Source organism: Brevibacterium sp. Marseille-P9724 (genome assembly GCF_902500275.1).
Taxonomy (GTDB): Bacteria; Actinomycetota; Actinomycetes; order Actinomycetales; family Brevibacteriaceae; genus Brevibacterium.
The window spans coordinates 57,672-115,342 of the sequence record NZ_LR722994.1 but is presented as its reverse complement, the minus strand read 5'-3'; the positions used below and the strand labels follow the sequence as shown (position 1 = coordinate 115,342).

Genomic DNA, 57,671 nt, shown 5'->3' with positions numbered 1-57,671 from the left:
ACAAGCGCGTCGTCGTCGACAACGAAGCCGGCACCACACGTGACCCCGTCGACGAACTGGTCGAGCTCGGCGGACGGCAGTGGCGCTTCATCGACACCGCGGGCATCCGCAAACGCTCAAAGAACGCGAGCGGATCAGAGTTCTACGCTTCGCTGCGCACGCAGACAGCGCTTGAGCGCTCAGAAGTCGCAGTGGTCCTGTTGGAGGCCAGCGAAGTGATCTCAGACCAGGACATGAAGATCATCCGCAATGTCATCGATGCCGGGCGTGGCCTCGTCGTAGCGTTCAATAAGTGGGACCTGCTGGATGACGAGCGCAGGTGGAATCTGGAACGCGAAATCGAACGAGAATTCGGCCATATCACCTGGGCCCCGCGGGTCAACATCTCCGCCGAATCGGGCCGTCACGTCGAACGCCTTGTCCCGGCCATGGAAACAGCACTCGAAAGCTGGGAGAACCGGATCCCAACAGGCAAGCTCAATGCGTTTCTGGCTGAGCTGGTCGCGGCCAACCCGCACCCGCTGCGGGGCGGGAAGCAGCCGCGCATCCTATTCGGCACGCAGGCCGGCAGCAGGCCGCCGAAGTTCGTGCTGTTCACCACCGGCTTCCTCGATCCGGGCTATCGCCGGTTCATTGAGCGGCGACTGCGGGAGGTCTTCGACTTCGAGGGCACCCCGATTGAAATCTCCATGCGCATCCGCGAAAAGCGCAAAAAGCGCTGAGGCGCATCCTGGACACCTCTTGCGGAAAGTTCTGACTGGGCGATAGAAAAGGAAGCGCACCAGGTTTTCAGCAAAGACGCAGAACCCCCAGGAGGTTATTCCATGGCACGCACGGCAATCGTCACAGGCGCAGCTCGCGGAATCGGCGCGGCAACAGCACAGCGACTCGCTGCTGACGGTCTCAAAGTCGCAGTGTTCGATCTGAAAGAAGACGACACACGTGACACGGTCGAGGCAATCACAGCAGCAGGGGGCGAAGCCATCGGCATCGGCGCTGATGTGTCGGATGAAGCACAGGTGCAGGCGGCCGTGAAGAAAACCGCTGATGAACTGGGCCCGCCGACGGTGCTCGTGAACAACGCCGGCATCATTCTGGACAATCTGCTGTTCAAAATGCCGCTGAGCGACTTCCAGAAAGTGCTCGCCGTGCACCTTGAAGGCAACTTCCTCATGACGAAGGCGTGCCAGGAATACATGGTGGCGGAAAAGTTCGGCCGCATCATATCGCTGAGCTCAACGTCGGCCCTGGGCAACCGCGGCCAGTCGAACTACGCTGCGGCGAAGGCTGGGGTGCAGGGGCTGACGAAAACCTACGCAATCGAACTGGGCAAGTTCGGGGTGACCGCCAACGCCATAGCTCCCGGATTCATCCAGACTGACATGACGAAAGCCACCGCCGAGCGCGTGGGCATGGACTTCGATTCCTTTGTCGAACAGGCTGTCAGCGCCATCCCGGTGGGACGCGGCGGTGTGCCCGAAGACATCGCAAACGCCGCGGCGTTCTTCGCTTCGGAAGCCAGCAGCTTCGTGTCCGGTCAGGTTCTGTACGTAGCAGGCGGACCCCGCGGCTGAGCTATAGGCCGAACGACACCCCACACAGGAGGACACATGACAGACGCAGTTATCGTCTCGACGGCACGCACACCCATTGGCAAGGCCTACCGGGGAGCGTTCAACAACACGATGCCGCAGGAGCTTGCAGGCCACGCAATTAAGCACGCGGTCCAGCGGGCCGGGCTGGAAGGCCCCGAAGTCGACGATGTGATTCTCGGCGCAGCCGTCCAGCACGGCGCTCAGAGCACCAACCTTGGCCGACAGGCCGCCATTCGGGCGGGCCTTCCCACCGCGGTATCGGGCATGACGATCGACCGGCAGTGTGCATCGGGCCTCATGGCGATTGCCACAGCGGCCAAGCAGATCATCGTCGACGGCTTCAACATCGCCGTGGGCGGGGGAGTCGAGTCGATTTCGCTGGTGCAGAACGAACACTTCGCCGACCAGTACCGATCCCGCGACCCCTGGTTTGCAGAGAACCAGCCGGACCTCTACATGCCGATGCTGAAAACCGCTGAGGTCGTCGCAGCCCGCTACGGGGTGTCACGCGAAGAGCAGGACGAATACTCGCTCCAATCGCAGATGCGCACTGCTGCGGCTCAGGACGCCGGGCGCTTTGACGACGAAATCGTTCCGCTGCCCTCCGTCAAGCTCGTCCAGGACAGAGAGACCAAGGAAATCTCCGAGGTTGAGACCGTGCTGGAACACGATGAGGGCAACAGGCCTTCCACCACCCTGGAGGGCCTGGCTGGTCTGAACCCGGTCCTGCCGCCGGGCGACTACTCCGAGAACCCGACGATCACCGCCGGCAACGCTTCACAGCTGTCCGACGGAGCATCGGCCTCCGTCCTCATGTCCAGTGAAGAAGCATCCCGCAGGGGCCTTGAGCCGCTCGGGGTCTACCGCGGCATCGCAGTCGCCGGACTCAACCCGGACGAAATGGGCATCGGACCTATCTACGCAGTGCCCAAGCTGCTGAAGCAACACGGCCTCACAGTGGACGACATCGGTCTGTGGGAGCTCAACGAAGCCTTCGCGGTGCAGGCGCTGTACTGCCGTGATCGTTTGGGCATCGACCCTGAGAAGTTCAACGTCAACGGCGGGGCGATCTCCGTTGGCCACCCCTACGGAATGTCCGGTGCTCGCCTCACAGGCCATGCACTGTTGGAAGGCAAGCGCCGCGGGGTCAACTACGTTGTCGTCACCATGTGTGTGGGCGGCGGTATGGGAGCCGCTGGACTTTTCGAAGTTGCCTGAACCGAATTGAACTGACTGCAGCGTGTGGGAGCCCGGCCGGGCTCCCACACGCATTTGGGGCACAAGCTGGCGGTGCATCTGCTTTCAGACCACTGCCAGAACGAGGGGCAGAGGCACCACGGTCTCAGGTTGGGTCTGGAAGTTCAGGCAGAGCCCTTACAAAGTCGCCCCGCATATCATATTGTTTTGGGGCGAAGGCTCTTTGCACACACCGTGATTCACAACGACGTGAAAGGACAACCATGAGCTGGTTCGACGACCGTCCCTGGCTGAAAACAGGGGCACAGCACGAAGGCTATGGCCGAACGATCCCCGACACCACGATGCTTCATCTGCTTGACGAAGCGGTGCGCACCAACCCTGATGGTCCCGCTATCCGCTATTGGGGCACGACCATCACCTACCGCGAGTTCGACGCATACGCGCGTGCTTTCGCCCAGGTGCTCGCTGATGGAGGTTTCGGTGCCGGAGACAGGCTGGCACTGTACCTGCAGAACGTGCCCGCCTTCCCGATTGCTGTGTTCGCCGCGTGGAAGTTCGGCGGACAGGTCGTCCCGCTGAACCCCATGTACAGGGGAGAACTCGAACACATCTTCAGCGATTCGCAGCCCAGCGCAATCGTCGCCTCCGCCCACGCTTGGAATGACAGGGTCAGCAGCTGGGCCCAGCACATCCCGCAGATCTTCACCGTCAGCGAAGACGACTTCATTCCCGGCGAAGTTCCCGCTGTCATCGCACCGCTTCTGGAGAACACGGAGACCGCGCAAACTGATTTCCTCAGTGCCATAAACTCTGCCCTCCAAAGCGGAAACACAGACAGTGTCCCAGCACAGCCTCCGGTCGGTCCGCGCGATCCCGCCATGATCGGCTACACATCAGGGACCTCCGGACGCTCCAAAGGGGCTGAGATCCTGCACGTGGGCATCGCCCACAATGCGCAGATGGCCCGGGTCCAGAACGACTACGGGCCGGAACACTCATACTTCACCCTGGCACCGGTGTTTCACATCACGGGCTTTGTCACCCAGATGCTCGCCGCGGTGGCCTGCGCCAGCAAACTGGTGATGAACTACCGGTTCGAACCGACTTCGGTGCTGCACATGCTGCGCGAAGAAAAACCGCACGCCATGGCCGGCCCGGCAACAGCTTTCCTCGCTCTTCTGGCTCACCCTCAGTTCACGGGAACCGAGTTCGACAGCTTCACGGCGATCAACTCCGGAGGCGCGCCCGTGCCCGAAGCGCTCGTCGACAGGTTTGAGGAGCGCACGGGGCACTACATCGGCCAGGGCTACGGATTGACGGAAACCTCGGGACAGTCGGCTGTTGTGCCGCAGGGCATGCGAGCACCCGTCGACGAGAAAACCGGAACCGTGTCGGCGGGACTGCCGCTGGCTTCTACGTTCTATCGGATCATCGACCTTGACGGTCAGGAAGTCGGCCCCGGTGAGGTGGGAGAAATCTGTGTGAGCGGGCCTATCATCGCCCGATCCTACCTCAACAACCCCGAAGCGACAGCTGCAAACATTCCCGGTGGTGAACTGCGCACCGGGGACGTCGGCTATATGGATGAGGACGGTTGGCTGTTCATCATCGACCGAGTGAAAGACATGATCAACAGCTCCGGCTACAAGGTCTGGCCGCGCGAAGTCGAAGACGTGCTGTACCGGCACCCGGCGGTGATGGAAGCCGCGGTGGTCGGAGCGCCTGATGACTACCGCGGTGAAACCGTAGCTGCTTTCGTCAGCCTCAAAGCCGGTGAGCAGGCGACTGAGGAAGAGCTCATCGAGTTCTGCCGAGAGCGCCTGGCAGCCTACAAAGCTCCCCACACGGTGACTTTCATCGACGAAGTGCCGAAGAACGCCAGCGGCAAGATTCTGCGCCGCGAAGTTCGCCGCAGCGCAGCCGAGGCCGCTGAGGCCTCCGACAGCGCACAGTGACGCAAGCTCGCACACGCTGGTCTTCCGGGAGGTCATAAGCCTCTCGGAAGACCAGCACAGCTTTGCACGGGGGTAGACTTTCGGCGATGTCACAACCGTCTGCCACTCTCAATCGCGAGATTCTCCGGCTGGCCCTTCCCGCGCTCGGTGCGCTTGCCGCGGAACCTGTCTTTCTGCTCGCCGATACCGCCATGGTGGGTCACCTGGGTGAGGTTGCCCTGGGCGGTCTTGCAGTTGCAAGCACTGTTCTCCAGACCGTGCTGGGTCTGATGATCTTCCTTGCCTACGCCACGACCCCGCGGGTGGCGCGCAGGCTGGGTCGCGGTGACACGCGAGGTGCCGTCTCGGCCGGGTTCGACGGTATGTGGTTGGCGCTTGTCACTTCGGTGATCCTTCTGGCAGTGGGCCTGCCCTTTCTCGAGACAATCGTTGTGGCCTTCGGTCTGCCTGCCGTGGCGGTGCCCGGCGCTGTCTCCTATCTGACGATTTCGTGGTGGGGGCTTCCCTGCATGCTCGTAGTCATTGCGGCCACGGGCCTTCTGCGCGGCCTGCAGGATACGCGCACGCCGCTGATAGTGGCTGCCTGCGGCTTCGGAATCAATATCGCGCTCAATGCTCTTTTCATCTACGGGCTCGGCATGGGGATTGAGGGTTCAGCCCTGGGCACTGTGACAGCCCACGGGCTCATGTGCATCGTGTACGTCATCATCGCGGTTCGTGCTGCAGTTCGCTACAAGGCCAGTCTGAAGCCTGACTGGGTGGGAGTGCTGCTGGCCGCTCGCACCTCCGGATGGCTGCTGCTGCGCAATGCCGCACTGCGGTTGGCGCTCATCACCCTGGTCAGCCTGGCAGCCTACGGAGGCACAGCCGAACTCGCCGCCCTGCAGATTACCCTGACGCTTTTCACTTGCCTCGCCCTCGTGCTCGATTCGCTGGCGATTGCTGGACAGGCACTCGTCGGTCTGCAGATAGGCCGCGGCGACCGAGCGATGGTGCGCGCCGTCAACCGCCGCCTGGCGATGTGGGGAGTGGGCTTCGGCTGTATCGTCGGCCTGCTCCTGGCGGCGATGTCGCCGTGGATTGGCCGTTTCTTCACATCAGACCCGGAAGTCATCGGCATCACCTTAAAGCTCGTTCTCGTCCTGGCCGTCAGCTTGCCGCTGGCAGGCTATGTCTTCACGATTGACGGCATTCTCATGGGTGCTGAGGACGCCCGCTATCTCGCACTGGCCCAGGTCGGCGCCTGTTACGGGTTCGCGATTCTCACCGCCGCAGTCGAGTCCGTGTGGCCGAGCATTGTGGCGCTGTGGGCGTGCTTTGCCATCGGCTTCATGGCCCTGCGCGCAATTGGCCTGGGTGCGCGAATGGGCTCAGACAAGTGGATCATCCGCGCGGAGAAGCTACAGTGAGTGGTATGGACATCACACCTCTCGAACCCGGCAGCCAGCAGCAGCTGCGTCCGTTTGCGGACCTGGTTCCCGGCGCGCCCGCTGACTGTGATCAGGGACTCATTGCCAGTGTTTCCGGCCAGGCTGTCGGCGCGGCGTGGCTGAAAGACGACGGTCCGGCAGCGCTGGGCTTTGTCGGTGAGGGCATTCCGCAGGTCTACGTTGCCGTTGCCGAGGAGCACCAGGGCAAAGGCCTGGGCACGCAGCTGCTGGGAGGAGCGCTGTCCCTTGCCCGCATGTCCGGAGCGAAGGCCGTCAGCGCTGCGGTAGCCGAAGCGAACGAAGCACAGGAGCTCTTCGGCCGGCTGGGCTTCACCGATGTGGGCTTCGGTGAGGGCACGTACGTTCTGATGGCTGATTTGAGCGAGCGGAAATGACGCACCCGCTGGACGAAGCGATCCGTTTCACCGTCATCCGCTCTGACGACTCCGGTGGTGTGCTGCGGGCGGCAACCCACCCCGCGTACAACAACATGGTCGGCCCCTTCGGCGGGATCACCGCCGCGCAGCTGCTGGCCGCAGTCCAGCAGCACCCCGCCGCTCAGGGCGGCGCCGCAGCCCAAACCCTCAACTACACGTTGCCGGTGGAATACGGCGAGTTCGACATTCACCTGGAACTGGTGCGGACGAACAAGTCGAACCAGCACTGGAACGTGCGGATCACGCAGGGGGAGAGCACACCGGTCACCGGCAGCGTTGTCTTCACATCTGAACGCGACACCTTTGCGCATCAGGAAGCGCGTTTGCCGCAGGTGCCGGGCCCGGAAGAGTGCGAGGCGGCTCCACCCGTGAACGATCTGCGCTGGCTGGACAACTACGAGTTCCGCTTTGCCCGCGGTGCCTATGAGCTCGGCCGCGAGCACGGGGATTCAGAGTCCGTCTACTGGCTGCGCCACGCCCCCAGCCGTCACTGGGATGCTGTCGCTCTGGCCAGTGCTGCGGATTCCTTCTTCCCGCGCATTTTTCTGCGCACCGGAAAACCACACCCAGCCGCTACGATCTCGCTGACCACGTACTTCCTGGGCACACCGGAAGATTACGCATCCGCGGGCGAATACCTGCTGTGCCAGGGCCGCGCACAGCGCTTTGGCGGGGGAACAGCAGACCAGAGCGCCCGCCTCTTCAGCTCCGCGGGGAATCTGCTGGTCTCAACTCACCAGCTGACGTACTTCCGCGGCTGAGCGTTTCGGAAGCTCCCATAAAAAGCACGAGGTGCCGCTTAGGTGAGCGGCACCTCGTGCTTCTTCCGTCTGGGGTCGGGGGAGCAGACCCGCCTGGGATTCAGGCTTTCTTCGCCGGGAAGCGGCGCAGGCCCTCCACGAGAGCGTCGCGGTCGCCGGCAAAGCAGACGCGCACCCAGCCTTCGCCGAAGCTGCCGAACGCGGTGCCCGGAGCGACCGCCACACGGTGCTCCCGCAGGAAGTTCTGCGCCCACGCGCCGACATCGCCGGCGGAGTCGTGGCTGACGTTGACGAACAGGTAGAAGCCGCCGGCGGGGTTGACGTATTCGAGGCCGAGCTCATCAAGCACTTCGAGAGCGGCACGCCGGTTCTCGGTGTAGTGGTCGCGCGCGGCTTCGAGATCGTCCTGCGGGCCTGCCACCGCGGCAATCGCAGCGTACTGCGACGGCGTGTTGACACAGCTGGCATTGGCTTCCTGGACCGCGGCAAAGCGCACGTCGAGGCCCTTGGGCAGCACCAGGTAGCCCAGGCGGGCACCCGTGAGCGCGTAGCTCTTCGACAGCGAGTACACCGACATCACGCGGCCGTCGGTGTCGAACACTGCCGGCGAGGTGAAGGGCACCTGCGCGTCTTCGAACAGAATGTGTTCGTAGACCTCATCGCTGATGACCCACAGATCGTAGCGCTTGGCGAAGTCCATGATCTGCTCAATGAGTGCAGGCGGGATGACAGTGCCCAGAGGGTTGGACGGGCTGTTGATGAGAATCGCCTTCGTCTTCTCGGTCACGAGGCCCTCGAGCACGTCAATGCGCGGCAGGAACCCGTCTTCGGGCTCCAGTTGGTAGGCCACCGGTGTGGCACTCATGAGCATCGGAGTCATGAAGAACGTGGCGTAGCCGGGGTCTGGAACGAGGATTTCGTCACCCGGGTCGAGCGCCATGCTCATCGCCACGTTGAGAGCCTGCGAACCGCCGGCCGCGACGTTGATCTGATCGGGGTCTACTGTGTAGCCGTTGTAGGTGCGCAGCTTCTGGGCAAGAGTTTCGCGCAGTTCGTCAATGCCCTGGTTGGCGGTGTAGCTCAGGTCGTCGCGCAGCCAGGCATCAGCACCGGCCTTCTTCACGTGCTCAGACACCGGCAGGCTGGGTTCGCCGACAGACAAGTCGATGACGTTGTCCATCTTTGCGGCGAGTTCGAAGACCGCGCGAATACCAGAATCGGGGACATTGGCAGCGCGCTGGCTCAGCTTCGGCATGGGGGACTCCTCGAGGGGCACTATGAATTAACTGTCAGGGATGTGCACTCAGTCAATCACGCGGTTTCAGTCTTGAAAAGAGCAGCGCATAGCAATGCGCATATATGTCGATGGTTTTCTATGACACGGCGGCGCCTGCCGGTCTAGCCTGTGCGGAGCTTAAGCCCGTCGACAGTCTCATTGACAGTGAGGAAACACCGTGGTTCGTCCGCACCCCATGACCGCCGCGCTCGCGGCCGCTGCAATCAGCGCTTCTGCTTTTATGCCGACCATCCCAGTCAATGCCGCCGAAGGTGCTGCCGCAAGTGCGGTGTGCCCTCCGGCCGCGCAGAACAAAGCCGACCATGAACGGCTGACACTTGAAAAAGAGCACACGGACGCGGTTGCCATGTGCATTGACGGGCAGAAGAACATGCGCCTGTTCACGAAGGCCGACCTCGCTTCCGGGAACGGTCAGCGCCTCGTGCCTGAAGACGTGGCGTTCCACGTGACCGACGCGCTCAAAACCCAGGTGCCCGCCAAAGGCTTTGAATTCACCGGCGCTGCCGGTAAAGACGCCTGGATGATTCCCGAAGTCCAGAACCACAACGGCCTCTGGGCCGGCTGGAACACAGAGGACATCCGTGAGGGCATGGTCGATGGCGACCATGTCACGATGCGGCTCAACCAGAAGAAATCCGTCCTGCCAGAAGGTGCGCAGGTCGAGCTCTTCCAGGCGGGTCTGTTCGGCACCAAGCGCATCCTGTCCTCATCAGATCCGAAGCACTCCAGCTACGCCCAGTCGCTGGGCGCACACGTTCACGCCAACTGGACCTTCACCAAGCCCGGTGTCTACCGCCTCGTGTTCTCCGCCGAGGCCACCGTTGGGGGAAAGAAAACCGCTGACGAAAAGGAATACGTCTTCGCTGTTGGCCAAGCCGGCATCGACGAACTGAAGAAGCCCGCCGACGATTCGGGCGAGCAGCCGAACCCAGACAACCCCGGCGGCACACAGCCGCCCAGCGGTCCCGGGGGCGGCACCTCGGGCCCCGGAGAGGGCCATGCGCCCAACCAGCCGAATTCTCCGACCGACTCCGGCAACGCCGAACTCGCACCGGACACCGTGAAAGTCACGAAGGACAAAGACTCCTACAAGCTGGGGGACCAGCCGAAGCTGACGGCGAAGGTCAAGGCAAAGACCGATGTTCAGGTCCAGTGGCAGACCAAGCAGCGCGGTGACAGCTGGCGCAGCTACCAGGGTGCTGCTGGGCGCAAGCTCGTCCTGCCGAAGCTGACAGACGACTACCGCGACATGCAGGTCCGCGCACTGGCTGTGGCAAAAACCGGTGCGCAGACTGTCTCAGAGCCGGTGACAATTGACATCGAAGGCGAAGGGCAGAACCAGAAGGCCCCGCAGAAAGACACGGAGTCAAACGGTTCTCCGTCCGCCGGCGGCGCAGCGGCCGCCCCAGCTGCCCCCGGCGCACAGTCTGCAGCGCAGCCGGCCGGATCGGCACCTCAGCCGTGCGTGCCGGACAGCTCAGCCGGTGGTGGCGCTGGTGGCGACGCCGCCGGAAGTGCCGGTGCGTCCGGCGGATCCGCCGCGGGAGGCGCAAGCGGCACTGGTGCCCAGGGCAGCACAGCTCCAAAGGGCCAGCGCGTGCGCGCAGAAGCCGGTCACTTCGACTTCGGAGCGCGACTGAACGGTGGACAGGCCTCCGCACAGATCAAAGACGACCGCACCGCACCGCCGGTGTGGCGCAACCCCGACGACGTTGAATTCATCATCGGCCAGGCCGCAAAGAAGCCCGTTCCGGCCGGCTACGAGTTCCTCGGTTCCGCCGGATCACAGGTCTACATGATTTCGCAGCAGCAGGAAGACCGCGTCCCGTGGCTGGGCTGGAACACCCAGGACCCAGAGATCATGAACCGCGCATCGAAAGTCACGATGACTCTGACCAATGTCAGCGGTCCCGGCCAGATGCACGTCTTCCTCGGCGGCAGCGGACTCGGCGGCGGCAGCGCCACCCGTGTGTTCAGCAAGGCCGGCGACTCCTACCAGGTGCCGGTGGGAACACACCAGCACGGCTTCTGGGCGTTCACAAAGCCCGGCACCTACACCGCCAACATCCGGTTCACCGTGGCGCTGAAGTCCGGCGGCACCACGACCGCCGACGGCACCCTGCACTTCAACGTCGGAGGCGGCGCACAGGCCGGCGGCAGCATCAAAGCCGACCAGCAGCCGGCTGAGGGCCAGCAGCAGGCTGGGGAGCAGCCGACAGGCGGCGCCACGCCGCAGACGGGGGAGCAGACTGCTGACGATTCCGCCTCGCCAGCACAGCAGCCAGCGGGTGATCCGTGCGCGCTGCCCCGAACCGGCGTGAACGGCCTCGGTGTGACCGGCTCTGTCGGTCTTGGCCTGCTGACCGTCGGTGCGGCAGCCGTCTGGATCCAGCGTCGTCGCACCTCCAAGTGAAGGTCCGCCGACTGCTGAGGGTCGCGGCAGCAAGTGCCGCGGCCCTCGCCCTGACCGGCTGTGCAACGGGTCTGCCCAGCAGCACAGAACAGCTGCGCGTGGTCGCCACAACCGGCATCATCGCCGACCTGGCCTCGCATGTTGCAGGTGATGCCGCCCAGGTCCAGCCGCTTGTGCCCAAAGGAGCCGACCCGCACAGCTACGAGCCGACCCTGCGGGACGTGCGCAGCATCGTCTACGCCGACGTCGCCCTGACGAACTACCAGATGCTCGAAGAGCACCGGCTCATCACGACGGTCGATGCAAACCTGCCGAAAACGTCTATCAACGCGGCCGTGGCCGAAAGCGCAGTGAAACACGGGGCCAATGTCATCCCGCTGGTTGAAGACGTCCACCTGGACACCGTGTGGTTGGGGCTGCGAGTGCACGGCACCGCGGATTCTCGAGGTGCCGACCGCAGTTCTGAGGTGCGTTTGAGGATGACGGGGGCTTCCGTGCCGGAAGGAGCTTCAGCGCACACGTTCCTCACGCGCTCACTGGGCCAGACGGACGTGCTGTTCGACACGACTGACGGCTTCGGCCCGGAAGATCTGGTGAGTCTGCCTCCGGCAGCCCACACCCACGTGTCCTGGGCCTTCAGCAAACCGGGGGTCTACCGGCTGCGGTTCTCCGCCGGTTTGGCCACGCGCGCCGAAGACAGCCGCGAACAGCAGCTGGCCAGCGGCGATTTTGCAGTCGTCGTCGGCAAGGACCCCGCGACGATCCCGGAAATGAAAGGCCGCAGGGTTGTCGATGCGGGCCACGCCGACATCACGGTCGATGCCGATGCCGGCAGATTCGCCCTGGCCGTGGACAAAAAGGGCGGGGGACTGGAGTACCTGGACCCGGCCGAAACCGCCGTATCCGTGACCAACAGCGCATGGAGGGACATCCCGCGCGGAGCGTCGTTCCTCGGACCTGCAGGCACACCCACCTACCTGCTGCCACAGGCTGTGCTCGGCAAACACGTCCACGGGGAAATCGACCCGCACATGTGGCTGTCAGCAGACAACGCGATCGCCTACGTCAAGGTCATCCGCGATGTCTTCAGCCGCGCCGATCCCGCAAACGCCGAAACCTACAGGGCGAACGCTGCGAAGTACATCGACCAGCTCGACCAGTTGGACGCCGAAGTGCGCCGTGAGATCGACGCAATACCCAAACACAGGCGGCACATCGTCACAGCGCACGACGCGTACCGGTACTTCGCGGATGCCTACGGGCTTTCAATCGCCGGCTTCGCAAGCCCTTACCCGGGAGCAGAGCCGTCTGCCGCAGACCGGCGCAGACTCGGCGACACCATCCGGAACCTCGACATACCGGCCGTGTTCCTGGAGCCGATGGGCCGCTCACCCGCGCTGACAGATGCGGCCGCCGCGGAAGGCGCCGAAGTCTGCACGCTCTATTCCGACACTTTTGACAATCACGTATCCAGCTACATCGAACTCATGCGCACTAACGCCCGCACTCTGAAAGGCTGCCTCGCACCATGAAAATCGCAAAGAGACTCTCAGGCATCCTCGCCGCCGCCATGACCGCAGCCATCGTCGCCAGCGGAACACCAGCAGCAGCGGCACCAGCCGACGGCGGTCAAGACGGACTGCAGCAGAAAGTCACCAGTGACGAGGCCTTCGGCAGCGAGCAGGTCGTGCGCTCAGAAGGCCACATCGACCTGGGACCGAAGATCACCCAGGACGGACTGGTGTTCGCCGCGCGCGATGACACCGAAAGCACACCCGTGTGGCGGCACCTGGACGACCTCGTCCTCCAAGTCGGTGACACCGCCAAGACACAGATCCCAGAAGGAGACCAGTACGACTTCACCGGCGCCTCGACCGGGGACGACGTGTGGATCATTCCCCAGGTCGAACAGCCCGGCGTGCCGTGGCTGGGCTGGAACACACAGGACCCCGCATTCCTCGACGGCGCGGTTGACAAGGTCACCCTGCGCTTCACCGGCGCACAGGGACCGGGGAAGGTGAGCCTGTTCCTGCAGAACGGTGATTTCGGCGAACCCGATGTTCTGTGGACGGGAGACAAAGCGGCCGACGTCAATGTCGACCTCAACACCCACACGCACGCCAACTGGGTCTTCACGAAGCCCGGCGTCTACCTGGTGACCGTCAGCCTGAGCTCCAAGCGCAGCGACGGCACCACGAGCGAAGACACACAGACCATCCGGCTTGCTGTCGGCGATGACGCCGACCCCAAGGAAGCAGCCCAGGCAGAAGCCACGCAGCCGGCATCAGGCGAACAGGACAGGGCACAGCCGGCGGACAGTGGCGCTCAGGGCACCGACCCGGCGGTTCTCATCGCCATCGGCATCGGCGCTGTTGCAGTTCTCGCCGCTGTTTTCTTCACCGTCATCGCCGTCATCAACCGACGCCGCAGGGCCGCGGGTGGCAGCCGTGAGTGAGCCGCTGCTGACACTGGACCGGGTCACGGCCTCACTGGGCGGGCGGACAATCGTCCGCGGCGCCGACCTTGAGATCCGGGCCGGGGAGTTCACCGCGCTGCTGGGACCCAACGGCGCCGGCAAAACAACCCTGCTGCGCTCCATCCTCGGCACCATCCCGTCTACTGGAACCATCACGGTCAACGGCAAGCCGATCTCCAGGAAGAACCGTCCCGGCTACGTGCCGCAGCACCAGTCCTTCGCGTGGGACTTTCCCGTCACGGTGTCCACCGCCGTCATGACGGGGCTGCCCAGGCGCCTGCTGCGGCCGGTCGAGCACTATCGAGCGGTCGACAGGGCGCTGGCTCACGTCCACCTCGCCGACTTCGCCAACCGGCCCGTCGGTGCGCTCTCGGGTGGGCAGAAACAGCGTGTTCTCGTAGCGCGCGCCCTCGTGGGAGGAGCCGACGTTCTCCTGCTTGACGAACCTTTCACCGGAGTCGACATGCCGACACAGGAGTTCCTCACCGACGTCTTCACTGACCTTGCCCGCAGCGGCACAGCCATCTTCATGTCCACCCACGACCTCCCGGCAGCCCTGCGCACCTGCTCCCACTGGGTGCTGTTCGACGGAACCGTGCGCGCGCACGACGCAACAGAGGACATCCGCAGTCGCGAACTGTGGGCCGACGTCTTCGGCATCGACGCGACTTCCTCCCTTCTGGAGGCAGTGTGACGCCCCTGGACTTCTTTACCGACCTGTTCAACCCGCAGCTTGCATTCCTGCCCCGCGCGCTCGCCATGGCCGTCCTGGCCGCCGCGCTGTGCGGAATCGTCGGCACCTATGTTGTGCTGCGCGGGATGAGCTTCATCGGCGACGCCGTTTCGCACGCCGTCTTCCCAGGGCTCGCCACAGCCTTCGTCATCGGAGCCGACCTCGCGCTCGGCGGAATCATTGCGGGACTGGCCACCTCGCTGGCCGTCGCAGTGGTGTCACAGCTGCGCAGACTGCGGGAAGACTCCGTCATCGGTGTGTTCCTCGTGGCGGCTTTCGGTCTGGGCATCGTCATCATCTCCCGGGCGCCCGGCTACGCGGGATCACTCACCGACTTTCTGTTCGGCTCCCTGACGGGAGTCCCGGTGCACGACCTCGTGGTCGTCGCGGCCGTTGGAGCTTTCATTGCGGTTCTGTTGGCGGTTTTCCACCAGCAGCTCGTCGCCGTCAGCCTCGACCGAGAGTTTGCGGCCGTGCAGGGCATCCGCGTGTTCTGGATCGACATGCTGCTCTACGTGTGCGTGACGCTGGCCGTCGTCTTCTCCATTCAAACGGTCGGCAACATCCTGGTGCTCGGCCTGCTCATCACGCCCGCCGCTGTCGCCCGGATGCTGACAGAGCGCCTGTCCGTCATGTTCGTCCTCGCACCGACCATCGGTGCGGTGTCAGCGTTCATCGGCCTGTGGCTGTCCTGGACTCTTGACACCCCGGTCGGCGGCACCATCGTTCTTGTGCTCACCGCAGTCTTCTGTGCGGCATGGCTGGCAGCTCCGCGCCACGGACTCATCTTCCGGTTGAGGTCCGCATGACGATGTGCCGTCTGGTCGCCGCTGCTGCGTGCGCTCTCGCTGTGCTCGCCCCGGGGACGGCAGCCGCTGCCGAACCGAAAGGCGAAGCGCAGATCCGCGTTGAGGGGAAGACGGGAGGAACCGTCGACTTTCCCGCCGCCGGAAGAGCCGTCATCTCCGATGGCGAACTGAGCTTCGCCGACGCCGATGCGCTGAGAATTCTCGAAAGGCCCGTGCCGCTGACCGCACACTGGAAACACGGAGGGGCCCTCGAGGTGTCCGTCACGGGGCCCGCGGGCGTGTACTGCATTGCTGTTCGCGACGGTGACCGCACCAGCCCCCGTGTAGAAAAAGTCCTTCTGGGTCAGCGATTCGCGCTGGGACCAGAAGGTGATATTGACTGCCCGGATTCCGTCGATCTGCTTCCCTCGGTCGACCAGCCGGGCCAGCCCCCGCACGAGTACCACCCGGACGAGACAGAAGACCAGACGAGCTCCGCCTCGCCAGACGATCAGAGTCAAGGAGAGAACCCCGGTGAGCAACAGCCGACCCCGCAGTTTCGTGCGACGCCCTCTTGGGAAACCGGAACAGCCGACGAAGAACCGGCCCTCCCCGAAGCCCTGCCGGCCTACGCGATGATGTGCGACGGCGATGCCCGCACCATTCGAAGCGGAATTGCCGAAGCAGAAAGCGCCACGGCAATGGGAATTGCCGCAGACGCCAAGCAGCAGGGGGAGTGGCGCACCGGTCTGCCCGGCAGTCCGCAGCTGCAGTTCACGGCCGGCAACGCGGATAAGCAGATTGAGCTGGCCGAAGTCAACGGCCCCGGCAGCGTCTCGCTGCTGACAATCGACCCGGTCGGCGCAGAAGAACTCCTTGCCCAAGAGGGCGAAAGCTTCTCAGTGCCCGCGCAGAGCACGATGATGCCGACGCTGAGCTTCACACAGCCGGGCCAATACACGCTCGGCCTGCGGATCGACGGAAAAGACGCGAAGCTCAACGTGAGTGTGGGCGAACTGCGCTCCGACAAAGGCAGTGCGGTCGACACGGCGCTCGAACGCTGCGAAGGCGCGTACAGCCTGGTGTCAGCCGCCGCTCCTCCGCAGGCAGTCCAGCCACAGCAGCGACAGGCACAGCGCTCGCCTCTGCTGTGGCTGGTGGCAGGCGGTGCCTTCGGCCTCGGAGGGGTTCTGCTTGCCGTGCCCATCGGCATCCTGACGCGGAGGCGCCGATGAAGCACGCGACAGCGGCTGTGTGCGCCCTGCTGGGAATCGCAAGTCTTGTGCTCGGCGGACTTCTGGTGGTTCAGCTGCAGAACGATGACTCCGCGACCCACGCGACTCCACCACCAGTGCCGGAGCGCCCCGAATCACCTGATCTCCCCGCTGATGAACAGCAGAGCGCTCAGCCTCCGCAGCTCGAATCGCCATGGCTCACAGCAACAGCCGAAAAGACCGGGATACCGGCGCGTGCTCTGCAGTCCTATGTCACCGCCGAAGCGTGGGCGGGCAGGGAACACCCCGAATGCGGCTTGGGATGGACGACCTTGGCGGGCATCGGGTTCGTCGAAACAGCCCACGGCACCATCGGCGGGTCCGCCGTCGATGACACCGGGGTGGTAGGTCCGGAGATCTTCGGGCCGAAGCTCGACGGCTCTGTGCGCGGCACGGCTGTCATCACCGACACCGACGGGGGACGGCTCGACGGGGACAATGAGCACGATCGCGCGGTCGGACCCATGCAGTTCCTGCCCAGCGTGTGGGACAAGATGGCAGTTGACGCCAACGGCGACGGCAAAAAAGATCCGCACAGCTATGACGATGCGGCCGTGACAGCCGCGGCCTACCTGTGCGCCGAGCGCAGCATCACGACACCGGAGGAGTGGACGAAGGCGGTTTTCTCCTACAACCCCGATGAGGCCTATGTGAATGCGGTGTGGCAGGCGGCGAACAAAGCCGGCACTGACGCCGCTGCGTAGGCGAAGTGCGCGTGGGTCGGCAGGTGACTCCTACCTTCTGACCCGACGTGGCGCCGACCAGGGGCCACGCCTTTCAGGCGCGCTATGTCCCGAAAGTCAATCTAGCCCCTGTCTGGCCGTCGCTCCCACGAGCCGTGAGTGAAGTCCGGCGTGGGGATAGCCTCGGTCCTTCGCTCGCTGTGGCTCGTGAATGCGAGCAGGTGCGGAACGCTCCCGAGGTGGCTCGATGGGACCAAGCCACCTCGGCCGCCTAGCCGTCGGTGACGAAGACCCCCTCGTGATGACCATCGGTGGCGAGGTCGACGACCCCGTCGTGGGGGTGTAGTGCATCTGCGTGATGCGCGCGTCGGTGCGCCACAGGCGTTCGGCGGCGAGATAGACGCCCTGTCACAGCCAAACGTGTGACACGTCTCAGCTGCCAGCACAACCTTCCGAAGCGGTTTTACCTCGTTTGAGGTATGCAACAGACCAAAGTCGCAATCTAAAGTGCAGACAGGGTGAAGGACAGTTTGATGTCGACACATCCGGCGCTCTATTGGCGTCTACTCGCACACCGGAGAAAAGAATATGAAAACTAGACCCGCTTCATTGATACGCCCGCTCGTCGGCATGACCGCTGTAGGTTTCTTGTGCCTGGGTGGGATCGCGACTCCTGCTCTCGCTGAAGAAGCTGCGATGACTTCCGCGGAGGCGCTCGTCGAGTTCGAGCAGGAGTTGGGCGTAAAGGCCAACGAAGGCGACGAAGAGGCCAAACTGGGCCTGGAGCTTCTCGAGGATCTGGATCCGAGTCTGCGTGTTGAGCTGGGCGAGGTCCTCACTGGTGAGAGCGAGGTATCTCCTTTTGACCCAAGTGAAGAATCCGTCGAAGAATCCACTGAAGATGCCACGGTGTTGACCGACGGGGACGCACAATGGGGATTCGAGTACCACGAGACGGACGAATACGGTCAAGGCTACGAAGCGGAAGACGAGGCAGTGGAGGAGGCAGCAACTGTAGTCAATGCGGCCTTTGTTTCTCTGAACGAACCCCAGATCTACACTGCTGCTGCAGTCGGCCGGTCAGTTTGGGGCACGCAATGGTTCAAGTTCGCTGGCATCAAGTTGACTGAAACGAAGGTCTGGGGGAAATACTCGTCCAACAAGGGTAAAATCACCAAGATCACCGATTATGGGTGCCAGGTCGTCAAGAACATCGTGCCTGGCAAGAATGTGACCGTAAGCAAGCAGAGCAAGGCCTTCACGTCCTCGACGGCAACCTTCAAATGCAAGGTCCGCGTTGAGCGTGGGGTCATCAAGGGGATGAATTGGTCGACCCGCGAGGGCTATCAGACTCTTAAGGCCAACGCCGGCGGCAAAGTAACCTTCAATGGGTGGACCTGAAAGGACTCGTGATCTAGATGAATCCTCTAGTACCAGACGGATACGACATACTCGGGGTTGTCCTGGTGATAGCTATCATCTTGGTCATCACCGGAACCGTAATTTGGATGGTTAGGCGAGCTCGACGTAAGGAACACACATCGGTGTGTGAATCAGAGCCACGAGACGAAGCAGTCGGTCAGAACTAGCGGTTTTCAGGTAGCTCCGCTCCTTGAGTCGGCGTGCAAGGGCCGGACGATAGACGTCACGTTTACCGTCCGGCCCTTGCACGCCGTTGCTCCACGTCTCTGGAATGTGATCATCAGACTTGATTCAGCCTTTATCCGGGCGAGGCGACTTCGGTATTGGAAATTGACTGGGCGATCTCGGCGACTGGCGACGCAGCAGACACAGTCTGCGCACATGTGTTCTCACCCTCAGACGCCCCGAAGACGACTGGCGGCACGACCCTAGTGGGCCAGACTTGGTGGACACGGACACTTAGCCATCGGGCAACGGTCGACCCTGACCATAAAGCTCGGGAATGAACAGTCCATCAGACTGCCCTGTTGCGGCCAGGCCGCGGTGCCTCGAGACAGCGCAACCAGGACACTCCTCCACGTCTCCTTCGGACCCCACATGCTGCAGGTCCGGGCCCACCGTTGCCCCCTGCGCAGACTGCCGTTGGGTATGGCTGTGGGACACCGTCGAGCCCCGGCACCGGAAGCAGGCTCACGGCGGCGATCATTGGTCGTATCGAGCACCCCCCGCGGCACCGTGCTCGAATTACGCAACCTCACGCACAACGTCCTCCCCTCCGGCCCCTGGTAGAGACCGGGCAGTACACACCTACTGCAGCCTCGAACGCGATGAGCCCAATAGCCGTTGCATCCGTCGTCGGGAACAGCGTCGTGGGTTGAGTCGCAGGTGTATCGAACTGTGACCTCCATGACGCTGGTCCGAGCCTCGTTCACCGCTACCGTAAAGACACTGATGATTCTCCTGGAGGCGAAAAAGGACGATATTCGGTGGTGACGAGACAATTCGTCGTGAGACCCTCCCGCGCGGCGACGCCGAAATGGATCAGTTTCATGAGAGGTCCGAGGTTCGTGGACCTGCCCTTCCGAGTGCTATTGCTCCTTATCAGCGTTGCAGGACTCATGCCGGCGGCAATGGAATCGTCGAATCCTCAGTATGTTGCGTTCCAGGTACTCGGGGCGATCCTGATTGTCAGCGTCTGTTTCGTCCCGCTCACTGCTGGCTTGATGGGGTTAGTGCTATTCGTTGTCTTTGGGATCACCTTCCCCGAGTTCGTCAATCCATTTCCGACCGTTGCTGAAGCCGCGATCGCGCTTGTCCTGAGTCAGCTGCGGATCCGTTCGTTTTCCTTACTGACGCTGCTGCTATTCGGGATCGTGGTTGCCCATACGGCAGTGGGAATCTGGGAGGGGGATGGTGAGTCGCTCTTTACGATGGCTTTCGGGTGGCTACTTGCCGTGATCCTCGGACTTGTAGCAGCAGCATTCGAGCAGCGTATCCAGTCTGAGATCTCGATGAGAACAGCACAGGCACGCTCACACGAGAGAAACGTAGAGAGGATGCGGTTGGAACTCGCGCTCGATACGCACGACACTGTCTCTCACGGTCTGGCCGCGGAGGCAGCGATCATTCGTATGCTCGGTGTTGAGGCCCGTATGGAGGATCGCTCCGATTCGAGAGTCACGGAGTTGGCGCTGGTCAATGTACACACGCAGCAGCAGCTTCGTGTGCTGCTGGCCCGACTCACCGGCGATCCTGATGGACGACGGACCATGAGGGCATTCGACGTTGAGATGCTCAAGGCTGCGGAGATGATCGGTTCAGCTACAGAGGCAGGCGGGTTCGATATTGGGATCCGCGTCGAAGCTCTGCCGAGTGACGTGCCTGCAGAGACGCTTGAGACGGCTCAGTTCATTCTCAAGGAGCTCGCTACGAACATGGTCAAACACTCCTCAGCAACGTCCTCATGCGCGATATCTGTCGAGCAGGTTGAGAGGCAGATGGAGATATGGATCGAGTTCGAAGCGTCCAATCCAGCTCTGCAAGCACCTACGCGTACGCCCCGAAGTCTCAGCGCGCGGGTGGAACGTGCAGGAGGGCGTTTGAGCACGTCTCATGACGAGGGGATGTTCGCGATTAAGGTCGCGATTCCCGTAGGGAACGAGGTCGCAATGTAGATACCTCGTATGAGGGATGTCCGAGGAGGTGGAATTGGCGTTCTCTTAGAGCATGAAACTCATCGTCGCCCTCTCGACCGCTGCTGCGCTTCAACTCTCCCCCCTGACCGCCCCAGTCGAACGCGCCCCCGCCACCGTGTCCATCCACTCGGCATCGGCAACTGATGAAATCGACGTCAGCACCACGCGAAATCCCTACAAGTGCGTTATCTGGCGCGTCATCGACAAGAAGAAGTTTCAGAAGTACTGCAAATGAACCTTTCAGGCCGCCACATCCCGGTGCAAGCGCCGAGCGCTCACGGACGCCTTTCGGTGCTCATCGTGGACGACGACCAATGGACCACACGAGCGCTCTCCTACGCGCTTGTCACTGAGCCCGACATGAGTGTGCTCCCGCCAGTTCATAGCGGTGAAGAAGCCGTTGAAAGCTACCGGCAGCACCGTCCAGACGTGGTCCTCATGGACGTCAATATGCCCGACGGGATCAGCGGCGTGGATGCGACCCTTCGCATTCGTAAGCTCGACCCAGACGCGACTGTGATCATCCTCAGCACCGTCTCCCCGGGGCCAGGGCTCGCACGTGCTCTCGAAGCGGGTGCGGCCGCTGCGGTGAATAAGACTTGCTCCGAATCAACTCTGCGCGAAACGGTCCGCGCTGCTGCACGTGGAGACGACCCCAGCATGTTGAAGTTCCTCGCGCGAGACATTGTCATCGCCGGCGACGCCCTACCTGACGCCCCTGCAGTGAGCCCTCAAATTACCGAACGCGAGCATGAAGTGCTCACTCTGATCTGCGAGGGGCGCGGATACGAGGAGATAGCCGAGACCCAGGGCATCTCCGTTTGGACGGCGAAGACACAGGCGAAGCATCTGCGAGAAAAACTTCAGGCGGAGAATCTGGCTCAACTCATCGTCCGCGCCCTTCAGCACCGCTTCTACTCGGCCTAAGAGGCATGGAAGCACCTCAGGGGCGGTCTCAACCAAGGGCATAGGGTAATCGCGAGAAGTGTCCGTCATGTTCGCAGGCCCACCCCGGTATCCGTGTCCTGTGACATCTGAGGGCAATCGATATCTCGGCATAGGTGAAGCCGGCCAGGCTCCATATACCTCGAATGAGGGGTGAGAGCGGTCTTGCGAGGCACCTATGCTCCTATCACCGGACATTCCGGTGCGAAACACACTTCAGAAGGAGCACTAATGCTTCGCAAAAGAAAGTGCCTGGCAGGGTTCTTGCTGGCTGGGAGCCCGGCTCTGGCCGGAGGCCATTCCGGCCGGAGGAGCGGGAGGCGCCGGGGGTAGTCGCGAACGACTCCGGACATGACGAAGCCCAGGTCAGAAACAGTGTCTGACCTGGGCATTTCCGTCGGGCTAGCGGGATTTGAACCCACGACCTCTTGACCCCCAGTCAAGCGCGCTACCAAGCTGCGCCATAGCCCGTGGCGTTGAGCCTCGTACATGCTAGCGCCTTGTCCACGCGAAGGCAAAACGAGAATGGCCGATGTCGTGTTTGAAACAGCAGGTGAGGTGTGCGACTTAAAGTTGATACGATGAGTGCGCGCCATAACTTCAGCTTCGGTGTATGCGGTATCAGCCGGCGGCAGATGCTATCTTCGGAAGCTGAAAGGGCAGGTTTGAGCAGGCCTGAGCAAGGAGAAGACATGTCTGACGCTGCAGCACCGCAGAACCTCAAGTATTCGCGAGACCACGAATGGGTCGACGCGACTGCCGATGCCGCTGCCGTGCGCATCGGAATCACCGATTTCGCTCAGGATCAGCTCGGCGACGTCGTCTTCGTGGACCTGCCCGAAGTCGGCGACAGTATCGAAGCCGGGGAAGATTTCGGCGAGGTCGAATCAACCAAGAGCGTTTCAGACCTCAAAGCCCCTGTTTCCGGAGAAGTCCTGCGCGTCAACGAAGCGCTGGAAGATGAACCCGAAATCATCAACAGCGACCCCTATGGTGAAGGCTGGATGCTGGAAATCGCGCTTTCTGACCCTTCGGAGATCGAAGCGCTCCTCGACGCCGAAGCCTACCGCGCACATGTTGAAAGTGAAGGTGCTTGATGACTCAGCAGCCCTATCCCGGCAACCAGGGAAGAAACTTCGAGTACCAGCCGGAAACCTCACTGCACCAGACGCAGGCGGCTCAGCCGGCGCCGATCAGCGGCATCCTTGACCCGCGCACTGGGGAAATCCGCTCCGTTCCCGATATCGGCCACCTGCAGGAAACCGACGCGCTTCTCGTGGTCGTCTCCGGGCCTGATGCCGGGGCGCAGATCCTTCTCGACACCGACGTTGTGACAGTCGGACGCAACCCCAACGCCGACATCTTCCTGGACGATGTGACGGTCTCACGCAGGCACGCCGAGTTCATCCGCACTCCCTCGGGCTTCGCCCTGCGGGACACAGGTTCTCTCAACGGCACCTACGTCGGCCGTCAGCTCATTGACGAAGTCGAACTGCAGAACGGTGCCGATGTGCAGATCGGCAAGTTCCGCATGATCTTCCAGCAGCGTCCGAGGACTGCGTGACCGAAGTTCAGCTCGAAGTGGTCGGGGTTCGCATTGAACTGCCGGCAAACCAGCCGATCCTGCTTCTCAAAGAAGCAGCTCAGCCACGATTCCTGCCGATCTGGATCGGCTCATCCGAAGCCAATGCAATCGGCATCGCACTCAGGGGGATGGCTCCTCCTCGGCCGCTGTCGCACAACCTCATGGTCAACCTGATCGAAGAGTACGGCGACACACTGGAGTCGGTGCACATCACGGCCATCGATTCGCACACCTACTACGCGGAGCTGCGCACCGGCGGTGGACACACGGTGTCTGCGCGCCCATCGGATGCGGTTGCCATGGCGCTTGTCGCCGAATGCCCCGTCTACACCACAGCGGAGCTGATGGGGCAGGCCGGAATCGAAGGTCCGGAACCTGACGAAGACGAAGTCGCCCAGTTCCGAGAGTTCCTTGACCACGTGTCGCCAGAAGACTTCGAAGGCGAATCCTGACCCGCCTATACTGACAGAATTCCGAATGCCCCGGTCCACGGCGGACCGGGGCGCTGATCGCCCGTGCTGACAGCAGAGAGTGGATGATTGTGAAAAGCGTTAACCCTATGTTTGAGCTGGCCGGCGATGCCCGCGCCTCCGAAGAAACCCTCAAAGGTCTTGACGCCTGGCGCGATCTCAGTCCCAAACAGCAGCCGCAGTACACCGATCCCGAAGAGCTCGAAGCATCGCTGGAACAGCTGCGCCGAGTTCCGCCGCTCATCTTCGCCGGCGAAGCCGACCAGCTGAAGGCTCAGATTGCGGCCGCGTCGCGCGGCGAAGCGTTCCTGCTGGCCGGTGGCGACTGCGCTGAGTCGTTCCAAGACTCCACGGCCGAAAGCATTCGCCGCCGCGTACAGACGATCCTCCAGATGGCCGCAGTTCTTACCTACGGTGCTGCTGTTCCAGTCGTCAAAATGGGTCGCATGGCCGGTCAGTACGCCAAACCCCGGTCCTCCGATGTTGAAACCCGCGACGGCGTGACCCTGCCAAGCTACCGCGGTGACATCGTCAACTCCCACGAGTTCACCGAAGACGCTCGCCGCCCCGACCCGGCCCGTCTGCTCAAGGCCTATCACGCATCCGCATCGACTCTGAACCTCATGCGCGCCTTCACAAAGGGCGGTTTCGCGGATCTTCGGCAGGTGCACCAGTGGAACCGAGGCTTCCTCGGGGCGAATGAGAACTACGTTCGCTACGAAAAGATGGCCGGAGACATCGATCGCGCGCTGCGTTTCATGGACGCATGCGGTGTCGACTTCGACGCCATGCGAACCGTCGAGTTCTACTCGGCTCACGAAGCTCTGCTGCTGGAGTACGAACAGGCGCTGACCCGCATTGATTCGCGCACAGGTGACCCCTACGACGTTTCCGGCCACTTCCTGTGGATCGGTGAGCGCACACGTGATCTTGACGGAGCCCACGTCGACTTCCTTTCGCGCGTGAAGAACCCGATCGGAGTGAAGCTCGGCCCCAACGCAACGGCAGATGACGCTCTGCGCCTGGCAGAAAAGCTCGACCCGGAGGGCGAGCCCGGTCGCCTGACCTTCATCACCCGCATGGGCGCGAATACAGTAGGCGAGCAGCTTCCCAAACTGCTCTCAGCCGTCAAAGACGACCTTCCACAGGTCACCTGGATGTGCGACCCGATGCACGGCAACACCATCACCGCGTCCAATGGATACAAGACCCGCCGCTTTGAGGACGTCATGGGCGAGGTGACCGGATTCTTCCGCGCCCACCAGGAAATCGGCACGGTACCCGGCGGCATTCACGTGGAGCTCACCGGTGATGACGTCACCGAAATCATGGGCGGCGGAGCGAACATCGACGAAGAGGGCCTGCAGCGTCGCTACGAAACCCTCGTCGACCCCCGCCTTAACCACGACCAGTCGCTGGAAATGGCGTTCCAGGTCGCCGAGTACCTCACGGAGGGTGCCGACTGAACAATCTGACCGAAAACAGACCGCCGGGTTGAAGCGCGCAACTTCAACCCGGCGGTTTTCTATGTCCGACGGCCGCAGACTCAGCTTCAGTCCTTCGGCTTGTCGTCTTTCTTGTCTTCGTCCTTCTTCTTGTCGTCCTTTGGAGGCTCCTTGCCCTTGGAGACCTTGAGGATCACCAGAGTGTCGGCGGTGCGCTTCTCGCCGGGACCGGGGTACATCGCCACGATCTTGCCCTTGGGCGTGTGTTCGCTGTAGACATCGTCGCGGGCCACACGGAAGCCCAGGCCCAGCAGCCGCTTATAGGAGGCTTCGTATTCCTGGCCCCGCAGATCGGGAAGGGCAGTCGTCTTCGGCCCGCTGGAGACCGTGATGTCGACCGCGCTTCCCTTCTCGGCCTGGCTGTCCGCCTTGGCACTTTGGGCTACAACGCGGCCTTTCGGCCCCTGATCCTCCACGGTCGAAACCTCGCCCTTCTTCAGCCCGGCGTCAGTAAGCGCCTTTGCGGCTTCGTCCTCGGTCTTGCCGACGACTGTGGGAACAGCGACCGTTTCGGGGCCATCAGAGGTGACGAGGGTGACTGCTTCGCCTTTCTGGAGTTCCTTCCCAGCCGCGGGTCGAGTCTCAATAACCGTCCCCTTGGCAACCTCACCGTGGTGGCTGCTCTCAGCGCTGACGGCAAAACCGGCCTTCTCCAGAGTCTGCCGAGCATCATCCTCGGCAGTGCCGGCCTCAATCTTGGGAACGGCGACCATGACGGCTTCCTGCTCGGCCTGCCCTCCTATGAGGCCGGCTGCCTTGGCTATGCCGAACGAGCTCGCCAGCCCAAGCGCCGCGACAGCGGCGATCAACCCCATGAGCAGGGGGCGGCGACGGCGCGACCTGCGCGGCTCATCGTCGGCTTCGAGTTCTTCTGCTGCCGTCGGCTCGCCTGCCACCGGCGGCAGATCGACCGGGGGAGTGCCGTCGGCAGAAACCGCGGCGGCTGTCAGGGTGCCTGCAAGGTCCGCCGTGGAATCGATCTCGGCGGGTGTTTCGTCTGCCGTGAGCTTGGGAATCTCACCAGTGCCGGGAGCTGATTCGGGAGCTTCGATTCCGATCTGCGCGTCGATGTCAGCAGTTGCGGTCAGAACCGGTTCGGTGGGATCAGCCGCATCCGATGTGCCGCCGAAGTCGAGTTCCTCATCGGTCATTGCCAATCGCGCTTCGCCAAGAGCCTGGCGCATAGAGGACGCGCTTTCGGGGCGGTCGTCCGGATTGGGGCTCGTGGCCCACAGGACAAGAGCGTCAAGCTGGGGGCTCAGACCGGGAACAGCTTCGGACGGTGCTTTTACGCGGTCGTGAACATGACGGTAGGCCACCTGAATCGGAACATCGTCCGTGTAGGGCTGAGACCCCGTGAGCATCTCGTAGAACATGATGCCCAGCGTGTAGAGGTCAGTGCGCTCATCAGCGCCGCTGCGGGTGACAAGCTCCGGCGCTACATAGCCGACCGTTCCGATGAGTGTTTTCGTGGTTGTTGCGTTCGTCACCGCGCGGGCCAGCCCGAAGTCGGCGAGTTTGATCTGCCCGTCGGTGCCCAGCAGCACATTGTCGGGTTTGAGGTCTCGGTGGATCATTCCGGCTTCGTGAACAGCTTCGAGCGCCGCGAGGATGGCGTCGACAACGCTGATCGCCTGCCGGGGTGTGAATCGACCGCGGAACTTCAGCTCCTTGCGCAGGGTGACCGACTCGAGGTATTCCATGGCGAGGTAGACGACGTCGCCGTCGCGGGACTGGTCGTTGACCGCGATGAGGTTGGGGTGGGACAGCTGGGCGGCATTCATCGCCTCGCGTTCGAAGCGCTCGACAAACGAGGGGTCGCTGGCCAGGTGCCCGTGCATGACTTTGACTGCGATCTCGCGTTTGAGTCGCAGGTCGGTGCCCCGGTACACCATCGCCATTCCGCCGCGGGCGACCACGGATTCGATGCGGTACCGGCCGTCGAGGACAACGCCGATCAGCTGATCACGGATCTGTGCCATGCGGCACCTCCGGACTGTGGCTGTAGCGTTCGGTGAGGATGTCGACGGTCCGCACGAACGAGCGGGTGTCAGGGGCCATTCCCGTCCGTTCGATGCTGGCAGCACCCTGGTAGTAGGCGGCAACAGCTGCCGAGCGGTTGTCAGTGGTGGCCAGCAGCCGGCGCAGGATGGCCAGTCCGGCGACGATGTTGTTCTCCGGGTCGAGGATGTCCAGGCGACGGCCGATAAGCGAAGACGCCCACTGTCCGGCCCTCGGTGTCAGCTGCATGATGCCGATTCCGTTGACCGGCGAGACCAAACGGTGGTTCAGGCCGGATTCTTGTGTGGCCACGGCCAGTGCAAGCGGGCCGTCGACGCCGATTTCGCCGGCCAGACGAAGAACGGTCTTGCGCACCCAGGAGCGGGTTGGGGCGGGTCGGCGCATGAGCTGGGCTTTGTTGAGCCGTGCTGCCAAGAGCACGTCTTCCGGGTATTCACGACCGTCGACGGTGTGCGGAATGTTCGGCAGCTTCTCCGGCATCGCAGGTTTGACGCGGGCGCTGGTAGCACCGGAGCCGGACAGCGCCAGCACTTCTCCGACGGTGATGAGGACAGAGCTGCCCATGGCGTTTGCGCGCTGCAGCGCAGCAGTCGAGGTGCCGTGCTGGCGGGCAATGGAAGCGAGAGTGTCGCCGGTCTTGACGGTGTGGCCGGCAGGCGGCGGCGGTACGTTCTTCTCCGGCAGGGACAGAATCTGTCCGGGCATGAGCGTGGTGCGTCCGCGCAGTTCGTTCAGCTCGATCAGTGCCGGCGCTGAAACGCCGTGTTTTTTGGCAACGCTGATGACGGTGTCGCCGGTGCGCACACGGTAGGTGCGGCCGCCGTGGGTCACCGGGACGGCCTCGGTGATGGTTCCCGAGGTGAAACCCGGCGCGGGCGCGCCATTCGGGTCGCGCCTGGTGTCTCGCTGCATAGGACGCTTTCTACGGGGAAGTGTGTCTGTCCCAAGACTAGGTCCACCAGTCGACGGGCACGGCCAGGCCCAGCGGCGTGTCGGATCATCGGAGTCGTCGGCGGCCATATGTCGGCAGATCGAAGTGCCGTAGGCTTGAAGTGTGAAAAGAGCTGAAGAGATCGTTGACGAATGGGTAACAGCGGCGCAGGCGGCTGAGCTTCTCGATGTTCCGGTGACGAAGGTGCACCGAAAGATCGAGGACCGCGCCCTCCTGGGACTGAAGTCAGGGACTCCGCCGACCATGCGAATTCCTGCGCTGTTCATCAAAGACGGTCAGCCCGTGCCTGCTCTGAGGGGAACTCTCGTGCTGCTTGCGGATGCCGGGTTCTCTGACGACGAGGCTATTGCCTGGCTGTACGAGAACGATGACACTCTGCCCGGGCGGGCCATTGACTTCCTCCGTCGCGGTGAGAAATCCGAGATCCGCCGGCGCGCCCAGGCGCTTGCGTTCTAAGACAGCTCAGCTGGAGCGGACGGTCAGGGACTGCGCGTAGCTGCGCAGGACTTTGTGTCCATCCGGGTCCAGGCCCAGTTTCCCGAGTGCATCCAGCGCTGCCTCGGAATCAGCGACTTCTCGTGCTATGAGCTGCTCCATGCGCTCGAGCGCTCCAGAAGAACGGATGAGGTCCGTCATCTGCGCGATGTCGTCAGCGGTTTTGCGCTCAGTTGCCAGGGTGCGGACAAACCAGTCGCGTTCTTCTTCTGACAGCGCTTCGAGGGTGTAGCCGACCAACACTGTCTTCTTTCCTTGGCGCAGGTCATCCCCTGCGGGCTTGCCGGTGATCGCCGGGTCGCCGAATACGCCCAGTTCGTCGTCGCGCAGTTGGAAGGCCCGCCCCAGGGGCAGGGCGAAAGCGCGCAGCGCATCTACGACCTCGTCATCGGCACCGGCAATCGACGCGCCGACGGCGAACGGCTGCTCCACGGAGTACTTCGCTGTTTTGTAGGTGAGAACTTCCCATGCGCGATCAGTGACCTCGGAAGCACTCACGGGTGCGTCCTGGACGTAGATGTCGAGGAACTGGCCGAACATGACATCGCGGCGCAGGTCGTTGCGCGCTGCCAGTGCCGCGGGAGATGCTGCGTCGGGCAGACCCGTCAGGGACCAAAACTCTTCGGACAGTGCCAGGCACAGATCGCCGGCGACTATTGCCGTGGCGATTCCAAAGTGTTCGCTGTCGCCGGCAAAGCCGTCTCTTCTGTGCAGCGCTTCAAACTGCCGATGCACAGACGGTGCACCCCGCCGGGTGTCGGAGGCGTCAATCACGTCGTCGTGGATCAGCGCTGCGGCGTGCAGAAGTTCGACGGCGGCCGCAGCGTTCGCGATGCCGGGGTGGGTGTCGGCGCTGCCGCCAGCGATTTCGAAGCCCCACCAGGCGGCGAGAGCGCGGATGCGCTTGCCGGATGCCGTGAAGTCCAGAATCGGCCGCATGAGGTGTTCAGCTGTCGGCGACAGCGCGGTGAAGCGACTGGCGGTGCGATCGAGGCCCTCGCGCAGAGCAGCATCGACCAGGCGACGGACGTCAGACGGATCTGTAAGGCTCATGCCCTAAGCCTAAACGGGCCGCAGTCTGCGGTGGGCCCGGCCCGAAACCGCAGCCGCGGCTGACTGCGCGTTGCGGGCCGTGGGGCGTCAGCCCGCGTACGATGAGTGGGGGAGGACGTATGAGCAGAAAGCAGCTGGACCGCACCGGCGGTGACCTGACCGGCCTGGGCGACGACGACGCAGGCTGCACGATCCTCCATTTGGACATGGACGCGTTCTTCGTGTCCGTCGAACGGCTGATCGATCCTTCGCTCAACGGCCGTCCCGTTATCGTCGGCGGACGCAGCGGGAGGGGAGTGGTCTCCTCGGCAAGCTATGAGGCGCGCGCCTACGGCGTACATTCGGCTATGCCGATCGGCCGGGCCCTGGCGCTGTGCCCAGGTGCCGTGGTCGTACCGCCCACAAAGGGCGTCTACTCCGAGTACTCACGCCGTGTTTTTGATGTGGTCGGCGACATCACCCCGGATTTCAGCCGTGTCAGCGTCGACGAGGGATACATCGATGTTTCCGGTGCGGTGCGCAGGCTGGGCAGCCCCGCGAAAATCGCCCTGCAGCTGCGGCAGACCATTGCCGAGAAGACCGGCCTGCCGTCCTCCATCGGCCTGTCGAGGGCGATGGTCGTGTCGAAGATCGCCTCGGCACGAGCCAAGCCCAACGGACAGCTGGTGGTCCCGGTGGGCAAAGAGGCGCAGTTCATGGAGTCGATGCCCGTCACGGCGCTGCCCGGAGTCGGGCGGGCCACGCACGAAACCCTGTCTCGCTACGGTATTCGCACGATCGGCGACTTGGCCCGCCAGTCGCCGGTATGGGCGGCGAAGACTCTTGGGTCAGCCGGCCCAGCGCTTATCGGATACGCGCAGGGGCGCGACAGTCGGACAGTTCACGAAAAGGCCAAGGATCATTCGATCAGCGCTGAGAGCACGTTCGACGAAGACATCTACCAGCTGGAGCGCCTGCGAACCGAACTTCTTCGTCTGACCGACAGGGTGACTGCCCGAGTCCGCGCGGAGGGGCTCGCCGCAGGCACGGTCACGCTGAAGTTTCGCTCACCGGATTTCACCACCACCACCCGGGCAGTCACCCTGCCGGCGCCGACCGATGTCACCGGTGAGGTGTACGAGGCGCTCCTCGGGGCTCTCGAGGCGGCCGCGGCTAAGCGGACGGGAGCCAGACTGCTGGGTGTGGCGGCATCGAATCTTCAGTCGGTCGATGTTGTCGGCAGGCAGGAGACCTTAGAAGGCGAGGGGCGGTCAACGCGGGAATCCGATATTGCCGTCGACGAAATCCGCAAGAAGTTCGGCGCGAACGCCATCTCCGCAGCATCGCTTCTGCCACCGGAATAGGAACTTTTTCTCCGCCCATGGAACTCAAAGACTCATGTGGCACTATCATTGGTCATATCGACTTCAGGAAGTTTTGGGCAGGAAGTTCACACTATGGCTCTTTCAGATCACGAACAGCAGCTTCTCGACCAGCTTGAACAGCAGCTGCGAAGCGAAGATCCCGGCTTCGCCCAGAACATTTCACGCCCTGCTGAAGACGCGCCTGGGCTGCGAATCTCACCGCGTCGACTCGTTCTGGGAATCGTCATACTCGTTTCCGGTCTGGCGGCGGCAATCGCCTCGCTGTTCTTCTTCACTATGCCGATGGCCGCTGTAGGCGGTGTTGTCGGCTTCGCCGCCATGGTCTTCGGCGGCTACTACGCAGTGACCCCGGACGAAAACGCCGCGGCGTCTTCCCCCAACAGGGCATCAGCCCCTCGGGGCTCTGCCGCTCCCAAGCGCCGCTCGTCCTTTATGGAGCGCATGGAAGACCGCTGGGACAAACGCCGGGAAGGCTGAATCGCGCGCAAGAGCGCTATCGGAAACAAAAGCGCCGGCGGCGGTGGAGAATTCCACCGCCGCCGGCGCTTTCGGCAGTTCCCGTGCTGGGCAGCCGACCCGGCTGAAACTGCCTGCCCGCAGTCATAGCGGACGCTGTCCTATTTTCGTCTGTGGAACACGCTCGCAGGCAGAACGGTCTTCACTGCACGCTGCAGCCGGGGCAGACGGCCGAAGAGCTCGCTGCGAACATCGAGAGCCAGACCGCGGCTGTCATCTGCCCTGAGGCTGATGTCGGCGTTGCCGTAGCGCTGAGCGTCCGATGCCTGCGCGGCGCTTTCGAGTTCCGCCGCACTTTCGGGAGCGTGCTCAGCCAGAGCGGAGGCGGCAGCCGGTGCCGTCATCGACGAGCGGATGGGAAGCCCGGCATCGGCGGCGGTCGCGGTGATCTCGTCCCACAGTCCGACAGCCCCAGCCCTGAGCCGGCGACGTCGCTGGGCAGAGCGGACGATCACGGGCAGAAGCAGGAACGCAAGGACCACCGCAGCGGCAAGCGTCAGCCACACCCACGGCGGAACGTCAGCGGCGGCGTCAGCGGCTCCGGGGTCTGAAGAATCGGATTCCTCATCCTCTGCACCACCGGCGTCGTCAGTTTCTTCCGGAGTCGGTTCCGGACTTTCGGATGTGGGCTCTTCCGTCGGCTCGGCATCCTCGGACTGCCCACTGGCGGTCGTCCAGGCGGGGATCTCACCAACGGGACCGCCGGGGGTCGGTTCGAAGCGAACCCAGCCGATGTCGTCGAAGAACAGCTCCGGCCAAGCGTGGGCCTGGGCAAAAGTCACCTGGTACTGGCCGTCACCTGTTTCTGTGCCGGCGGTGAAGCCCACACCAATCCGCGTGGGGATGCCCAGCGAGCGGGTCATAGAGGCCATGGCAGCTGAGAACTGGACGCAGTAGCCCTTCTTCTGGCGCATGAAATCCGCCAGTGCTGAACTGGAGGCCTTCGTCGGAGCTTCGAGGGAGTAGGTGAAATCGCCGCTGTGGAAATACGCCTGAATGGCGGCAGCCTTAGCCCACTGCGATTCTGCGTCCTTCGTGAGCTCTCGCGCCTTGTCGGTGATGTCCGCAGGAACGTCGTTCGGCAGCTGAGTGTATTTCTGATCAGCCGAACGCCCCGCATCGGCGCCGGCGTCATCGAGTTCCTTCGCAGTCGGCTGCACGGAAAGGTAGTCAACCGAATAGCTCAGTCCCCGCGATGTCACGCCGCTGCCTACGATCGTGAGCGTCTTCGGGTCGTACAGCCACTGTGGGCCGGCGCTGTGGGTTTGTGTGGGAGCGAAGGGAGCCGGCAGATAGGCCTGGTCGAGATTGCCGATCGAGAACTCGGCGCTCTGCTGAGCGCCTGCTGGGGCGTGCTTCCGTGCATTGGCCAAGCCGCCGTCGGCAGTGCGCGACCTGCTCAGCGGGAACTCAGCTGGCTTCCACACTTCGCCGTCGAACTCACTGACCGAAGTCAGGCGGATGGGTTCGACACCGCCGGGGTCAGTGGTCGTGTAGGTGAACACCGGGTCATCTGACGGGTTCTGCAGATCCTTGCGGAGGGTGAGGAACGGATTGATGATCGTGAGATCTTCAGTGCGCTCACTGGAGTAGTGGGGAGTTGCGGTGATCGCCGGCAGCACGGTGGGCAGACCGATGCCCAACACGAGAGCCAGAGCACCGGCCAGCAGAGCAGTCCCGGGAAACCGGCGCAGGCCGTTTCTGGCCCAGGTGACAACTGTGCCGCGCTGGCGAAGGGCCCCGGCTCCAGGCCTAGTGGCGGCCGTGTGCTTTTCATTGCCGACAGCCGACTCTTCGCTGCCGGGCGCTCTGAACACCGAACTCGCATACTCCGTCAGAAGAACCGTGATGAACGCGGCGCTGATCGCTGCCATGTGGACCGGCTTGGTGTGCACCGAAGCGAAGTACACGGGAAAAGCCCACACCGTCAGCAGCAGAAGTGCCGGCGCCTTCGATACGCGAAGGTCGGACACCAGGCCGTCGACTATTAGGGCCAGGAAGCCGAAGCCCAGAGTGAAGATTGTGATGAGCCCGCCGGTGATGGCCAGCGGAATCTGCTTGGTGGCCACGTCCTCGAAGCCTGCGCTGACCGACGACACGAGCGCCGAAATCGACGACGGGCCCGGAATGAAGCCGAGCGTGAGCGACTCGGGTACGCAGATGAGGAGCACGGCGAAGCTTGCCGCGAGGAACTGAACGAGGACCGCCAGCCCGGACTCGGAGACCTTCCGGACCATGCGGGCCAGCCAGCCGACGAACAGGGTGATGCCGATGACCGAGATGACCGGCACAAGAAGCTCAAGCCCGGAGAACATGGCGGTCGTGGCGTAGGCTGCCAGCGACAGCGCGGCAAACAGAAGAAGGGAGCGGACCATCTGCATCAGCGTCCCCTCCTTGCCGTCAGCGACCACTGAGCAGGCAGAACCGGTTCGTCTGCACCGCTGTAGACGGCAGCCGAATCGGCAGCCCACACGTGGGCGCGCGCGGGAATGTTCACGTTGACGCTGCCGCGGCTGGCACACACGACGACGGTCTCGACGTTCTGCGGAAGGCGCACGCTCCCGGGCACACTGCGACCATCCGCCTGGGCGATCGCCAGCTCGGCGTGCGGCAGGTCCAGCGAGCGGGCTTCAATCTGAATGTCCTCATCTCCGCACAGCAGGCGAACGTCATAGCCGGCGGCGAAGTATGCGCGCACTGCCGCGGCAGCGGCGGCTGCGAGCGTTTCGAACTGTGTGCCGGCCTCGGTCTGGGCGGACGACGGCTGAACGCCTCCGTCGAGGACGACGATCGCGGTGGCGTGTTCCTCTTCTGCTTCTTGGCGGACCGCAAGCTCACCCAGGCGGGCGGTGGTCTTCCAGTGGATGTATCGCAGATCGTCCCCGGGTGCGTATTCGCGAGTGAAGTAGTCGCGGGTTCCCCTCCCGCGTGAGACCCGGTCGCTCGATACGCGCGATAGGTGGGCTGAGAGGGACTGCGGAATCCCGACCGGCGCTTCAGCCGGTGCTGCGGCAACATCGAGTGAGCCGGGAACCGCGCGCAGTGCCGCAGTCAGACCAAAGGGTCCGCTGACAGCTGCCGAGAGCTTCTCGACCCCGGTCATTCCACGGTGAGTGGGAACGAAAACCGCCTGTACATCTGCATATCCCCGCGGCGGCAGGGCGCCGATGTGTGCGTTCTGATCGGTGCCGAATCCGGGTTTTGAGTGCAAGGTCAGATCAAAGGGCAGCAGGGGAGCGGGCAGGCGATTCGCCGCACGCACCGTGACGACGAGCTCGTCGCCGACCCTGGTGATTGCGGTGCCGTCCAGGGGCGGCGCGTCAGCCACCAGCTGTGCACTCAGCTGAGAACTGGTGATCAGAGCCGCCAGCAGGCTGAAGGCGACGAGGCCTATGAACACAATGCCCACGGGAAGAAGGCCCGGGAAGCCGAACCGGTAGGCCGCGATGATGAGCGCTGAGCCGAGGATGATGAAGACCCAGCCGGAGGTGTTGATCCTCATGCCGAAACCGGCACCCTCCTGACGACGTCGGCCACAAGCTGCTCGGCGACATCGGGGGAGTCGGAGTCCTGGGGAATAACGCGGTGGGAAAGGACTGGGACAGCCATAACCTGCACGTCGTGCGGTGTGACATAGCCACGGCCCTCGAGAACGGCATTGGCCTGCGCGGCACGCAGCAGAGCCACCGATCCTCGCGGTGAAACGCCCATGCGGATAGAGGCGTCGCTGCGGGTCTCAACAACCAGGCTCACTATGTAAGTGCGAAGTTCGTCGGTCGCCGGGAGGGCCGCCACCGCCGTGCGAAGGGCCGTGAGCTCTTCTGTGGTGGTTACTGGCGAAAGCCGGTCGAGCGGATCCGGGCCCACGTGGGAGCCGAGCATCGAAACTTCGTCGGCCAACGAGGGATAGCCCACGGAGGTGCGCATGAGGAAGCGGTCGCGCTGGGCTTCCGGAAGTGCGTAGGTGCCCTCCATTTCAATGGGGTTCTGGGTTGCGACAACCATAAACGGATCAGGCATGAGGTACGTGGTCCCGTCGATTGTCGCCTGAGATTCGGCCATGGCTTCCAGAAGGGCTGACTGCGTTTTGGGGGAGGCGCGGTTGATTTCGTCGGCGATGACGATGTTGGAGAAGATCGGCCCGGCTCGAAACTCGAAGTGGCGAGTCTCCTGGTTGAACAGATTGACGCCCAGAACGTCCGAGGGCAGCAGGTCCGGGGTGAACTGGATGCGTCGAACGGTGCCGCCCACAGAGCGGCTGAGCGCTTTGGCCAGCAGGGTTTTGCCTACGCCGGGAACGTCTTCCAGCAGAAGATGACCGCCCGCAAAAAGCGATGTGATTGCCAGGCGGACGGTATCGGCTTTGCCGTCGAGTACCGAACTCACCGCGTGAGTCAGTCGCGAGGCGACTTCTCCGTAGTGCTGAATTGCTTCGGGCGAAGGTGTCGTCATAGGCACCATTCTGCCCCACACCCTGGGCCCACTCCACTTTGCTCCCCACTTTCTCCCACTGGTCACTCCACTTTCCTCCCCACGCGCCCCCACTTTCCTCCTCAGAGGCCTAAGCGGGGCTGTTCTGGTGGGCATTTCGGTGGGGCTGACCGCCGTTGGGCCCAGGTTGGAAGCGTTTTCGGGCCCTGGCGGCCGACTCGCCCCACTTTCTACCACCGCTGTGACCAGGCAAAATACTGGGCCTAGGTCCAATTTTGGGCCCTGGGGAGGACATGGTGGGGGAAAGTGGAGTATAGTGGGGCGCATCGGAGTCATGTGGCTTCGAAAGGGGTGAGACGACATGTTCCTCGGCACGCATAATCAGCGGCTCGATGACAAAGGTCGTCTTCTCCTGCCCGCAAAGTTCCGTGAGGAACTGGCCGGAGGTCTGGTCATCACCCGTGGTCAAGAGCGCTGTCTCACCCTGTTCTCGACCCGGGAGTTCGAAACCGTCCACGAGCAGCTTCGCGCCGCTCCCATGACGAGCAAGGACGCCAGGGACTACCTCCGCGTGTTTCTTTCCGGGGCTTCGGCTGAGCAGCCGGACAAGCAGGGGCGGTTCACCATTCCGCAGATCCTGCGCCGGTACGCATCACTTGACCGCGATGTCGCAGTGATCGGCATGGGAAACCGTGCTGAGATCTGGGATTCAGCTCTGTGGGAGGAGTACCTCGCACAGACCGAGCAGGGATTCGCCGACCGAACCGACGAGGTGATTCCCGGAGTTTTCTGATTGTTGGTCCGAAGACTCCGTCCGACCGAACACAGGGTTTTGGAATACTTCCCCGATTCCAAAGCCAGGAAGTCCTGACACACTTCCCCGGTGCCAGGGCACGGCCGGACGGGGTCTTAGGTTCAACAGCCGCGAAGAATGAGAAGAAGGAGGATGACAATGAGCGTCTACCCGCACGTACCCGTCCTCCTGGACAGGTGCGTTCAGCTGCTGACCGTGGGCATCGAAGCCGTCATCGAAGCCGGGGACACCCCCGTTGTTGCGGACATGACGCTCGGCATGGGCGGTCATTCAGAAGGTGTGCTCGAATCCAGCGACGACGTGCATGTCATCGGCATCGACAGAGATCCCGAAGCTATCGCCATTGCAAGCAGCAGGCTTCAGCGCTTCGGCAAGCGCTTTACGCCGGTGCACGCGCGTGACGACGAACTCGGTGCGATCCTTGCGCAGCGCGGCGTGCGCTTAGCTGGGGTCCTCTTCGATCTCGGTGTGAGCTCACTGCAGCTCGATGACGACGACCGCGGCTTCAGCTATTCGCGCGCAACCGCACTCGATATGCGGATGAACGCAGAAGACGCCCTGACAGCGGCAGACATCCTCAATACCTACCCCCAGGCGGAACTGGCTCGCATCATCTCCGAGTACGGCGAGGAGCGCTGGGCTGACAAGATCGCCTCTGTCATCGTCGAAGACCGCCAGAAACGGCCGTGGGAAACCACCGACCAGCTGGCAGAAATGCTGCAGCGGGTCATTCCCGAACCCAAAGGGCAGTGCAGACGCTCGCACCCAGCCAAACGGACGTTCCAAGCACTGCGCATTGAAGTCAATGCGGAGCTGGACATTCTTCGCTCCGCCCTCCCGCAGGCCCTCGAAGGCCTGCACGTGGGCGGAACCGCGGTCGTCGAGTCCTACCAGTCCCTCGAAGACACCATCGTCAAGAAGCTCTTCCGGGCCGGCACCGTCAGTGCGGCACCTCCGGAATTGCCCGTCGTGCCCGAACACCTGCAGCCCTGGCTGAAAGACCTGACCAGGGGAGCAGACAAAGCCGACGCAGAAGAAATCGAGACCAACCCGCGCGCAGCGAGTGTGCGCCTGAGGGCAGTGCAGAAGACAAAGGAGAAGCCGCAATGAGCCACGCAGTCAAAACGGCCGCTCCCCGAAGTCGCCCGCAGAAGCAAACAGAGCAGAGCAAACCGAAGCTGCGCCTCGTCGTACCGGAAATTGCTGAAGCTCGGTCCTCTTTTTCTCTGCTGTGCGTAGCCACCATCGTGGTGGGGCTGGCACTCATTCTGGTGACGAACATCTTCATCAACCACAGCACCTACCGCGTGCAGGAGCTCAGCACCGAACGCGACAAGCTGACGGATGACCGCGACCGCCTCGCTGAAGACCTCTCGTACCGGATGAGCCCGCAGAACATCGAAGACTCAGCGAAAGCTCAGGGTCTGAAGCCCGCAGCATCCATTAAGTTCATCCGCGAAGATGGCACAATAGTCGATGCCCCACAGGGCGAGGACAAAGCGCCCGACGGCAATGTCCCGGGGCCTCGCAAAGACGCCCGCGACGACATCAAACCGAACCTGAAATCCGACGAGCGGCTGCCGGTAGTCGGCGGCAGCAGCGGAGCGCTCAACCCGCCGAAGCTCCAAGAGCCAAACGAACAGGCCGACAAGTAAGGGAAACTATGAATCCGCGTTCTGGTCGGTCCGCCAAGACCAAGCGGCAGCGCGGATTCATGATCCGCACGCGGCTGGTCGCCTTCTTCTCAGTGCTCGTGCTGATCGGCGTTCTCGGCCGACTCGTGTGGATTCAAGGGCTGGACGCTTCACAGATCGCTTCGCGCGCTCTCGCCGGGCGTCTTGTTACCCAGCCGCTTCCAGCAGACCGCGGCGTCATCATCGGTGCAGACGGGACAGTGCTTGCAGACAACGCCGACCGCTACCAGATAGTCGTCGATCAGGTGAACGTCGCAGCCTACAAAGACGATGACGACAAACCACTCGGCGCTTGGGGTGCGGCGAAGGCAATGGCCCCTGTCCTCGACACCGAAGCCGGCCTGATCTTCCCGAAGCTCAGCGGAGACAAAAGGTGGAATCCCGTAGCCACCGGCATCACCAGCGAAGTCTGGCGGGAGATACAAGAACTCGAAATTCCCGGCATCACAGCCGAGAAATACACCGTCCGCTCCTATCCCTCCGGTGCGGTCGCCGGCAACCTCATCGGGTGGGTCGGCTCTGACGGCGTGCCGCTGGCGGGCCTTGAACTGCAGCACCAAAAACAGCTTCAGGGCAAAGACGGCAGCAGACAGTTCGAAAAGGGGCTGCGCGGCGACATCATCCCGCTGGGCGAAAACGACACCAAGCCGCCGGTAAACGGCACCGGCCTCGAACTGACCATCGACCCCCAGATACAGCTGTTTGCGCAGCGTTCAATCGCTGCTGCAGTGAAAGATCACAAAGCCGAATGGGGCACGGTCGTCGTTGAGGAGATAGGCACGGGCAGGCTTCTGGCAGTTGCCCAGGCGCCCACCGTCGACCCCAACGATCCCGGCGGTGTCGACGGAGCCAACCGAGGAGCACGCGCATTCACCGACCCCGTCGAACCCGGTTCGACCGGAAAGGCCATTACGGCTGCAGCGCTCATCGAAGAGGGACTGGTCACACCGGAAAGCCGCTTCACGGTGCCGGACAAATGGAAAGCGCCCAACGGCGAAGAGTTCCGCGACTCCAGTCCGCACGCAGACGAAAAGCTCACCTTCTCCGGGATCATCGAACAGTCATCCAACACCGGAACACTCATGGCCGGTCAGAAGCTCAGCCCGCAGCAACGCTACGACTACCTCACAAAATTCGGACTCGGCAAGTCCAGCGGAATCGACTTCCCCGGTGCGACAGCCGGCAGCGTCCACCCCATCGACAAATGGGACGGACGCACCGCGTACACCGTCATGTTCGGCCAGGGAGTCTCCGCAACCACGCTGCAGAGCGCTTCAGCGTTCGCCACGCTCGGCAATGGGGGAGTGCGCGTACCCCAGCAGCTCGTAAAGGGAACCGTGAACGACTCCGGCCGGGTTTCGGAGATCCCGCCGAAAGAAGGCACCCGCGTTGTGAGCGATCAGACGGCGGCCTCGGTGATCACCATGCTCGAAGCCGCCGTTGCCGAGGGGACCGGCACATCCGCACAGATCAAGGGCTACCGGGCGGCCGGAAAGACCGGAACAGCCCAGATTGTCGAGACCAGCGACCGGGAGAGCGGCTACACCGCGAACTTCTCCGGTGTGGCTCCAGCAGAAAATCCGAAACTCGCCGTGAGCGTCACACTGCAGCGACCCACCAAGGGATACTACGGTGGTACCTCTGCCGCACCGGTGTTCTCAGAAGTCACCGGATACGCGCTGCGGCAGATGGGCGTTGCCCCATCGACTGAAGAACCGAAACTGATTCCGAAAGAATGGAAATGATGAAGCTGAGCGAACTCCCCGGCGGAGCCGTCGTTCACGGGGATGGGAACATCACCGTCAGCGGTGTGAGTCTGGACTCCAGGACCGTATCGCCAGGCGGACTGTACGCGGCCCTTCCGGGAGCGAACGCGCACGGAGCGCAGTTCGCCCAGCAGGCACTCGACCGCGGCGCCGCAGCGATCCTCACCGATCAGGCCGGACGAGACCTGCTGTCGGAAGCGGTTGGCGACATTCCGGTCCTCTGCCACCCGGCACCTCGGGCGGTCCTCGGTGACATCGCTGCCGCAGTCTACGGAACAGACCCGCAGGCCCCGGCCCTGTTCGGCATCACCGGAACCAACGGCAAAACCACGAGCACCTTCATCCTGGACGCCCTGCTGCAGAAGCTCGGCAAGACAACAGGGCTGATCGGAACGGTAGCCACCGTCATCGCCGGGCAGGAACAGCCGAGCGCCCGAACCACCCCGGAAGCTCCCGACCTGCACCGTCTGTTCAAAGACATGCGCGACCAGGGCGTTGAAGCGTGCTCCATGGAGGTGTCCTCCCACGCGCTGAGCCAGCACCGGGTCGACGGCACGCACTTCACCGTGGCAGGTTTCACCAATCTGTCCCAGGACCACCTGGATTTCCACGGGAGCATGGAAGAGTACTACCGCGCGAAAGCCCTTCTGTTCACACCCGAGTTCGCATCCCGGGGCGTCATCGTGCTGGCAGACGACTGGGCACGCCGACTTGCGCGGGAGTCGCAGATCCCCGCAGCCACCGTCGCCGCCGGTGTCGAAGACTCAGCGGACTACACGATCGGCGATGTCGACGGCCTTGCGTTCACCCTCAGCGGTCCGCACGGCAGCATCCGCGCCCAAAGCCCGCTGCCGGGGGATTTCAACATCAGCAATACCGCGCTGGCGCTTGCCATGCTGCTCGAATCCGGTGTGTCGGCAGAAGAGCTCGCCTCAGCGGCAAAGGACTTCAGCGTTCGCGTTCCCGGCCGGATGGAAGTCGTATCAGAACACGCCCCGCGCGCCATTGTCGACTATTCGCACACTCCCGACGCAATTGAAAAGGCTCTCTCCGGTCTGGCAGGTCAGCCCCTGGTCGTGGTGTGCGGTGCGGGCGGAGAACGCGACCACGGCAAACGTCCCCTCATGGGCCGAGCCGCAGCGGAGAACGCAGACGTCGTCATCATCACCGACGACAACCCCCGCAGTGAAGATCCTGCGACCATTCGCGCCGAAGTCATCAGCGGTGCCCGCGCAGCGGTCTCTGACGGCACCAGCCGGGCTGCCGCCGACGCTGTCGTCGAGTACGCCAGCAGGCGAGAGGCAATTGAGGCGGCGGTGGCGGCAGCGGGCACCAGTGGCACTATCCTGGTTGCCGGCAAGGGTCACGAACCCGGCCAAGACTACGGCGAGACCAAGCTGCCATTTGACGACCGTGAAATAACACGCGCCGCCGTCTCACAGTGCGGTTCTCCCACGGCTAACCGGTAAGGTCTGAAGGGATATGAAGGAATTCACTGCTGAAGAAATCGCCCAGGCCACTGGCGGCGAACTCTACGGAATCTCACCGGACGCGGTTCTCTGCGCCGGTGCCGTCACAGACTCCCGCGAAGTGGGCCCCGGTGACATCTACGTCGCGCGCACGGGGGAGAACCACGACGGCCTCGAATTCGCCGCCGCGGCCGTGCAGGCCGGTGCGGCGCTCGTCATCGCCGAAGCCGTTCCGTCCGTCGACGGCGAGCACCTGCCCTCGTGCGTCGTCGATGACGCAACCGCGGCTCTTGGCCAGCTGGCAAAGGCGAATGTCGAAGCGCTGCGCAGCGTGGGTGAGCTCACGGTTGTGGCGATTACGGGCTCTGCCGGAAAGACCACGGTCAAAGACCTCGCTGCAGCGCTGCTGTCGACAGCCGGAGAGACCGTGTGGCCGCCGAACTCCTACAACAACGAAGTCGGTGTTCCGCTCACCGCGCTGCGTGCCGGTGCCAGCACTCGGTACCTCGTGCTCGAAATGGGCGCACGCAACATCGGCAACCTCGCCTATCTGACTTCGCTCGTGCGCCCGGACATCGCCGTCGAACTCGGAGTCGGTTCGGCGCACGCGGGAGTCTTCGGGTCCATCGAGAACACCGCTCGAGCCAAGGCCGAGCTCGTCGAATCGCTCATCCCCGGCGGAACCGCGGTGCTCAACGGCAATGATCCGCGCGTGCGCTCCATGCAGTCGGTTCTGGCTGAGGGCGTGGACACCCTGTTCTTCGGGACGAATGTCGACGAGGGCGTCTGGGCCTCTGACGTCGACATCCAGCCGTCGGGCCGCACGGCCTTCGACCTGCACCTTCCCGATCATCCAGAACCGCTTCACATCGAACTTGCGCTGCTGGGCGAACACCACGTGTCCAATGCGCTGGCCGCCTCGGCTATTGCGCACCTGTGCGGTGTCGCTCCCAAGGACATTGCAACCATCCTCGCCACATCCGGCGCTGCCAGCCGGTGGCGCATGGAGCTCATTGACTCGCCCAACGGCGTCACCGTCCTCAACGACGCGTACAACGCCAACCCAGACTCGATGCGCGCGGCCCTGAAGACCCTCGCCGCCATGGGCGCGGGGGATGCCGACCACCCGCCTCGTCGGACCTTCGCGGTTCTGGGCGAAATGCTCGAACTCGGAGACGAATCAGCTGAGGCACACTACGAGATCGGCCACCTGGTGGTCCGTCTGAACATCACCCGCACCATTGCCGTCGGCCAGGGAGCTCTGCCCATCTACCAGGCGGCAAACCTCGAAGGCTCCTGGGGCAGTGAAGCGGCCTGGGTGCCCACCGTGACGGAAGCCCGCGAACTTCTGGCATCTGAAGTCGAGCCCGGTGACATTGTTCTGTTCAAGTCCTCCCGTGACGCCGGTCTGCGATACCTGGGAGACGAATTCGCAGGAGTTTCAGTAGCGCAATGATCGCAGTCGTCCTCGCCCCGTGCTTTGCCCTGTTGTTGACCCTGCTGGGCACGCCGCAGTACATCAAGATCCTTGTCAAGAGGAATTACGGACAGTTCGTTCGCGACGACGGTCCGGCATCCCACGCAACCAAGCGGGGCACGCCCACAATGGGCGGTGTCGTCATCATCCTGGCGACCCTCGTGGCCTATTTCCTGGCTCACCTGCTGACGGGCTCCCAGCCGACCATGTCGGGTCTGCTGGTCCTGTGGCTCATGACGGGCCTGGGCATTGTGGGCTTCTTGGATGACTTCATCAAAATCTCCAAGAAGCGCTCCTTGGGCCTGCGACCGGTGCCGAAGATGATCGGGCAGGCATTTGTCGGGGTGACCTTCGCCGTTGTCGCGCTGTTCTTCCCGAACTCCTACGGGGAAACTCCCGCAACCACCGCAATCTCGATTTTCAGGGACACACGCGTCGACCTGGCTTTTGCCGGTTTCGGTCTGGGCCTGGTCCTGTTCATCATCTGGGCGAACCTGGTCGTCACGGCCGTGTCGAACGCAGTGAATCTCACGGACGGCCTCGACGGTCTGGCCGCCGGCGCATCCGCGATCGTGTTCGCCGCCTACGTCCTCATGACCTCGTGGCAGTCCACACAGAACTGCGACCTCATGTCATCTGCTCGGGCCGGCTGCTACGAAGTGCGCGACCCGCGCGACCTTGCCATTGTCGCCGCGGCAATCGCCGCGGCCTGTGTTGGCTTCCTGTGGTGGAATGCCTCGCCCGCGAAGATCTTCATGGGAGACACCGGTTCGCTGGCGATCGGCGGTGCCTTCGGCGGTCTTGCGATCCTGTCGCGCACTGAGCTGCTTCTGGTGGTCCTCGGCGGCCTGTTCGTCATCATCACACTCTCTGTGATCCTGCAGGTGGGCTCGTTCAAGCTGACGGGCAAGAGGATCTTCCGCATGGCTCCGCTGCAGCACCATTTCGAGCTCAAAGGCTGGGCCGAGGTGACGATCGTCATCCGCTTCTGGATTGTGGCTTTGGTCTTCGCGGTCATCGGCGTTTCTCTGTTCTACGGGGAGTGGGTGTCCAACGTTGGCCGATGACGCAGTCATGCCCGCTGGCGATGCAGCCGGTGAGCAGCCGGTGCTCATTCCCGCCATCAGCCCGCCCGGAGCGGAGCCGGTGGACTACCCGAACAAAGACCGCATTCCAGAAGCGATCCACGGCCCGGAATCGTCTCTTGCAGGCATTGTCGTGTGCGTGACAGGGCTTGGGGTATCCGGCTACCCGATGGCTGTCCACCTGGCTGAGCGCGGAGCCGAAGTCATCGTCGTCGACGCCGATGCACAGCGTGACGAATCTGAACACGAGACAATTCTCAGGGTGTTTGACGTCGATATTCGCCGCGGAGCCGAACACGTTGAGAAGCTGCCGCGCACGGCTTCGGGCCGTCTGCCGGACCTGGTGTGCACCTCGCCGGGCTGGCGGCCGGACCAACCGCTGCTGGTCGACGCCGCCGAACACTGTGTTCCGGTGATCGGCGAGGTGGAGCTCGCCTGGCGCGTGCGCGGCGCCAACAGCGCCCCGTGGCTTGTTGTCACCGGCACCAACGGCAAGACAACCACCACCTCGATGCTCGATTCGATGCTCAAAGCACAGGGACTCCAGTCCAGGGCGTGCGGCAATATCGGCGCTCCGCTGCTGGAGGCGGTGCTCGATCCCGGTGCCGAAGTGCTCGCGATTGAGCTGTCGAGTTTCCAGCTGCACTGGCAGTTCTCCATGGCAGCCCATTCGGCCGCGGTGCTCAACCTTGCCGATGACCACCTCGACTGGCACGGCGGCTGGGACGGCTACGTGGCCGATAAGGCGAAGGTCTACTCCAATGTCCAGCTGGCGTGCGTGTACAGCTGCGAAGATTCCGCAACGCGCGAACTCGTCGAGGACGCCGAAGTGATTGAAGGTGCCCGCGCCGTGGGCTTTCGCCTTGACACGCCCGGCGTGGGTGAACTCGGCGTAGTCGGGGACGTTCTCGCCGACCGAGCTTTTGCCCAGCGCCGGCAGACCGCGGCCCAGGAACTCGGCTCACTTGAAGACGTCGCGCAGGCATCTGGAGCGCCCGGTGCGAAACCGGCAGACCACCAGGTGCTCAACGCTTTGGCCGCTGCTGCTTTGGCACGCAGCATCGGCATTGAACCGGCAGCTGTTCGCGACGGTCTGCGCAATCACCGGGTGGGTGACCACCGCAACGCAGTGGTCGCGCAGGCAGACGGTGTGACCTGGGTGGACGACTCTAAGGCCACTAACCCCCATGCCGCTGCCGCATCGCTGGCGGCGTGCGAATCGATTGTGTGGATCGCCGGGGGACTGGCCAAGGGCGCAGATTTCACTGACTTGGTTAAGAGCTTTGCCGACCGGATTCGGACCGCAGTTGTCATCGGCGCAGACTCTGCCGAGCTGATAGGGGCGCTCGAAGCCGCGAATGTCAACTACACGGTAGTTCCGCCGTCGGGTCCTGACGTTGTGGAGGACAGCCGAAGCCGTGGGGCGGATGTTATGCACCGGGCAGTCGCCGCGGCCGGGCAGCACGCCGCTGCAGGCGACACGGTGCTCTTGGCACCGGCTTCGGCCAGCATGGACCAGTTCCTCAACTACGCAACGCGCGGTGAACTGTTCGCCGACGCTGTGCGAGGTGCCCTGTCGTGACCGGAGCAGCCCCTTCCCGACGGCGGGGCTTCCGTGCACAGATCACCGAGCTGTCCGACAGGTGGCAGCGCCTTCTGGCGCGGAAGACGGCCACGTTCTACCTGATCCTCATTCCCGTCACGGCGCTGACCGGCGTCGGTCTGCTCATGGTGCTGTCGGCGTCATCGGTCACGTCCGGGGATGCGAGTGTCTCTTCGGCGTTCTCTGTCTTCCTGCGGCAGGCGATCTATGCGGCCTCGGGCCTGGCTCTTATGTTTGCAGTGTCCTTCACGCCCGTGAAGGCCAGCTTCCGCCTGACCTATGTGGTTCTGATCCTCAGTCTCATCCTGCAGGTGCTGCCGCTGACCCCTCTGGGTGTTTCCATCAACGGCAACCGCAACTGGATTCGCATCGGCCCCGTGCAGATTCAGCCGTCCGAGTTCGTCAAAATCGCTCTGGTGCTGTTCACAGCTCGCTACATGGCGCTCATGGTCCGCAGACCTTTCACCATTAAGAACATGGCGGGCTTTCTGTTCTTCGCCGGTGCTGCGGTTGTCCTGGTCCTCGCGGGTCAGGACCTGGGAACGGTCATGATCCTCTTTCTGGTGTTGGGCACCGCACTGCTCGTCGGGGGGCTTCCCAAACGCTGGATTTTCGGCCTGGCCGCTATAGCAGCCGTGTCCGTCGCGTTCTTCGTCATGACGAGCGAAAACCGCATGACCCGCGTTATGGCCATGCTTTCCGGAAGCAGCGGGGAAGCCGGTGATCCGCTCGGCGCCCACTGGCAGTCCGACCACGGCCTCTACGCCCTTGCATCAGGAGGGTGGCTGGGTGTGGGGCTCGGCGCCAGCCGCGAAAAATGGTCCTGGCTTCCCGAAGCCCACAACGACTTCATCTTCGCGATCATCGGCGAAGAACTCGGACTGCTGGGAGCAGCCGCTGTCATCGGCCTGTTTGCGCTTCTGGGCTTCGGGATCTACCGGCTCATGGTGCAGACCACGAGTGTTTTCGTCCAGACGGCTTCGGCGGCGGTCTTTGCCTGGCTTATCGGTCAGGCCGGGGTCAACATCGCGGTTGTCGCAGGAATTGCGCCGGTGATCGGAGTACCTCTGCCCTTTGTATCCTATGGGGGCTCGTCGATGCTCGCAGCGCTGATAGCCGCGGGTCTTCTGCTGTCCTTTGCCCGTTCAGAAACCGGGGTCGCTGCGGCTTTGGCCGAGCGGCGGTCGCGTTTCTGGGGCTCTTTGACCTTCCTTAAAAGGAGGAGCTGATCATGCTCAACGTTCTCTTCGCCGGCGGCGGCACAACGGGGCATATTGCCCCGATGCTGTCGATTGCCGATGATCTGCGGTTTCAAGATCCCGATTCCGACATCCTCATGCTCGGGACGGACGAAGGCTTGGAAAAGCGGCTCGTGCCCCAGGCCGGCTACCGCCTGGAGACAATTCCGAAGGTGCCGTTCCCGCGGGGACTGAACTCCAAGGCTCTCAGTTTTCCCTTCCAGTTCGCATCATGCATCCGGCAGGTGCGGCATCTGCTCAAGGAGCACAGAACCGACGTTGTCGTCGGAGTGGGCGGCTACGTCTGCCCTCCCGCGTACCTGGCTGCCAAATCGCTCGGCATTCCGATTGTTCTGCACGAAGCTAACGCGGTTCCCGGCATGGCCAACAAGCTCGGTGCCAAATACGCTCACCCATCGCACATCGGCTACACATTCGCCTCAACGCCAATGGCCGGTGACCACGTGGGCATGCCCATGCGCATTGAAATCGCTCAGGTGGACCGCACAGACGCAGGCCACCGAGCTCAGGCTGCGGACCGGCTGGGCATCAACCCCGAACTTCCTACCCTCGTTGTCACGGGAGGGTCATCCGGGGCGCAGAAGATCAACGAAGCATTTGCCGAGACCGCTGCGGAGTTCACCGGCCTTCAGGTTCTGCACATCACGGGAGCGGGCAAAGCCGATGAGCTGCGGGAAGCGGCGAAGGACTGCCCCGACTATCACGTGGTCGAATACGTCGACGGCATGGAGAACGCCTACGCTGCCGCGGATCTCATCGTGTGCCGTTCGGGCGCCGGAACGGTAGCAGAAGTCACAGTCGCTGAAGTTCCAGCGGTCTACGTGCCGCTGGCAATCGGCAACGGAGAACAGAAGCGCAACGCGGCTGATTCGGTCAATGCCGGAGCCTCGAAGCTCATCGACAATGCCGACTTCACTGCTGACAGTGTGCGAAGCACCGTCCTGCCCCTGTTGCGCGACGCCGACCGGCTTGCACAGATGAGCGCCGCCGCTCGGGGGCTGGACTTCCCCGTCAGCGCCGATCGAGCGATGACGGAGAAGATCTTTGCCGCAGCGGGTGCAGAACATCCCGACCGCGGCTATCCGTCCGAACGCCAGACCCGTCGTGAGCGCGACACAAAGGAGAGCTGAATGAAGCCCAACCTCAGCGAGCCCATCCACTTCGTCGGCATCGGCGGAGCGGGGATGTCCGGCATTGCCCGCGTCATGTTGATGCGCGGCTGCTCCGTCACCGGCTCTGACGCCAAAGACTCATCCGTCGTCACGGCTCTGCGCGCACAGGGAGCCAAGATCAACATCGGGCACAGCGCTGAAGCCGTCGACGGTGTGGGGACGGTTGTCGTGTCTTCTGCGATTCGCGAAAGCAACCCTGAACTGGCGGCGGCCCGCAGCAGGGGAATTCCAATCATCCACCGGTCGGAAGCACTGGCGGCACTCATGGAGGGCTACCGCACGGTTGCGATTGCGGGCACTCACGGCAAAACGACCACGACCTCGATGACGACGGTGGCGTTGCAGGCATGTGGTGCCGATCCGTCCTTTGTCATCGGGGGAGTGCTGACGGCTGCGGGCACAAATGCCCACAGCGGAACCGGTGACGCCTTTGTTGCCGAAGCCGATGAGTCAGACGGGTCGTTCCTTCTGTACAGCCCGGAAATCGCAGTTGTCACCAATGTTGAGGCCGATCACCTTGACCACTACGGCAGCTGGGAGAAGGTCCGGGAGGCGTTCGCACAGTTCGCCCACAGGGTCGAAGAGAACGGCGGGGTGCTCATTGCCTGTGCCGACGATGCCGGCAGCCGCGAAATCGCCGACCTGGCGCGAAGCCGAGGAGTCCGCGTAATCGCCTACGGCACCTCGGCAGACGCGGACGTCCGGATTGTCGACGTCGAACACACCCACCAGTCCCAAAGCTTTGTTCTGGAAACCGCGAGCGGCAGGTCAGGCCGGTACGAACTGAGCCTGCCGGGGCTGTACAACGCGCGCAATGCAGCAGCTGCGCTGACGGTCGTGGCAGAACTCGGCCTCGACGTCGACGCGGCCGCGGAGGGGCTGGGGCGCTTCGGCGGCACCAAGCGCCGGTTCGAGCACAAAGGCACTGAAAGGGGCGTGCGGGTGTTTGACGACTATGCCCACCACCCCACGGAGCTGCACAATCTCCTCATCGCCGCCAAGCAGGTTGTCGACCCTGAACGCAGTGTGCGCGTCGTCTTCCAGCCGCACCTGTACAGCCGCACCCAGAATTTCCGTCGCGAGTTCGGTGAGGCTCTGGGCTTGGCAGATGATGTCATCGTCATGGACGTCTACCCCGCACGTGAGGATCCGATTCCGGGCGTGACCGGGGCGATCGTCGCCGCTGAGGTGCCGCTGCCAGAGGAGCAGGTCACTTTTGTCCCGTCATTTGCCGAGGTGGCAGATCTCGTTGCACAGCGATGCCGTCCCGGTGACGTTGTCATCACCGCCGGTGCCGGAGACGTGACAATCGTCGGGCCGGAGATTCTTGACGCACTGCGCAGCCGATGAGCACCTCGAGCCTTGACGAGCGCCGCAGGGAGCACAGGTCCCTGCGGCTGCGGCGGATGCTGCTGGCCTCCGCCGCAGCCGTCGGCGTGCTCGCCTTGGCAGCTGCCGCGTGGTTCAGCCCGCTGCTGGCACTCACGGATGTCAAAGCTGAGGGCCAGAAGCTCGTCAACGCCGATGATGTTGCCTCTTTCGTACTGGATCAGCATGGCGGAACACCGTTGCCGCAGCTGCGATCCCAAGAGCTCAAAGACGAACTCGCCGAAGAGTTTCCGCTTGCGCACAGCTTCGACATCAGCCCGGCGGGTCCGCGCACACTGCGCGTAAAGGTGCACGACCGGCAGCCGGCGTTTGTGGTCAAACGCGCCGAAGGCTGGGAGATCTACGACCCCGAAGCGGTTGTGCTGAGCAAATCCGACAGCAGGCCCAAGGGAGTTCCGCTGTACGTCGGAACGGCCGACCGGACCGGCATCGAAACCGCGTCCCAGCTCGTCAGCAGTCTGGGGGAGAACGCCGAGCACACCGCGGCCGTTGCTGTTAAGAGCCCCACGCAGACGGCCGTGGTCATACGGCACAGCAAGGACTACTCGGCCGTTGTGATCCTGGGCGAGCCGATTGACGTCGAGGCGAAGATCGCAACTGCGCGAACGGTCATGCAAGACGAACCGGCGGCCATCGACGTGCAGAGCACGGCAGTCCCGGCTGCCACGGACGAAGTGCCGGCGTGGGCGCGCGTGCCGCAGGACGCATATTCGCAGGGTTGACCGGCTAAGACACACCGCGCAGGTGGTTGCACACACATACCGCCTTTAATACCGTTCTGACGAAGACCATTATCGGCATCGACCGCTGAAAGAGGAATCGACTTGGCTGAATACCCCAATTCCGGAGCTGAGATCAAAGTTGCCGGTACCGGCGGTGGTGGTGTCAACGCCGTACAGCGTATGATCGACGCCGGTCTGCGCGGAGTAGAGTTCATCGCGATCAACACCGATGCCCAGGCCCTCGTCCTGTCCGAAGCAGACACCAAAATCGAAATCGGCCGTGAACTCACTCGCGGCCTCGGCGCCGGTGCCGATCCCGAAATCGGCAAACGCGCCGCCGAAGACTCGGAAGACGCCATCAAGGAGGCGCTCGAGGGTGCAGACATGGTCTTCGTCACCGCTGGCGAAGGCGGCGGCACCGGAACGGGTGCCGCTCCCGTCGTTGCGCGCATTGCGCGCAGCCTGGGTGCGCTGACGATCGGGGTTGTCACACGGCCCTTCACCTTTGAGGGGCGCCGCCGTTCGGAACAGGCAGAAGCCGGAATTGCCACGCTGCGCGAAGAAGTCGACACCCTCATCGTCATTCCGAATGACCGACTGCTGTCGATTTCCGACAAAAACGTCACAATCGTCGAAGCCTTCAACGCAGCAGACGAAGTCCTGCGCTCCGGTGTTCAGGGGATCACTGACCTCATTTCGACTCCCGGCTACATCAACCTCGACTTCGCTGACGTCAAGTCGGTTATGCAGGACGCAGGAACGGCACTCATGGGAATCGGCTCTGCCGTAGGAGAAGACCGTGCGATTCAAGCGTCGGAAGCTGCGATCTCGTCGCCGCTTCTGGAAGCCAGCATTGACGGTGCACACGGCGTGCTCATGCTCGTCCAGGGAGGCGAAGACCTCGGGCTGTTCGAAGTCAACGAAGCCGCCCGCCTGGTTCAGGAAGCGGCTCACCCGGAAGCGAACATCATCTTCGGCAATGTCATCGATTCAGCTCTCGGCGACGAAGTCCGCGTGACGGTCATCGCCGCAGGCTTTGACCCAACGCCCAAGGCTGAACGCGAAAGCCAGCCGCTGACTGCGGCAACTCCCGCAGCACAGACAGCTGCCGCACCGCAGGCGGCTGCGGCCACGCAGGCTGCGCGCGAAGACAGCCCGGCCCCGGAAGCCCCGGAGGTCGAAGCTGAACAGAAGAGCGATATCCCACAGGAACTGCCGGATGAGCGCGATGACTTCGGCGGCGACTCGCTCGACATTCCCTCCTTCCTGAAGTAGCGCCGTGCTGCAGGCCAGACACGTTCACAGCGGTTTGGCGGGGAAAGCTCACGTGGCTTTCACCGACCGTTGGGGCGGCTACAGCTTCGGGAGCTTCAATTCGCTCAACCTGGGCCGTTCGGTGGGAGACGACGACACGCTTGTTGATGCGAACCGCTCCGCCCTCGCTGCCGTTCTGTCTCTTTCGGCTGACAAGATCAGCTTTGTCAGCCAGGTTCACGGTGCCGATGTGCACCACGTGCAGACCGATGACGACATAGGCCTCGGACCGCAGGCGGACGCACAGATTACTGGCCGGCCCGGTGTTGGCCTGGCAATCCTCACCGCCGACTGCGTTCCGGTTGCACTCACTGCGCCGGATACCGGTCATGTGGGTGTTGTGCACGCCGGGCGTCGCGGAATGCTCGCCGGTGCTGCAGTTCAGGCGGCCGAAGAAATGCGTGCGGCCGGTGCGAAAAGAATCTCCGCATACATCGGTCCGTCCATCTGCCCGCGGTGCTATGAAGTCCCTGAAAGTATGCGGGAAGAAGCCATGGAGATTTGCCCGGTGTCCGGAGCGGTGTCTGCGGTCGGAACGGCTGCTGTTGACGTGTCCGGCGGTGTGGCTCACCAGTTGGCGAAGGCCGGTGTCGAAATCGCAGAGTTTTCGCGGACGTGCACATACGAATCTGCCGATCTCTTCTCTTATCGACGCGAGCAGATCACGGGGCGCACCGCAGTAGTGGCTTGGTTTGAACCAAGCGGCGACACGCCCTAGCAGGTCGGGATCTTTCCGCCTTTCGTGCTGTAGTTTCGTTAAGAGAGCTTCCCCCGGACGGCACCAGGAGGTCCCGTGTCTACTCTTAAGAAGATCGGCAACTACTTCGGCTTCGGCGAAGAAGGCTACGAGGACGGCTACGCGCCAGAAGAAGTGCGTGCTGAACAGCCAGAAGAGGTGCCGGAAACACCAACCATCGTTCCGAGTGAGCCTGAACCTGCGCCGGCGCAGGTCACTCCCATCCGCGCCTCCGTGCGCCCGGTAGAAACGGCGGCCCCCTCGACCATGTCTCGCATTCAGACTATTCATCCCCGTTCGTACAACGATGCCAAAATCATCGGAACCACTTTCCGTGAAGGCGTGCCGATCATCATGAACCTCTCCGCCATGGACGAAGCAAACTCCAAGCGGCTCGTCGACTTCTCCGCGGGTCTGATCTTCGGCCTGCGCGGATCCATCGAAAAGGTCACGAACTCGGTGTTTCTTCTCACACCTGAGAACATTGAAGTGACTGCAGAGGCAGACGGCGAAGAAGACTCCCAGGCAAGCTTCTTCAACCAGAGCTGAGCGAACCGACCGGGTACTCTAAGGGGGCGGCGGGACAACCATCCGTCGTCTTCTTCCTTCGAAAGGGCTGAGAGTGGGCTATCCATTCATCATCGTCGGCATGGTGCTCAACCTGTACGTGTACGTGCTCATCGCCCGTGTGATCCTCGATCTCATCCAGGTTTTCAGCCGAGACTGGCGACCTCAGGGCTTCATGCTCGCGGCGGCTGAAATCATCTACACGCTGACCGATCCGCCGGTGAAGGCGGTGCGCAAGGTGATTCCCCCGCTGCGCTTGGGCGGAATCGCCCTTGACCTCGGCTTCATCGTCGTTTTCATAGCGGTGCAGGTTGTGGCCGGGATCCTAATACGATTCGGTTACAGCATGCTGTGAGCGTGCTTTTCCGCACTCAGTTGTTTCTCAGAATCCGACACTTTCGATAGCACGAGTTGGCATTCGAAAAGACAAAACGCCCCGCTGTGGTCTAAAGTGTTATCTAAATCGTTCATCGATGTAGCAACTGTAATCTCGATAAAAGGTGGGCTCATGGCGCTTACGCCTGAAGACGTAGTTAACAAGCGGTTCCAGCACGTTAAGTTCCGTGAAGGTTACGACCAGGACGAGGTCGACGACTTCCTCGACGAGGTCGTTGTCGAGCTGCGCCGTCTGTACACCGAAAACGACGACCTCCGTCAGAAGCTTTCGGCTGCTGAAGCCAAGGTCGAAGATCTCGAGTCGAAGAAGGCGTCCTCGCCTGCCCCGGCTGGAACCTCCAAGGCCGACAACGCTCCGGTGGACCTTTCCGCGACCGCTCCGTTCAATCCCAAACAACTCGGTGGTTCCGCTCCTATTGGAGCTCCCTCCGCCGTATCGAGCTCGTCCGGCTCTTCCGCCGCACGCAGCTCGCGCAGCGGAGACCAGGACGCTCACGGCCTGATCGCCCTTGCCCAGCGCGTCCACGACGAACACGTTGCTGAAGGTGAGCGCACCCGCGACAGAATCATCGGCGAAGCCGAAAAGAAGTCCCACGAAATCCTTTCGGCTGCCGAAAAGAAGCGCGACGACACACTCAGCCAGCTGGAGGGCCAGAAGGCTTCGCTCGAACGCGAAATCGACGGTCTGCAGAACTTCGAGCGCCAGTACCGCACCCGCCTCAAGAGCTACCTGTCGGATCAGCTGCGCGACCTCGAAAGCTCGGGCACGCTCGCACCGGAAACCCTTTCGGGCAACAAGGTGGGCGGAAACCCGAACTCGCTCTGATATCCCATATGACAGAGGCGGCCATCAGAAGATGGCCGCCTCTGCTTGTATCCAGTCCATTCGACCAGCTTCCAGGAGAACAGTGACTCGACGCTCCGCACGCCTGCTGCTGGCAGGCATCGCAGCTTTGGCCTTTGCCCTCGACCAAGCGACTAAGGCTATCGCCGTCACAGCTCTCGAAGGCCAGCCGCGGATAGCTGTGTTCGGCGACCTTGCCGGCTTTGTCTTCCTGCGCAATCCCGGGGCGGCGTTCGGGCTCGGGGCCTCAAGCACGTGGATCTTCACCGCAATTGCCGTTGCCGTGTTCTTTGCGATTTTGGTGGCTGCTCGCCGTCTGAGCTCACCGCTGTGGGCATTGGGGCTGGGACTCCTTCAAGGCGGTCTGCTGGGAAACCTCTTCGACCGCCTGTTTCGACCGCCGGGCGTCTTCCACGGCGCGGTTGTCGACTTCATCGACCTGCACTTCTTTGTGTGCAATGTAGCCGATATAGCGATCACGGCTGCAGCGGTCATCCTCATGCTGGCGGCCCTGAAAGGCACTCCGCTTGACGCTTCGCAGGCTCAATCGCAGGAGAACCATGACTGAGCGCTCATTCCTCATCCCCGAAGGCCTTGACGGCGAACGCATCGACGCTGCGCTGTCGAGGCTTCTGGGGCTCTCGCGGTCAAAAGCCGCCCAGATTGCCGCTGAAGGGGGCGTCCACATTGACGGGACCCGGGCTCAGAAGTCGTCGCGCGTAGCCGGCGGGGCACGGGTCGACGTCGTCATGCCCGAACCTGAACAGCCGCTGCGCATCGTCGCCGACCCCGTGCCCGGCATGAAGATCCTCTATGAAGATCCTGCCATCATCGTGGTCGATAAGCCGATCGGCGTTGCAGCCCACGCGGCAGCGGGGTGGTCGGGTCCTACTGTCATCGGGGGGCTTGCCGCGGCCGGCCATAGAATCGCCACGAGCGGAGCTGCCGAGCGCCAGGGAATCGTGCATCGGCTGGACGTCGGCACATCGGGAGTCATGGTTGTCGCCAAAGGTGAGCATGCCTACTCCGTTCTCAAACGGGCATTCAAACAGCGGGAAGTCGACAAGACCTACCACGCACTTGTTCAGGGACTGCCGGATCCGGTGGTGGGAACAATCGAAGCGTCTATCGGACGGCACCCGCGGCGCGACGGCCTCTACGCCGTGCGCTCCGAAGGCAAACACGCCGTCACCCATTACACCCTGCTGGAAGCATTCCGATCGGCCAGCCTGCTCGAAGTCGATTTGGAAACCGGCCGCACGCACCAGATTCGCGTGCACATGTCCGCCACGAAGCACCCGTGCTGCGGAGATCTTCCCTACGGGGCTGATCCCGTATTGGCCGACCGGCTCGGGCTTGAGCGGCAATGGCTGCACGCCGTGCGGCTGGGGTTCGTGCACCCCGAGTCCGGTGAGTACGTAGAATTCGAATCTCAGTACCCGGCTGATTTGCAGAACGCGCTCGACCACCTGCGCGCTGCTGCCGGCGAGTAAGGAGAGCAGATCCGTGGCTGACAGCTTTTCGCACCTGCACGTTCACACCGAATACTCGATGCTCGACGGGGCCGCCCGCCTCGGCGACCTCATGCAGGCCGTCAAAGCCAGTGGAATGGATTCGATTGCAATCACCGACCACGGGTACTTGTTCGGTGCCTTCGACTTCTACTCTCAGGCCGTGGCCAACGGAATCAAGCCGATCATCGGCTTGGAAGCATATGTGACACCGGGAACCTCCCGGCATGACAAAACCCGAGTGAAGTGGCGGGCCGACGAATCCCAGCGCGGTGACGACGTATCCGGTGGAGGCGCGTACACCCATATGACGATGTGGGCTCGCGACAACCGGGGAATGTCGAACCTGTTCAAAGCCGCCTCCCTGGCTTCTCTTGACTCCGTTTTCGGCAAATGGCCCCGCTTGGACCGGGAACTGCTTGCGCAGCATTCGGAAGGCATTGTCGCCACAACCGGCTGCCCGTCGGGCGAAGTGCAGACGCGCCTGCGCCTCGGCCAGTTCGACGAAGCCCTTGCAGCCGCCGGAGAGTTTCAGGAAATCTTCGGCAAAGAGAACTTCTTCTGCGAAATCATGGACCACGGGCTCAGCATTGAAAAGCGCGTGTCCAAAGACCTGTTGGAAATCGCCAAGCGCCTCGACCTGCCGCTTGTGGCAACCAACGACCTCCACTACACCCACGAATCGGACGCCAAAGCTCACGAAGCGCTCCTGGCCATCCAATCGGGATCGAAGCTCATCGAACCGACCTACGACCAGGGCGGTTCGCGCTTTGCCTTCTCCGGCACCGGCTATTACCTGAAGTCCGCCGCGGAAATGCGGGCCCTTTTCAAAGAAATGCCGGAAGCCTGCGACAATACTCTGCGCATTGCCGAAATGTGCGATGTGTCCTTTGACACGAATGCAAACTTCATGCCGAAGTTCCCCACCCCCGACGGCGAAGACGAAGAGTCCTGGCTGTACAAGGAAGTCGATAAGGGGCTGCACTACCGCTTCCCCGACGGGATACCCGACGATGTGCGCAAGCAGGCTGACTACGAACTGGACATCATCGCCAATATGGGCTTCCCGGGCTACTTCCTCGTGGTCGCCGACTTCATCAACTGGGCGAAGGACAACGGCATTCGCGTGGGCCCCGGCCGCGGTTCCGGCGCTGGGTCGATGGTCGCCTACGCCCTGCGCATCACCGACCTCAATCCGCTAGAGCACGGTCTGATCTTCGAGCGCTTCCTTAATCCCGACCGCGTTTCGATGCCCGACTTCGATGTCGACTTCGACGACCGTCGACGCGGTGAGGTCATTGAATACGTGACCCGCAAATACGGCTCCGAATACGTTTCGATGATCGTGACGTTCGGAACCATCAAAACCAAACAGGCGCTGAAAGACTCCGCCCGGGTGCTCGGCAAGCCGTTCTCGCTGGGGGAGCGGCTGACAAAGGAACTGCCGCCGGCGGTCATGGCCAAGGACATTCCCCTGGCCGATATCGAAAACCCCAAGGCGGCTCGCTACGGGGAGGCCGGGGACTTCCGCACCTTCATCGAAAACGATCCGGAAGCACGCGAAGTCTTCGACACCGCGTTGGGCCTGGAAGGCCTGAAACGGCAGTGGGGAGTGCACGCCGCGGGTGTCATCATGTCCTCGGCGCCGATTATCAACGTCATCCCGATCATGCGCCGCATCCAAGACGGCCAGGTCATCACGCAGTTCGACTATCCGACGGCCGAAGGCCTCGGGCTGATCAAGATGGACTTCTTGGGGCTGCGGAACCTGACGATCATCTCCGACGCGATTGAGAACATCAAGGTCAACCGCGACTTCGACCTCGATCTGGAAACCCTCGAACTGGAAGACCAAG

52 protein-coding genes and 1 tRNA gene (2 of these 53 cut by a window edge) are annotated in these 57,671 nt (G+C 62.9%); 45 read left to right on the top strand and 8 right to left on the bottom strand.

Features of this window, described 5'->3' with window-relative positions; all coding sequences use genetic code 11:
- The 7 genes from der to GC119_RS07535 form a co-directional block, all read left to right on the top strand.
- Positions 1–722: the 3' end of a ribosome biogenesis GTPase Der gene (gene der, locus GC119_RS07565; protein ID WP_151952811.1), read on the top strand. 790 nt of this gene lie to the left of the window's left edge; the window shows 722 of its 1,512 coding nt (coding positions 791–1,512); the start codon falls outside the window, past its left edge; its stop codon occupies positions 720–722.
- A 102-nt stretch (positions 723–824) separates the two neighbouring features.
- Positions 825–1,574: an SDR family oxidoreductase gene (locus tag GC119_RS07560; RefSeq protein WP_151952810.1), complete on the top strand. Its 750-nt coding sequence runs from the start codon at positions 825–827 to the stop codon at positions 1,572–1,574.
- Between the two features lie 36 nt (positions 1,575–1,610).
- Entirely contained in the window at positions 1,611–2,813 is a 1,203-nt protein-coding gene (locus GC119_RS07555; RefSeq protein ID WP_151952809.1) for an acetyl-CoA C-acyltransferase, read from the top strand.
- A 242-nt stretch (positions 2,814–3,055) separates the two neighbouring features.
- The gene (locus tag GC119_RS07550) at positions 3,056–4,750 is read left to right on the top strand and encodes an AMP-binding protein (protein WP_151952808.1); all 1,695 of its coding nucleotides are present in this window, start codon (positions 3,056–3,058) and stop codon (positions 4,748–4,750) included.
- A gap of 86 nt (positions 4,751–4,836) precedes the next feature.
- Positions 4,837–6,159, top strand: coding sequence for an MATE family efflux transporter (locus GC119_RS07545; protein WP_070572251.1), 1,323 nt, complete (start codon positions 4,837–4,839; stop codon positions 6,157–6,159).
- A gap of 5 nt (positions 6,160–6,164) precedes the next feature.
- Positions 6,165–6,575 (top strand): GNAT family N-acetyltransferase, encoded by a 411-nt coding sequence (locus tag GC119_RS07540; RefSeq protein ID WP_070572253.1) that lies wholly within the window; start codon positions 6,165–6,167, stop codon positions 6,573–6,575.
- Complete coding sequence (locus GC119_RS07535) at positions 6,572–7,378, top strand: acyl-CoA thioesterase (RefSeq protein ID WP_151952807.1); 807 nt, start codon at positions 6,572–6,574, stop codon at positions 7,376–7,378. Before GC119_RS07540 ends, GC119_RS07535 begins: the two co-directional genes overlap by 4 nt.
- Positions 7,379–7,478: 100 nt before the next feature.
- On the opposite strand, the gene GC119_RS07530 is transcribed toward GC119_RS07535, so the two are convergent.
- Positions 7,479–8,633: a pyridoxal phosphate-dependent aminotransferase gene (locus tag GC119_RS07530; protein WP_151952806.1), complete on the bottom strand. Its 1,155-nt coding sequence runs from the start codon at positions 8,631–8,633 to the stop codon at positions 7,479–7,481.
- Positions 8,634–8,832: 199 nt separating this feature from the next.
- Between GC119_RS07530 and GC119_RS07525 the strand changes: the two genes are divergently transcribed.
- From GC119_RS07525 to GC119_RS07475, 11 genes are all read left to right on the top strand, one after another.
- Positions 8,833–11,088 carry a TIGR03773 family transporter-associated surface protein gene (locus GC119_RS07525; RefSeq protein WP_151952805.1) on the top strand — a complete coding sequence of 752 codons (2,256 nt, stop codon included), beginning with the start codon at positions 8,833–8,835 and terminating at the stop codon, positions 11,086–11,088.
- On the top strand, positions 11,085–12,620 hold the full coding sequence (locus GC119_RS07520; protein ID WP_151952804.1) for an anchored repeat ABC transporter, substrate-binding protein: 1,536 nt from the start codon (positions 11,085–11,087) through the stop codon (positions 12,618–12,620). The genes GC119_RS07525 and GC119_RS07520 overlap by 4 nt, the downstream gene beginning before the upstream one ends.
- Positions 12,617–13,543, top strand: coding sequence for a choice-of-anchor M domain-containing protein (locus GC119_RS07515; RefSeq protein ID WP_151952803.1), 927 nt, complete (start codon positions 12,617–12,619; stop codon positions 13,541–13,543). Before GC119_RS07520 ends, GC119_RS07515 begins: the two co-directional genes overlap by 4 nt.
- Positions 13,536–14,258 carry a metal ABC transporter ATP-binding protein gene (locus GC119_RS07510; protein ID WP_226829356.1) on the top strand — a complete coding sequence of 241 codons (723 nt, stop codon included), beginning with the start codon at positions 13,536–13,538 and terminating at the stop codon, positions 14,256–14,258. The genes GC119_RS07515 and GC119_RS07510 overlap by 8 nt, the downstream gene beginning before the upstream one ends.
- Positions 14,255–15,106, top strand: coding sequence for an anchored repeat-type ABC transporter permease subunit (locus GC119_RS07505; RefSeq protein WP_151952801.1), 852 nt, complete (start codon positions 14,255–14,257; stop codon positions 15,104–15,106). Before GC119_RS07510 ends, GC119_RS07505 begins: the two co-directional genes overlap by 4 nt.
- Entirely contained in the window at positions 15,103–16,320 is a 1,218-nt protein-coding gene (locus GC119_RS07500) for a hypothetical protein (protein WP_151952800.1), read from the top strand. The genes GC119_RS07505 and GC119_RS07500 overlap by 4 nt, the downstream gene beginning before the upstream one ends.
- Positions 16,317–17,063, top strand: coding sequence for a lytic transglycosylase domain-containing protein (locus GC119_RS07495; protein ID WP_151952799.1), 747 nt, complete (start codon positions 16,317–16,319; stop codon positions 17,061–17,063). The genes GC119_RS07500 and GC119_RS07495 overlap by 4 nt, the downstream gene beginning before the upstream one ends.
- A gap of 609 nt (positions 17,064–17,672) precedes the next feature.
- Positions 17,673–18,443 (top strand): hypothetical protein, encoded by a 771-nt coding sequence (locus tag GC119_RS07490; RefSeq protein ID WP_141759542.1) that lies wholly within the window; start codon positions 17,673–17,675, stop codon positions 18,441–18,443.
- 1,010 nt (positions 18,444–19,453) lie between these two features.
- Entirely contained in the window at positions 19,454–20,638 is a 1,185-nt protein-coding gene (locus GC119_RS07485) for a sensor histidine kinase (protein ID WP_151952798.1), read from the top strand.
- Between the two features lie 52 nt (positions 20,639–20,690).
- A complete protein-coding gene (locus tag GC119_RS07480) occupies positions 20,691–20,894 on the top strand; it encodes a hypothetical protein (RefSeq protein WP_070572273.1) in 204 nt (67 codons plus the stop codon).
- Entirely contained in the window at positions 20,891–21,586 is a 696-nt protein-coding gene (locus GC119_RS07475; protein WP_070572275.1) for a response regulator transcription factor, read from the top strand. The genes GC119_RS07480 and GC119_RS07475 overlap by 4 nt, the downstream gene beginning before the upstream one ends.
- Positions 21,587–22,001: 415 nt before the next feature.
- Here the strand turns inward: GC119_RS07475 and GC119_RS07470 are convergent.
- Positions 22,002–22,075: transfer RNA gene (locus GC119_RS07470), tRNA-Pro, on the bottom strand.
- Positions 22,076–22,296: 221 nt separating this feature from the next.
- Here GC119_RS07470 and gcvH point away from each other — a divergent pair.
- The 4 genes from gcvH (at position 22,297) to GC119_RS07450 (ending at position 25,125) form a co-directional block, all read left to right on the top strand.
- Positions 22,297–22,701, top strand: a complete 405-nt coding sequence (gcvH, locus tag GC119_RS07465) for a glycine cleavage system protein GcvH (protein ID WP_070572276.1) — start codon at positions 22,297–22,299, stop codon at positions 22,699–22,701.
- The gene (locus GC119_RS07460) at positions 22,701–23,168 is read left to right on the top strand and encodes an FHA domain-containing protein (protein WP_083304010.1); all 468 of its coding nucleotides are present in this window, start codon (positions 22,701–22,703) and stop codon (positions 23,166–23,168) included. The genes gcvH and GC119_RS07460 overlap by 1 nt, the downstream gene beginning before the upstream one ends.
- Positions 23,165–23,641 carry a bifunctional nuclease family protein gene (locus GC119_RS07455; protein WP_070572278.1) on the top strand — a complete coding sequence of 159 codons (477 nt, stop codon included), beginning with the start codon at positions 23,165–23,167 and terminating at the stop codon, positions 23,639–23,641. The genes GC119_RS07460 and GC119_RS07455 overlap by 4 nt, the downstream gene beginning before the upstream one ends.
- Before the next feature lie 107 nt (positions 23,642–23,748).
- Entirely contained in the window at positions 23,749–25,125 is a 1,377-nt protein-coding gene (locus GC119_RS07450; RefSeq protein WP_070572280.1) for a class II 3-deoxy-7-phosphoheptulonate synthase, read from the top strand.
- A gap of 86 nt (positions 25,126–25,211) precedes the next feature.
- Here the strand turns inward: GC119_RS07450 and pknB are convergent, their stop codons facing one another.
- The gene (gene pknB / locus GC119_RS07445) at positions 25,212–27,146 is read right to left on the bottom strand and encodes a Stk1 family PASTA domain-containing Ser/Thr kinase (RefSeq protein WP_070776506.1); all 1,935 of its coding nucleotides are present in this window, start codon (positions 27,144–27,146) and stop codon (positions 25,212–25,214) included.
- Positions 27,130–28,098, bottom strand: coding sequence for a LysM peptidoglycan-binding domain-containing protein (locus GC119_RS07440; protein ID WP_070572284.1), 969 nt, complete (start codon positions 28,096–28,098; stop codon positions 27,130–27,132). Before GC119_RS07440 ends, pknB begins: the two co-directional genes overlap by 17 nt.
- A gap of 142 nt (positions 28,099–28,240) precedes the next feature.
- Between GC119_RS07440 and GC119_RS07435 the strand changes: the two genes are divergently transcribed.
- Entirely contained in the window at positions 28,241–28,594 is a 354-nt protein-coding gene (locus GC119_RS07435; protein WP_070572286.1) for an Rv2175c family DNA-binding protein, read from the top strand.
- Between the two features lie 6 nt (positions 28,595–28,600).
- On the opposite strand, the gene GC119_RS07430 is transcribed toward GC119_RS07435, so the two are convergent.
- A complete protein-coding gene (locus tag GC119_RS07430; RefSeq protein WP_070572288.1) occupies positions 28,601–29,686 on the bottom strand; it encodes a polyprenyl synthetase family protein in 1,086 nt (361 codons plus the stop codon).
- Positions 29,687–29,805: 119 nt separating this feature from the next.
- Between GC119_RS07430 and dinB the strand changes: the two genes are divergently transcribed.
- Positions 29,806–31,029, top strand: coding sequence for a DNA polymerase IV (gene dinB / locus GC119_RS07425; RefSeq protein WP_070572290.1), 1,224 nt, complete (start codon positions 29,806–29,808; stop codon positions 31,027–31,029).
- Between the two features lie 93 nt (positions 31,030–31,122).
- Positions 31,123–31,527, top strand: coding sequence for a DUF3040 domain-containing protein (locus tag GC119_RS07420; protein WP_070572292.1), 405 nt, complete (start codon positions 31,123–31,125; stop codon positions 31,525–31,527).
- A 140-nt stretch (positions 31,528–31,667) separates the two neighbouring features.
- Here the strand turns inward: GC119_RS07420 and GC119_RS07415 are convergent, their stop codons facing one another.
- Genes GC119_RS07415 through GC119_RS07405 form a run of 3 tightly spaced genes read right to left on the bottom strand, consistent with a single transcriptional unit; the run spans position 31,668 to position 36,018 of the window.
- Positions 31,668–33,947 carry a transglutaminaseTgpA domain-containing protein gene (locus tag GC119_RS07415; RefSeq protein WP_141750113.1) on the bottom strand — a complete coding sequence of 760 codons (2,280 nt, stop codon included), beginning with the start codon at positions 33,945–33,947 and terminating at the stop codon, positions 31,668–31,670.
- Positions 33,947–35,068 carry a DUF58 domain-containing protein gene (locus GC119_RS07410; RefSeq protein WP_151952797.1) on the bottom strand — a complete coding sequence of 374 codons (1,122 nt, stop codon included), beginning with the start codon at positions 35,066–35,068 and terminating at the stop codon, positions 33,947–33,949. The genes GC119_RS07415 and GC119_RS07410 overlap by 1 nt, the downstream gene beginning before the upstream one ends.
- Positions 35,065–36,018, bottom strand: coding sequence for an AAA family ATPase (locus tag GC119_RS07405; protein WP_070572298.1), 954 nt, complete (start codon positions 36,016–36,018; stop codon positions 35,065–35,067). Before GC119_RS07405 ends, GC119_RS07410 begins: the two co-directional genes overlap by 4 nt.
- 340 nt (positions 36,019–36,358) lie before the next feature.
- On the opposite strand from GC119_RS07405, the gene mraZ reads away from it, so the two are divergent.
- The 20 genes from mraZ to dnaE form a co-directional block, all read left to right on the top strand.
- On the top strand, positions 36,359–36,790 hold the full coding sequence (gene mraZ / locus GC119_RS07400) for a division/cell wall cluster transcriptional repressor MraZ (RefSeq protein ID WP_070572300.1): 432 nt from the start codon (positions 36,359–36,361) through the stop codon (positions 36,788–36,790).
- 159 nt (positions 36,791–36,949) lie between these two features.
- Positions 36,950–37,921, top strand: coding sequence for a 16S rRNA (cytosine(1402)-N(4))-methyltransferase RsmH (rsmH, locus tag GC119_RS07395; protein WP_151952796.1), 972 nt, complete (start codon positions 36,950–36,952; stop codon positions 37,919–37,921).
- Positions 37,918–38,466: a hypothetical protein gene (locus tag GC119_RS07390; protein ID WP_070572304.1), complete on the top strand. Its 549-nt coding sequence runs from the start codon at positions 37,918–37,920 to the stop codon at positions 38,464–38,466. Before rsmH ends, GC119_RS07390 begins: the two co-directional genes overlap by 4 nt.
- Positions 38,467–38,474: 8 nt before the next feature.
- Entirely contained in the window at positions 38,475–40,250 is a 1,776-nt protein-coding gene (locus GC119_RS07385; RefSeq protein WP_070572306.1) for a peptidoglycan D,D-transpeptidase FtsI family protein, read from the top strand.
- Positions 40,247–41,740 carry a UDP-N-acetylmuramoyl-L-alanyl-D-glutamate--2,6-diaminopimelate ligase gene (locus GC119_RS07380; RefSeq protein ID WP_070572310.1) on the top strand — a complete coding sequence of 498 codons (1,494 nt, stop codon included), beginning with the start codon at positions 40,247–40,249 and terminating at the stop codon, positions 41,738–41,740. Before GC119_RS07385 ends, GC119_RS07380 begins: the two co-directional genes overlap by 4 nt.
- Positions 41,741–41,753: 13 nt before the next feature.
- Positions 41,754–43,196, top strand: coding sequence for a UDP-N-acetylmuramoyl-tripeptide--D-alanyl-D-alanine ligase (locus GC119_RS07375; protein WP_070572312.1), 1,443 nt, complete (start codon positions 41,754–41,756; stop codon positions 43,194–43,196).
- Positions 43,193–44,284, top strand: a complete 1,092-nt coding sequence (gene mraY / locus GC119_RS07370) for a phospho-N-acetylmuramoyl-pentapeptide-transferase (RefSeq protein WP_070572314.1) — start codon at positions 43,193–43,195, stop codon at positions 44,282–44,284. Before GC119_RS07375 ends, mraY begins: the two co-directional genes overlap by 4 nt.
- A gap of 7 nt (positions 44,285–44,291) precedes the next feature.
- Positions 44,292–45,884, top strand: a complete 1,593-nt coding sequence (gene murD / locus GC119_RS07365) for a UDP-N-acetylmuramoyl-L-alanine--D-glutamate ligase (protein ID WP_226829354.1) — start codon at positions 44,292–44,294, stop codon at positions 45,882–45,884.
- Positions 45,881–47,134 carry a putative lipid II flippase FtsW gene (gene ftsW, locus GC119_RS07360; protein ID WP_070572315.1) on the top strand — a complete coding sequence of 418 codons (1,254 nt, stop codon included), beginning with the start codon at positions 45,881–45,883 and terminating at the stop codon, positions 47,132–47,134. Before murD ends, ftsW begins: the two co-directional genes overlap by 4 nt.
- 2 nt (positions 47,135–47,136) lie before the next feature.
- Complete coding sequence (locus GC119_RS07355; RefSeq protein ID WP_070572317.1) at positions 47,137–48,294, top strand: UDP-N-acetylglucosamine--N-acetylmuramyl-(pentapeptide) pyrophosphoryl-undecaprenol N-acetylglucosamine transferase; 1,158 nt, start codon at positions 47,137–47,139, stop codon at positions 48,292–48,294.
- Positions 48,295–49,686, top strand: a complete 1,392-nt coding sequence (gene murC, locus GC119_RS07350; protein WP_070572319.1) for a UDP-N-acetylmuramate--L-alanine ligase — start codon at positions 48,295–48,297, stop codon at positions 49,684–49,686.
- Complete coding sequence (locus GC119_RS07345; RefSeq protein WP_141750114.1) at positions 49,683–50,447, top strand: cell division protein FtsQ/DivIB; 765 nt, start codon at positions 49,683–49,685, stop codon at positions 50,445–50,447. The genes murC and GC119_RS07345 overlap by 4 nt, the downstream gene beginning before the upstream one ends.
- Before the next feature lie 102 nt (positions 50,448–50,549).
- Entirely contained in the window at positions 50,550–51,722 is a 1,173-nt protein-coding gene (gene ftsZ / locus GC119_RS07340) for a cell division protein FtsZ (RefSeq protein ID WP_070572323.1), read from the top strand.
- A gap of 52 nt (positions 51,723–51,774) precedes the next feature.
- Positions 51,775–52,479, top strand: a complete 705-nt coding sequence (locus GC119_RS07335) for a polyphenol oxidase family protein (protein ID WP_226829352.1) — start codon at positions 51,775–51,777, stop codon at positions 52,477–52,479.
- 75 nt (positions 52,480–52,554) lie between these two features.
- Complete coding sequence (locus GC119_RS07330) at positions 52,555–53,046, top strand: cell division protein SepF (RefSeq protein ID WP_070572326.1); 492 nt, start codon at positions 52,555–52,557, stop codon at positions 53,044–53,046.
- Positions 53,047–53,119: 73 nt separating this feature from the next.
- Positions 53,120–53,419, top strand: a complete 300-nt coding sequence (locus GC119_RS07325; RefSeq protein WP_083304014.1) for a YggT family protein — start codon at positions 53,120–53,122, stop codon at positions 53,417–53,419.
- 153 nt (positions 53,420–53,572) lie between these two features.
- Positions 53,573–54,286, top strand: a complete 714-nt coding sequence (locus tag GC119_RS07320; protein ID WP_070572328.1) for a DivIVA domain-containing protein — start codon at positions 53,573–53,575, stop codon at positions 54,284–54,286.
- Positions 54,287–54,368: 82 nt separating this feature from the next.
- A complete protein-coding gene (locus GC119_RS07315) occupies positions 54,369–54,872 on the top strand; it encodes a signal peptidase II (protein ID WP_151952795.1) in 504 nt (167 codons plus the stop codon).
- A complete protein-coding gene (locus GC119_RS07310) occupies positions 54,865–55,797 on the top strand; it encodes an RluA family pseudouridine synthase (RefSeq protein ID WP_070572331.1) in 933 nt (310 codons plus the stop codon). Before GC119_RS07315 ends, GC119_RS07310 begins: the two co-directional genes overlap by 8 nt.
- Positions 55,798–55,855: 58 nt before the next feature.
- Positions 55,856–57,671: the 5' portion of a DNA polymerase III subunit alpha gene (gene dnaE, locus GC119_RS07305; protein ID WP_070572972.1), read on the top strand. The gene runs 1,691 nt beyond the window's last position; 1,816 of the gene's 3,507 nt are visible here — the first part of the coding sequence; the start codon lies at positions 55,856–55,858; its stop codon lies beyond the right edge, outside the window.

What these genes read in the sequence shown, in the direction of transcription:
- GC119_RS07515 (WP_151952803.1), top strand. Translation starts at nt 12,617, where the DNA reads ATGAAAATCGCAAAGAGACTCTCAGGCATCCTCGCCGCCGCCATGACC.
- GC119_RS07475 (WP_070572275.1), top strand. Translation starts at nt 20,891, where the DNA reads ATGAACCTTTCAGGCCGCCACATCCCGGTGCAAGCGCCGAGCGCTCAC.
- GC119_RS07450 (WP_070572280.1), top strand. Translation starts at nt 23,749, where the DNA reads ATGTTTGAGCTGGCCGGCGATGCCCGCGCCTCCGAAGAAACCCTCAAA.
- rsmH (WP_151952796.1), top strand. Translation starts at nt 36,950, where the DNA reads ATGAGCGTCTACCCGCACGTACCCGTCCTCCTGGACAGGTGCGTTCAG.
- GC119_RS07420 (WP_070572292.1), top strand. Translation starts at nt 31,123, where the DNA reads ATGGCTCTTTCAGATCACGAACAGCAGCTTCTCGACCAGCTTGAACAG.
- GC119_RS07345 (WP_141750114.1), top strand. Translation starts at nt 49,683, where the DNA reads ATGAGCACCTCGAGCCTTGACGAGCGCCGCAGGGAGCACAGGTCCCTG.
- GC119_RS07540 (WP_070572253.1), top strand. Translation starts at nt 6,165, where the DNA reads ATGGACATCACACCTCTCGAACCCGGCAGCCAGCAGCAGCTGCGTCCG.
- gcvH (WP_070572276.1), top strand. Translation starts at nt 22,297, where the DNA reads ATGTCTGACGCTGCAGCACCGCAGAACCTCAAGTATTCGCGAGACCAC.
- pknB (WP_070776506.1), bottom strand. Translation starts at nt 27,146, where the DNA reads ATGGCACAGATCCGTGATCAGCTGATCGGCGTTGTCCTCGACGGCCGG.
- GC119_RS07440 (WP_070572284.1), bottom strand. Translation starts at nt 28,098, where the DNA reads ATGCAGCGAGACACCAGGCGCGACCCGAATGGCGCGCCCGCGCCGGGT.
- GC119_RS07355 (WP_070572317.1), top strand. Translation starts at nt 47,137, where the DNA reads ATGCTCAACGTTCTCTTCGCCGGCGGCGGCACAACGGGGCATATTGCC.
- GC119_RS07410 (WP_151952797.1), bottom strand. Translation starts at nt 35,068, where the DNA reads ATGAGGATCAACACCTCCGGCTGGGTCTTCATCATCCTCGGCTCAGCG.
- GC119_RS07405 (WP_070572298.1), bottom strand. Translation starts at nt 36,018, where the DNA reads ATGACGACACCTTCGCCCGAAGCAATTCAGCACTACGGAGAAGTCGCC.
- GC119_RS07490 (WP_141759542.1), top strand. Translation starts at nt 17,673, where the DNA reads ATGACCGCTGTAGGTTTCTTGTGCCTGGGTGGGATCGCGACTCCTGCT.
- GC119_RS07560 (WP_151952810.1), top strand. Translation starts at nt 825, where the DNA reads ATGGCACGCACGGCAATCGTCACAGGCGCAGCTCGCGGAATCGGCGCG.
- GC119_RS07430 (WP_070572288.1), bottom strand. Translation starts at nt 29,686, where the DNA reads ATGAGCCTTACAGATCCGTCTGACGTCCGTCGCCTGGTCGATGCTGCT.
- mraY (WP_070572314.1), top strand. Translation starts at nt 43,193, where the DNA reads ATGATCGCAGTCGTCCTCGCCCCGTGCTTTGCCCTGTTGTTGACCCTG.
- murD (WP_226829354.1), top strand. Translation starts at nt 44,292, where the DNA reads ATGCCCGCTGGCGATGCAGCCGGTGAGCAGCCGGTGCTCATTCCCGCC.
- GC119_RS07500 (WP_151952800.1), top strand. Translation starts at nt 15,103, where the DNA reads ATGACGATGTGCCGTCTGGTCGCCGCTGCTGCGTGCGCTCTCGCTGTG.
- GC119_RS07495 (WP_151952799.1), top strand. Translation starts at nt 16,317, where the DNA reads ATGAAGCACGCGACAGCGGCTGTGTGCGCCCTGCTGGGAATCGCAAGT.
- murC (WP_070572319.1), top strand. Translation starts at nt 48,295, where the DNA reads ATGAAGCCCAACCTCAGCGAGCCCATCCACTTCGTCGGCATCGGCGGA.
- GC119_RS07460 (WP_083304010.1), top strand. Translation starts at nt 22,701, where the DNA reads ATGACTCAGCAGCCCTATCCCGGCAACCAGGGAAGAAACTTCGAGTAC.
- GC119_RS07310 (WP_070572331.1), top strand. Translation starts at nt 54,865, where the DNA reads ATGACTGAGCGCTCATTCCTCATCCCCGAAGGCCTTGACGGCGAACGC.
- GC119_RS07535 (WP_151952807.1), top strand. Translation starts at nt 6,572, where the DNA reads ATGACGCACCCGCTGGACGAAGCGATCCGTTTCACCGTCATCCGCTCT.
- GC119_RS07550 (WP_151952808.1), top strand. Translation starts at nt 3,056, where the DNA reads ATGAGCTGGTTCGACGACCGTCCCTGGCTGAAAACAGGGGCACAGCAC.
- GC119_RS07480 (WP_070572273.1), top strand. Translation starts at nt 20,691, where the DNA reads ATGAAACTCATCGTCGCCCTCTCGACCGCTGCTGCGCTTCAACTCTCC.
- GC119_RS07375 (WP_070572312.1), top strand. Translation starts at nt 41,754, where the DNA reads ATGAAGGAATTCACTGCTGAAGAAATCGCCCAGGCCACTGGCGGCGAA.
- GC119_RS07380 (WP_070572310.1), top strand. Translation starts at nt 40,247, where the DNA reads ATGATGAAGCTGAGCGAACTCCCCGGCGGAGCCGTCGTTCACGGGGAT.
- GC119_RS07415 (WP_141750113.1), bottom strand. Translation starts at nt 33,947, where the DNA reads ATGCAGATGGTCCGCTCCCTTCTTCTGTTTGCCGCGCTGTCGCTGGCA.
- dinB (WP_070572290.1), top strand. Translation starts at nt 29,806, where the DNA reads ATGAGCAGAAAGCAGCTGGACCGCACCGGCGGTGACCTGACCGGCCTG.
- GC119_RS07320 (WP_070572328.1), top strand. Translation starts at nt 53,573, where the DNA reads ATGGCGCTTACGCCTGAAGACGTAGTTAACAAGCGGTTCCAGCACGTT.
- mraZ (WP_070572300.1), top strand. Translation starts at nt 36,359, where the DNA reads ATGTTCCTCGGCACGCATAATCAGCGGCTCGATGACAAAGGTCGTCTT.
- GC119_RS07390 (WP_070572304.1), top strand. Translation starts at nt 37,918, where the DNA reads ATGAGCCACGCAGTCAAAACGGCCGCTCCCCGAAGTCGCCCGCAGAAG.
- GC119_RS07545 (WP_070572251.1), top strand. Translation starts at nt 4,837, where the DNA reads ATGTCACAACCGTCTGCCACTCTCAATCGCGAGATTCTCCGGCTGGCC.
- GC119_RS07555 (WP_151952809.1), top strand. Translation starts at nt 1,611, where the DNA reads ATGACAGACGCAGTTATCGTCTCGACGGCACGCACACCCATTGGCAAG.
- GC119_RS07385 (WP_070572306.1), top strand. Translation starts at nt 38,475, where the DNA reads ATGAATCCGCGTTCTGGTCGGTCCGCCAAGACCAAGCGGCAGCGCGGA.
- GC119_RS07530 (WP_151952806.1), bottom strand. Translation starts at nt 8,633, where the DNA reads ATGCCGAAGCTGAGCCAGCGCGCTGCCAATGTCCCCGATTCTGGTATT.